At 61.4% G+C, this 57,671-nt stretch carries 58 protein-coding genes and 1 tRNA gene (2 of these 59 cut by a window edge); 24 read left to right on the top strand and 35 right to left on the bottom strand.

All coding sequences use genetic code 11. The annotated features are described in order from the left end of the window. Positions 1-830 carry the 5' portion of a tyrosine-type recombinase/integrase gene (locus tag V2B23_RS09350; RefSeq protein WP_430950087.1) on the bottom strand. Its footprint begins 394 nt before the window's first position, so the window shows 830 of its 1,224 coding nt (coding positions 1-830); its start codon is at positions 828-830; its stop codon lies off the left edge, out of view. Beyond that, entirely contained in the window at positions 817-1,446 is a 630-nt protein-coding gene (locus V2B23_RS09345; protein ID WP_430950086.1) for a helix-turn-helix domain-containing protein, read from the bottom strand. Before V2B23_RS09345 ends, V2B23_RS09350 begins: the two co-directional genes overlap by 14 nt. A gap of 166 nt (positions 1,447-1,612) precedes the next feature. Here V2B23_RS09345 and V2B23_RS09340 point away from each other — a divergent pair, with 166 nt between their 5' ends. After that, on the top strand, positions 1,613-1,792 hold the full coding sequence (locus V2B23_RS09340) for a helix-turn-helix domain-containing protein (protein ID WP_430950085.1): 180 nt from the start codon (positions 1,613-1,615) through the stop codon (positions 1,790-1,792). Then, a complete protein-coding gene (locus tag V2B23_RS09335; RefSeq protein ID WP_430950084.1) occupies positions 1,789-3,513 on the top strand; it encodes an AAA family ATPase in 1,725 nt (574 codons plus the stop codon). Before V2B23_RS09340 ends, V2B23_RS09335 begins: the two co-directional genes overlap by 4 nt. A gap of 777 nt (positions 3,514-4,290) precedes the next feature. Here the strand turns inward: V2B23_RS09335 and V2B23_RS09330 are convergent. Next, a complete protein-coding gene (locus tag V2B23_RS09330; RefSeq protein ID WP_430950083.1) occupies positions 4,291-5,097 on the bottom strand; it encodes a hypothetical protein in 807 nt (268 codons plus the stop codon). Between the two features lie 279 nt (positions 5,098-5,376). On the opposite strand from V2B23_RS09330, the gene V2B23_RS09325 reads away from it, so the two are divergent. Next, entirely contained in the window at positions 5,377-6,843 is a 1,467-nt protein-coding gene (locus V2B23_RS09325; protein ID WP_430950082.1) for a hypothetical protein, read from the top strand. A 792-nt stretch (positions 6,844-7,635) separates the two neighbouring features. On the opposite strand, the gene V2B23_RS09320 is transcribed toward V2B23_RS09325, so the two are convergent. Next, a complete protein-coding gene (locus tag V2B23_RS09320) occupies positions 7,636-8,040 on the bottom strand; it encodes a YbaB/EbfC family nucleoid-associated protein (protein WP_430950081.1) in 405 nt (134 codons plus the stop codon). A gap of 481 nt (positions 8,041-8,521) precedes the next feature. On the opposite strand from V2B23_RS09320, the gene V2B23_RS09315 reads away from it, so the two are divergent. The 5 genes from V2B23_RS09315 to V2B23_RS09295 all read left to right on the top strand — a co-directional run bounded on the left by V2B23_RS09315 (position 8,522) and on the right by V2B23_RS09295 (position 12,501). Next, the gene (locus tag V2B23_RS09315) at positions 8,522-9,196 is read left to right on the top strand and encodes a response regulator transcription factor (protein ID WP_430950080.1); all 675 of its coding nucleotides are present in this window, start codon (positions 8,522-8,524) and stop codon (positions 9,194-9,196) included. A 185-nt stretch (positions 9,197-9,381) separates the two neighbouring features. After that, on the top strand, positions 9,382-9,942 hold the full coding sequence (locus tag V2B23_RS09310) for a TIGR03086 family metal-binding protein (protein ID WP_430950079.1): 561 nt from the start codon (positions 9,382-9,384) through the stop codon (positions 9,940-9,942). Between the two features lie 52 nt (positions 9,943-9,994). After that, on the top strand, positions 9,995-10,600 hold the full coding sequence (locus V2B23_RS09305; protein WP_430950078.1) for a TetR/AcrR family transcriptional regulator: 606 nt from the start codon (positions 9,995-9,997) through the stop codon (positions 10,598-10,600). 1 nt (position 10,601) lies between these two features. Further along, a complete protein-coding gene (gluQRS, locus tag V2B23_RS09300) occupies positions 10,602-11,531 on the top strand; it encodes a tRNA glutamyl-Q(34) synthetase GluQRS (protein WP_430950077.1) in 930 nt (309 codons plus the stop codon). A gap of 178 nt (positions 11,532-11,709) precedes the next feature. Beyond that, a complete protein-coding gene (locus V2B23_RS09295) occupies positions 11,710-12,501 on the top strand; it encodes an EAL domain-containing protein (protein WP_430950076.1) in 792 nt (263 codons plus the stop codon). Here V2B23_RS09295 and V2B23_RS09290 read toward each other — a convergent pair. Beyond that, positions 12,498-13,076, bottom strand: coding sequence for a DUF4190 domain-containing protein (locus V2B23_RS09290; protein WP_430950075.1), 579 nt, complete (start codon positions 13,074-13,076; stop codon positions 12,498-12,500). The genes V2B23_RS09295 and V2B23_RS09290 overlap by 4 nt on opposite strands. Before the next feature lie 156 nt (positions 13,077-13,232). Here V2B23_RS09290 and V2B23_RS09285 point away from each other — a divergent pair, with 156 nt between their 5' ends. Together V2B23_RS09285 and V2B23_RS09280 are read left to right on the top strand one after the other, a co-directional pair. Then, complete coding sequence (locus V2B23_RS09285; RefSeq protein ID WP_430950074.1) at positions 13,233-14,045, top strand: RDD family protein; 813 nt, start codon at positions 13,233-13,235, stop codon at positions 14,043-14,045. 122 nt (positions 14,046-14,167) lie between these two features. Next, a complete protein-coding gene (locus V2B23_RS09280) occupies positions 14,168-14,893 on the top strand; it encodes a queuosine precursor transporter (RefSeq protein ID WP_430950073.1) in 726 nt (241 codons plus the stop codon). Here V2B23_RS09280 and tgt read toward each other — a convergent pair. Then, the gene (tgt, locus tag V2B23_RS09275; RefSeq protein ID WP_430950072.1) at positions 14,884-16,173 is read right to left on the bottom strand and encodes a tRNA guanosine(34) transglycosylase Tgt; all 1,290 of its coding nucleotides are present in this window, start codon (positions 16,171-16,173) and stop codon (positions 14,884-14,886) included. The genes V2B23_RS09280 and tgt overlap by 10 nt on opposite strands. Before the next feature lie 197 nt (positions 16,174-16,370). Here tgt and V2B23_RS09270 point away from each other — a divergent pair, with 197 nt between their 5' ends. The 5 genes from V2B23_RS09270 (at position 16,371) to V2B23_RS09250 (ending at position 23,174) form a co-directional block, all read left to right on the top strand. After that, positions 16,371-17,153: an enoyl-CoA hydratase/isomerase family protein gene (locus V2B23_RS09270; RefSeq protein ID WP_430950071.1), complete on the top strand. Its 783-nt coding sequence runs from the start codon at positions 16,371-16,373 to the stop codon at positions 17,151-17,153. A gap of 25 nt (positions 17,154-17,178) precedes the next feature. Further along, complete coding sequence (locus V2B23_RS09265; RefSeq protein WP_430950070.1) at positions 17,179-18,150, top strand: ABC transporter substrate-binding protein; 972 nt, start codon at positions 17,179-17,181, stop codon at positions 18,148-18,150. Positions 18,151-18,269: 119 nt separating this feature from the next. Further along, positions 18,270-20,606: a CoA transferase gene (locus V2B23_RS09260; protein ID WP_430950069.1), complete on the top strand. Its 2,337-nt coding sequence runs from the start codon at positions 18,270-18,272 to the stop codon at positions 20,604-20,606. Positions 20,607-20,655: 49 nt separating this feature from the next. Beyond that, complete coding sequence (locus tag V2B23_RS09255) at positions 20,656-21,603, top strand: quinone oxidoreductase family protein (RefSeq protein ID WP_430950068.1); 948 nt, start codon at positions 20,656-20,658, stop codon at positions 21,601-21,603. Positions 21,604-21,650: 47 nt separating this feature from the next. Continuing rightward, positions 21,651-23,174: an AMP-binding protein gene (locus tag V2B23_RS09250; RefSeq protein WP_430950067.1), complete on the top strand. Its 1,524-nt coding sequence runs from the start codon at positions 21,651-21,653 to the stop codon at positions 23,172-23,174. A 3-nt stretch (positions 23,175-23,177) separates the two neighbouring features. On the opposite strand, the gene V2B23_RS09245 is transcribed toward V2B23_RS09250, so the two are convergent. The 15 genes from V2B23_RS09245 to V2B23_RS09175 all read right to left on the bottom strand — a co-directional run bounded on the left by V2B23_RS09245 (position 23,178) and on the right by V2B23_RS09175 (position 36,820). After that, the gene (locus V2B23_RS09245) at positions 23,178-24,083 is read right to left on the bottom strand and encodes an IclR family transcriptional regulator (RefSeq protein WP_430950066.1); all 906 of its coding nucleotides are present in this window, start codon (positions 24,081-24,083) and stop codon (positions 23,178-23,180) included. Positions 24,084-24,250: 167 nt separating this feature from the next. Next, positions 24,251-25,075, bottom strand: coding sequence for an alpha/beta fold hydrolase (locus V2B23_RS09240; protein WP_430950065.1), 825 nt, complete (start codon positions 25,073-25,075; stop codon positions 24,251-24,253). Continuing rightward, a complete protein-coding gene (locus V2B23_RS09235) occupies positions 25,075-25,395 on the bottom strand; it encodes a DUF362 domain-containing protein (protein ID WP_033235070.1) in 321 nt (106 codons plus the stop codon). Before V2B23_RS09235 ends, V2B23_RS09240 begins: the two co-directional genes overlap by 1 nt. A gap of 3 nt (positions 25,396-25,398) precedes the next feature. Further along, positions 25,399-26,409, bottom strand: a complete 1,011-nt coding sequence (locus V2B23_RS09230) for an NAD(P)/FAD-dependent oxidoreductase (protein WP_430950064.1) — start codon at positions 26,407-26,409, stop codon at positions 25,399-25,401. A 132-nt stretch (positions 26,410-26,541) separates the two neighbouring features. Continuing rightward, positions 26,542-27,327, bottom strand: coding sequence for a class II aldolase/adducin family protein (locus tag V2B23_RS09225; RefSeq protein WP_430950063.1), 786 nt, complete (start codon positions 27,325-27,327; stop codon positions 26,542-26,544). A gap of 13 nt (positions 27,328-27,340) precedes the next feature. Next, the gene (locus V2B23_RS09220; RefSeq protein WP_033235073.1) at positions 27,341-28,177 is read right to left on the bottom strand and encodes an ABC transporter permease; all 837 of its coding nucleotides are present in this window, start codon (positions 28,175-28,177) and stop codon (positions 27,341-27,343) included. Beyond that, positions 28,174-28,956, bottom strand: a complete 783-nt coding sequence (locus tag V2B23_RS09215; protein ID WP_430950062.1) for an ABC transporter ATP-binding protein — start codon at positions 28,954-28,956, stop codon at positions 28,174-28,176. Before V2B23_RS09215 ends, V2B23_RS09220 begins: the two co-directional genes overlap by 4 nt. Before the next feature lie 53 nt (positions 28,957-29,009). Further along, complete coding sequence (locus V2B23_RS09210; protein ID WP_033235074.1) at positions 29,010-29,993, bottom strand: ABC transporter substrate-binding protein; 984 nt, start codon at positions 29,991-29,993, stop codon at positions 29,010-29,012. A gap of 187 nt (positions 29,994-30,180) precedes the next feature. Beyond that, a complete protein-coding gene (locus tag V2B23_RS09205; protein ID WP_430950061.1) occupies positions 30,181-31,137 on the bottom strand; it encodes an NAD(P)-dependent oxidoreductase in 957 nt (318 codons plus the stop codon). Positions 31,138-31,239: 102 nt separating this feature from the next. Next, positions 31,240-32,112 carry an alpha/beta fold hydrolase gene (locus V2B23_RS09200; protein WP_430950060.1) on the bottom strand — a complete coding sequence of 291 codons (873 nt, stop codon included), beginning with the start codon at positions 32,110-32,112 and terminating at the stop codon, positions 31,240-31,242. A gap of 31 nt (positions 32,113-32,143) precedes the next feature. Next, complete coding sequence (locus tag V2B23_RS09195; RefSeq protein ID WP_430950059.1) at positions 32,144-33,100, bottom strand: catechol 1,2-dioxygenase; 957 nt, start codon at positions 33,098-33,100, stop codon at positions 32,144-32,146. Further along, positions 33,100-34,443: a peptidase dimerization domain-containing protein gene (locus V2B23_RS09190; RefSeq protein WP_430950058.1), complete on the bottom strand. Its 1,344-nt coding sequence runs from the start codon at positions 34,441-34,443 to the stop codon at positions 33,100-33,102. The genes V2B23_RS09195 and V2B23_RS09190 overlap by 1 nt, the downstream gene beginning before the upstream one ends. 124 nt (positions 34,444-34,567) lie before the next feature. Further along, positions 34,568-35,857, bottom strand: coding sequence for an aromatic ring-hydroxylating oxygenase subunit alpha (locus V2B23_RS09185; RefSeq protein WP_430950057.1), 1,290 nt, complete (start codon positions 35,855-35,857; stop codon positions 34,568-34,570). An 82-nt stretch (positions 35,858-35,939) separates the two neighbouring features. Further along, entirely contained in the window at positions 35,940-36,338 is a 399-nt protein-coding gene (locus V2B23_RS09180; RefSeq protein ID WP_430950056.1) for an acyl dehydratase, read from the bottom strand. Next, complete coding sequence (locus V2B23_RS09175; protein ID WP_430950055.1) at positions 36,335-36,820, bottom strand: hypothetical protein; 486 nt, start codon at positions 36,818-36,820, stop codon at positions 36,335-36,337. Before V2B23_RS09175 ends, V2B23_RS09180 begins: the two co-directional genes overlap by 4 nt. Before the next feature lie 101 nt (positions 36,821-36,921). Here V2B23_RS09175 and V2B23_RS09170 point away from each other — a divergent pair, with 101 nt between their 5' ends. Both V2B23_RS09170 and V2B23_RS09165 read left to right on the top strand, forming a co-directional pair. Next, complete coding sequence (locus tag V2B23_RS09170; RefSeq protein ID WP_430950054.1) at positions 36,922-37,773, top strand: alpha/beta fold hydrolase; 852 nt, start codon at positions 36,922-36,924, stop codon at positions 37,771-37,773. A gap of 7 nt (positions 37,774-37,780) precedes the next feature. After that, complete coding sequence (locus tag V2B23_RS09165; protein WP_430950053.1) at positions 37,781-38,962, top strand: multidrug effflux MFS transporter; 1,182 nt, start codon at positions 37,781-37,783, stop codon at positions 38,960-38,962. Between the two features lie 6 nt (positions 38,963-38,968). Here the strand turns inward: V2B23_RS09165 and V2B23_RS09160 are convergent, their stop codons facing one another. From V2B23_RS09160 to V2B23_RS09140, 5 genes are all read right to left on the bottom strand, one after another. After that, positions 38,969-39,712, bottom strand: a complete 744-nt coding sequence (locus V2B23_RS09160) for an IclR family transcriptional regulator (protein WP_430950052.1) — start codon at positions 39,710-39,712, stop codon at positions 38,969-38,971. A gap of 68 nt (positions 39,713-39,780) precedes the next feature. After that, a complete protein-coding gene (locus tag V2B23_RS09155; protein WP_430950051.1) occupies positions 39,781-41,712 on the bottom strand; it encodes an ABC transporter ATP-binding protein in 1,932 nt (643 codons plus the stop codon). Continuing rightward, on the bottom strand, positions 41,709-43,442 hold the full coding sequence (locus V2B23_RS09150) for an ABC transporter ATP-binding protein (RefSeq protein ID WP_430950050.1): 1,734 nt from the start codon (positions 43,440-43,442) through the stop codon (positions 41,709-41,711). The genes V2B23_RS09155 and V2B23_RS09150 overlap by 4 nt, the downstream gene beginning before the upstream one ends. A gap of 136 nt (positions 43,443-43,578) precedes the next feature. Next, entirely contained in the window at positions 43,579-45,927 is a 2,349-nt protein-coding gene (locus tag V2B23_RS09145; protein ID WP_430950049.1) for an MMPL family transporter, read from the bottom strand. Between the two features lie 87 nt (positions 45,928-46,014). Then, positions 46,015-46,629, bottom strand: a complete 615-nt coding sequence (locus tag V2B23_RS09140) for a TetR/AcrR family transcriptional regulator (protein ID WP_430950048.1) — start codon at positions 46,627-46,629, stop codon at positions 46,015-46,017. 259 nt (positions 46,630-46,888) lie between these two features. Here V2B23_RS09140 and V2B23_RS09135 point away from each other — a divergent pair, with 259 nt between their 5' ends. Then, positions 46,889-48,040: a GGDEF domain-containing protein gene (locus V2B23_RS09135; protein ID WP_430950047.1), complete on the top strand. Its 1,152-nt coding sequence runs from the start codon at positions 46,889-46,891 to the stop codon at positions 48,038-48,040. Here V2B23_RS09135 and V2B23_RS09130 read toward each other — a convergent pair. Next, positions 48,001-48,456 carry an RrF2 family transcriptional regulator gene (locus tag V2B23_RS09130; protein ID WP_430950046.1) on the bottom strand — a complete coding sequence of 152 codons (456 nt, stop codon included), beginning with the start codon at positions 48,454-48,456 and terminating at the stop codon, positions 48,001-48,003. The genes V2B23_RS09135 and V2B23_RS09130 overlap by 40 nt on opposite strands. Positions 48,457-48,568: 112 nt before the next feature. Between V2B23_RS09130 and V2B23_RS09125 the strand changes: the two genes are divergently transcribed. Then, on the top strand, positions 48,569-49,504 hold the full coding sequence (locus tag V2B23_RS09125) for a sterol desaturase family protein (RefSeq protein ID WP_430950045.1): 936 nt from the start codon (positions 48,569-48,571) through the stop codon (positions 49,502-49,504). On the opposite strand, the gene V2B23_RS09120 is transcribed toward V2B23_RS09125, so the two are convergent. From V2B23_RS09120 to V2B23_RS09090, 7 genes are all read right to left on the bottom strand, one after another. Further along, positions 49,476-49,814 (bottom strand): DUF202 domain-containing protein, encoded by a 339-nt coding sequence (locus V2B23_RS09120; RefSeq protein WP_430950044.1) that lies wholly within the window; start codon positions 49,812-49,814, stop codon positions 49,476-49,478. The genes V2B23_RS09125 and V2B23_RS09120 overlap by 29 nt on opposite strands. A gap of 1 nt (position 49,815) precedes the next feature. After that, positions 49,816-50,166 (bottom strand): YidH family protein, encoded by a 351-nt coding sequence (locus V2B23_RS09115; RefSeq protein ID WP_430950043.1) that lies wholly within the window; start codon positions 50,164-50,166, stop codon positions 49,816-49,818. A gap of 110 nt (positions 50,167-50,276) precedes the next feature. Next, on the bottom strand, positions 50,277-50,960 hold the full coding sequence (locus tag V2B23_RS09110) for a YceI family protein (protein WP_430950042.1): 684 nt from the start codon (positions 50,958-50,960) through the stop codon (positions 50,277-50,279). Positions 50,961-51,172: 212 nt separating this feature from the next. Further along, positions 51,173-51,263 (bottom strand) — tRNA-Ser (locus V2B23_RS09105). Between the two features lie 56 nt (positions 51,264-51,319). After that, complete coding sequence (locus tag V2B23_RS09100; protein WP_033235102.1) at positions 51,320-51,511, bottom strand: CsbD family protein; 192 nt, start codon at positions 51,509-51,511, stop codon at positions 51,320-51,322. A gap of 140 nt (positions 51,512-51,651) precedes the next feature. Further along, on the bottom strand, positions 51,652-52,113 hold the full coding sequence (locus tag V2B23_RS09095) for a nucleoside deaminase (protein WP_430950041.1): 462 nt from the start codon (positions 52,111-52,113) through the stop codon (positions 51,652-51,654). After that, positions 52,114-52,653, bottom strand: a complete 540-nt coding sequence (locus tag V2B23_RS09090) for a tRNA adenosine deaminase-associated protein (protein WP_430950040.1) — start codon at positions 52,651-52,653, stop codon at positions 52,114-52,116. 48 nt (positions 52,654-52,701) lie between these two features. Here V2B23_RS09090 and V2B23_RS09085 point away from each other — a divergent pair, with 48 nt between their 5' ends. Further along, positions 52,702-53,673 carry a prephenate dehydrogenase gene (locus V2B23_RS09085; RefSeq protein ID WP_430950219.1) on the top strand — a complete coding sequence of 324 codons (972 nt, stop codon included), beginning with the start codon at positions 52,702-52,704 and terminating at the stop codon, positions 53,671-53,673. A gap of 38 nt (positions 53,674-53,711) precedes the next feature. Here V2B23_RS09085 and V2B23_RS09080 read toward each other — a convergent pair whose 3' ends face one another. Then, positions 53,712-54,299, bottom strand: a complete 588-nt coding sequence (locus tag V2B23_RS09080; RefSeq protein WP_072782699.1) for a putative glycolipid-binding domain-containing protein — start codon at positions 54,297-54,299, stop codon at positions 53,712-53,714. A gap of 247 nt (positions 54,300-54,546) precedes the next feature. Here V2B23_RS09080 and V2B23_RS09075 point away from each other — a divergent pair, with 247 nt between their 5' ends. The 4 genes in view from V2B23_RS09075 to V2B23_RS09060 are tightly spaced (at most 21 nt apart) and all read left to right on the top strand, a layout consistent with a single transcriptional unit that may run on beyond the window. Then, a complete protein-coding gene (locus tag V2B23_RS09075) occupies positions 54,547-55,692 on the top strand; it encodes a DNA cytosine methyltransferase (protein WP_430950218.1) in 1,146 nt (381 codons plus the stop codon). 13 nt (positions 55,693-55,705) lie between these two features. Then, a complete protein-coding gene (locus tag V2B23_RS09070) occupies positions 55,706-56,584 on the top strand; it encodes a hypothetical protein (RefSeq protein ID WP_430950039.1) in 879 nt (292 codons plus the stop codon). 21 nt (positions 56,585-56,605) lie between these two features. Continuing rightward, the gene (locus V2B23_RS09065; protein WP_430950038.1) at positions 56,606-57,010 is read left to right on the top strand and encodes a very short patch repair endonuclease; all 405 of its coding nucleotides are present in this window, start codon (positions 56,606-56,608) and stop codon (positions 57,008-57,010) included. Between the two features lie 10 nt (positions 57,011-57,020). Beyond that, positions 57,021-57,671, top strand: the 5' portion of a protein-coding gene (locus V2B23_RS09060; RefSeq protein ID WP_430950037.1) for a DUF998 domain-containing protein. Its footprint extends 45 nt past the window's final position; only the first 651 of its 696 coding nucleotides appear in the window; it begins with the start codon at positions 57,021-57,023; the stop codon falls past the right edge of the window.

Here is a 57,671-nt window from a genome sequence, read left to right as displayed (position 1 = left end):
ACCCGCGCGCCGCCGGTCTTAGTCAGCTTCACCACGTCGCGCTGCGTTGTGTCCAGCGCCCGCCGAACACTCACCCTGCCGCCGGTCAGGTCCACGTCCCGCCACCGGAGGGCCAGCGCCTCACTCCGCCGCAGGCCGGTGTGCGCGACGGTGTGCCACAGCGAAAACAGGTTGTCCCCGTGCTCGTCGCGGTCCCAGGCCAGGAACGCCGCCAGCTGGGCGGCCGACCACGTGACCATCTCGGTCTGTTGGGCCTTGACCTGGCGGCCGGTCGGAGCCTTGACGATCCCCCGCTTGCGGGCGGGGTTCGTGAGGATCAACCCATCGGCCCGGGCCGCCTCGAACATTGCCCCAAGTAGCACGTGCACCTTGCTTACGGTGTTCGCCGACAAGCCCTTTCCCACGCCCGCTCGGTCCCGCCTACCCGAGGCCAACAGTTCCTGGTAGTGCCGCGCCAGACGCGTGGCGGTCACCTTGTCCACCCCGAGGTTCCCGAGCTGCGGCGCTACGTGGTTCCTCGCCAGCCGACGGTATCCAGCGATTGTGGACGCCTCCAGAGACAGGCCGTCTATCCAACGGCCGGCATACTCGGCCACCGTCGGCATCGTCCGCGCGAACGTCAGCCGCGCTGCCACCTTGCGCTTAGCCTCGGTGAGGGCATCGTCCGCATCCGCAGCCGTCAGATAGCCACCCTTGCCAGTCTGCCGCTCCCCCTCGTCTGGATTCTCGGGATCCACCGGCACCCGCAACTGCCACCGCCACCGGGTGCCGGCCTTGGTCTCGTACTTGGTGATCGACCCTTTGCCGGTGCGTCGCTTACCCTTCGCCATTGCCGCCACCCTCGTCGTTCTTCGGCAGGACAAGGCCACGCCGCGTCATGTCGCGCCGGAGGTCGCCCAGCTCCGCCGAGGTCGCGGCCAACATGAGCTTGTAGCGCTCCACACCGTCCGCCGTGCTGACATGGTCGGCCATCCATCGCCTGATCGTGCGCAACTCTCCGAGGTACTGGCTGTGCCTCCTGTACGACGCCAGGGTCGCGTACGCCTCCGACTCGGCGTCGTCCTGAGGACCTCGCCGCTGGTTCGCACCAACCAGTGGAGGCCGCTCACCGTTCCACCATTGAGCAGCCTCCCAGGTCTCGACCTGTCGGTCCGGCAATGCTTCGACTGCGCTTTCGGCACCGAGCGGGAACACCAGCATGGCCGGAGGGACCCGTAGCGCCTCGGCAAGGACCAGCACGTCCGCAACCGTCACGGTGCCTCGTCTGCCGCTCTCCAGGTTCGCTATCACCGACCGCTTGACCTCATGTCCCAGTTCGGCTGTCAGGTCAGCCAACGTCTGGGCGCTGATCGGCCACTCGTCCCGCTCCCGTAGGCGTTTGACCTGGCCGCCGACCTGGGCCGCCACCCGCTCCGCCCAGGTGTCCCCCTCATTCTTTGTTGCCATGTCGAGAAACAATATTCCGCCCTTCTTGACACTCCAAGCATCATTCGGTACTTATCACTTCATGAAACAACATAGAGCTACTTTTGATTCCTCAGAGCACAACAGCGGCCCTGGCTTCGCCGCCCCGACGGCCCACGGCCTGTCTGCCCTGCGAGGATCCGACCGAGTGGCGCTCACGCGCACCGAAGTCGCCGCGCTGTTTGGGGTAGACGCCCGCACCGTGTCACGGGCGATCGACGACGGCACGATTCCGAGCGTTCGTCTCGGTCGGCGTGTGTTCGTCCCACGCGTTCGGTTGCTCGACTTACTCACGCAGGCCCAGGCACATGCCCCGGCGGACCAGTGAGAGCGCCCTCATCGTCGGCGGTGACCGCGTTCGAGCGTGTCCGGGACGCGTTCACGGCGACCGGCCTGGCGTTCGTCGAAAGCGGATCCGGTCGCGCGAGTGCGCAGGCCCCCGGCCACAGCGAACGGGACCGCTCGGTCAGCGTCCGAGACGTCGGCGCCCAGGTCCTCATCCACTCGCACTCCGACCCCACCGAGGACGTGCTCGATGCACTCGGGCTTACCTTGGCCGACCTGTTCGACAGCCCGAAAGGCGTTGCGTACGAGTACCGCGACGGGCGCACCGTCCACCGGTCGCCCAACAAACGATTTCGCCAGACCGGCAATACGAACGGCACGGCCTGCCTCTACCGTCTCGACAGAATCGTTGACGCACACACCATCTACTTGGCTGAGGGCGAGAAGGACGTGCACGCGCTCGAAACCGAAGGTGTGGCGGCCACGTGCACGCCGCAGGGGGCAGGCAAGGCCAACCTGTGCGATCTCACCCCCTTGCACGGCAAGCACGTGGTGATCGTGCAGGACAAGGACGACCCCGGTCGGCGGCATGCCGCCCAGGTGGTCGAACTGCTCAGCGGCCGCGCCCGGTCGGTATCCATCGTGGAGGCAAAGTCCGGCAAGGATGCCGCCGACCACATTGCGGCCGGCCACCTGGTCACCGACTTCGTCGAGGTCGCCCGTTTACGTCCTGGCCGTGAACTCGTCGCCACCCCGGCATCTCAGGTGGAGGCTCGGCGGGTGCGGTGGCTGTTCGACGCCTGGCTGATCCTCGGCGGCCTCAACCTGCTGGCCGGTCGCGAAGGCCTCGGCAAGTCCACCCTTGCCGTTTGGCTGGCGGCCAGCGTCACCCGTGGGTCCCTCAAAGGCGAGTTGTACGGGACGCCCCGGAATGTGATCTACCTGTGCACTGAGGACGACCCCGGCTATACCGTCCGCCCACGCCTGCAAGCTGCCGACGCCAACCTGGACCGTGTGCAGTTCGTCAACGTCCGGACCGATGGTGGAGAAGCAGACGGCACGGTCAGTCTCCCCGGTGACCTCCGAGAACTCGAACGCCTCATCGCTGAGCATGATGTCGCGCTCGTCGTGCTCGATGCGGCAACCTCCGTCATGGATAGCCGAATTGACGGCCACGACGACCGTAAGGTCCGCCAGTTCCTGGAACCACTCAACCGCTCGGCTGCGCGACTCGACTACTGCGTCCTCGGCATCTGCCACTTCGGAAAGAAGGACAGCAACGACACCGGCAAGCTGATTCTCGGGTCACTGGCGTGGTCGCAGGTGCCCCGCTCGGTCCTCGCCGTAGCAAAGCGCCCAAACACAGACGAACTCGTCATCACCAACACCAAGTCCAACCTTGCCCCCGAGACGCCCTCGGCATCGGTCCGGATCGTGCCGGCGCTAGTTGAAACACTGGACGGTCCAACGAGCGTTGGCCGGATCGAGTGGGGTGGCGAGACAACCGACGACGCCCGCGACCTGCTCGCTTCCAGCGACGAGGACGACGACCGCGAAGGCGTGGCGGCTTGGCTGCACGACTTTCTCGAAGAGCAGGGTCTAGCGCCCGCGAAGGATGTCAAAGACGCCGCCCGCAAGGTCGGCTACTCCGAGCGCGTGGTGCAGCGAACCGCGAAACGACTCCGCGTCATCTATCACCACCGAGGGTTCCCCCGCACCACCCATTGGTCACTGCCCGACTTCCAGACACCAGATAGCCCATGAGTCAGCCAACCCAACTGGCAGCAATGGGCGAAGTGCCGGAAGGCTCCGGGCCGTGAAGCGATTTGCGCTCGCGCGTCAGGCCATTCCCGTACCGGACAGGCGCGGACGCGGCGACAATACGGCCCAGGCACTCCAGCTCCCCGGCGGAATACGCGCTATGGCAGCGCGACCTGCTGGGCCGCGCGCAGACCTGCGGCAACTCCCCAAGCCGAGAAAGCGCTTGGCGCCCTTGACATCCGAGATAGGCTCTAAGTCGAGCACCGGAGGCGCGCAGACTATTACGCAGAGGCGCCATTCTTTGTCAGTGCTTGATGCGCGCGGGCGCGCGCTCTGCGGCCTTCGTACCTCGGCCTCGCGCCTGACATCGAATGCCCTTGATACACAATGCGGCTCACCAATGCCCCCCCCCAGAGATGCGCACGTATTCACTGCGTGTCTCAAAACATGCAACTCGGCCAACGGGTTTTTTGAGAACCGACCCCTCAGGAAGCCCAGCGCTCTTCCAGTTTCCCTTACTGGGACAAATCAAAGGGGGTCGAAATAAGGCCAGAGGTAAGACCAGCAACCTCTCGATGCCGCCCAATTTCACTCGATGCCGCCCAATTTCCAGGCAGATCAAGAAGGGCAAACATGGCGCACTTAGCGGCCAGTTGTCGGCTGAGTCCATTTACGAAAAAACAGGTTCCATAACCTTGCCAGCCTCAGCGCCGACGTTCGCGTACGCATCGAACCTATCGAATTACAGCGCAAATGACCCGAAACACGCCCACACCGCACTTATCCCAACCCGGTCGATGTTCCCAACTCTTCCACCCTACGCAGCAGTTGCTGAACACCCGGCATAAATTGAGTCAGGGTGTGAACCATCTGATAGCTGTTATCTTCGAACTTGAAATAGGGAATCAAATTCAGCCCCCCGCTCAGCGTAAGCTTGTACAGCGGATAATCGCTTTCGATGATAACCATGAGGCCACCTTCTGAGATTGAGACACTAGAAGCACGAATACGTATTGAGTCCTCGGTAAATTCCGGATGTTCGGTAGTGAAGGTGAAAGGACTTAGCCCATCCTGCGACGCAAGGTCCATCACTAGCGGTTCCCGGTGTTTATCTGCAATATCGAACTGGTGAATAAGCCACATAGCACTCTGCGCCAGCGGGGCGTCCAATTTATACGGCTGCACCTCCAGCAGGGCGGTTATCATATCGCCCGAGAGGTAGGATCCAGTTCTATTCTTCCAGCTTGTGAACGCTTTGCCCGTGTCGCACACCGGGAAATAGATATTCTTGTGTTCGACCTCAAGTTCATCGGGGCACGTGCTGACAATATATTTGTACATCCAGATATCAAGAGCTGACCGCAGATTATGAATCGTATCGCCGAGGATTACAGACCAGTCGGCCACCCTGGGCGGAGACGAGACGGCGAGCCGAAGTCTGCCGATCCTAAGATCATCGGATTGATCAATAATTAGTTCTGTATCCTCCTTGACCCATTTCGAGATGTTCTCACGCAGTTCAATACCATGCTTCGCGGCACGCGTGAACTTAGCCACAATGATGGGGTCATCAGCTATCAGGGTCATGCTTTCAAAATATCATTCAGTTAGATGGGGCTCTTCGCTGAGCGCGGCCGGCGAGACCTAGAGATCGAGAGTCATTCCGCTAGCCGCGCCTACCAGATTCTGGCGGCAACACGCTTCGTCCCTTCCTGGCAAGGCCGACCTTGTGCTGCGATGTGTTCGGGTCATCAACGGCATCCCAGAGCCTCAGCCTGGGTTCGGTGTTCGCGCTCCAACACACCAGGATCCGGCCCGTTCTCAAACAAGCACACCCTTGCCTAAGACGACCGCTACCGTTGGCCCATGACTGCCATAAGCACCGTGGCGCGATGGCGCCGAGTACTCGAGAACGTCCGCGATTTTCAGAACTTGACGATGCCGCAGGCGCTCGAAGGTTTACGAATTCAGCACCACAATACGCAGTACAATAGGCGGTTCGCTTATACAATCTTCTCCCTCCCATTTTCGTATGCCTGGATGAACTCGCGTCCAGAAGAAGGATCCGATTTGTACAAAGCGTTGGAACCGGTCAACACCGCCATCACGGGTTTGGATCCATCTCTAGACCCCGTGGCCCAAATCGGAACCATGCTTGAAGCGGTCGAAAAAGCTGACTTAACACTAAAGGGGCTTATCCAGGAACCCGAGTTGGCCACCGTGACCGGCCTCGTGAGTGAGCTGAAAAGAACTGTGAAGGTCTCTATGCTCGCTGCTCTGCTGGGACCCCACGGAACTGTCGAACTTTCTCACACCGAGTGGGAAAAACGTTTGAACGGGGTAACGGAGAGTCTGCGGGATAGAGGAAATGAGCCAAACCCTCGCTGGGTTGACTTATCGGTCGAGCCAATCAGCGTTGTCACCAATCCGAGCGATACGACGGTCAGTATCGAAGAAGTCGTCGCCGCCTCACACCCCGGGTTTCAGTCAATGATCTCTGCGTTCCAAGGGCAATCACTTCGACCTCGGCCGCTCGAGGTTCAGAAGCAGTTCGGAGCTCAGTGGATAAGTTACGTCCATTCCCAGTGGGATGACCACTACCGGAAGGAGATTGCGAAGCTCCAGGGCTGCGATTTCCGCGACTACCAGCACGATTTCTTCGGTGACCTTGGGAAGATCCGTAACGACTTCATTCACCACGCAGGCGTCGCAACAAAGAAGTCGGCCGGCTGCAGGATTCTCCCCTGGTTCGAGGCCGGCGAAGATATGTTCTTGACGCCGAAAATGTACCTCGATGTACTAAATCTCTGGCCATGGGATTACATCGCCAATCGGCCGGAGCCTCTCAAAGGGAGTGACCGTGGCTCCTTCAAGGGGAGCGCCCCAAATTCGCTGCTTGCCGAGGTTGAACAGCGAGCAGCGAGCTTGGGTGTACCCAATAATTCCGTCATTGAACAGGCATTATCGTCGTGGATGACTTCGCATCCATTGGATGCGCTCGATCCGATAGGCTCAGATCTCACCCAACGAGAGGGCACGATGGCCGACAGCAAGATTTGGGAACGCACCGACAACGAGGGTTTCGCCAACATTCAGCGCGTGATGTCCAATCGCGGATATTTTGAGACCGCTGGCCGCGGCGACGAGACCGACGCCATCGCCGCGGCTGATCTCGCAGCCGGGACAGGGACGTACGTCTTCCCCGACGATGGTGATGAGACCAAGCGGTTCAAGGTCGAGGAGCTTGTGCAACCGCCCTTTGACAACAAGCCCGTTCGCATCTTGTCGGCTGAAGCACCGCCGTTTGGTGAGTGGGTCGAGGTCACTGTGTAGCGCTCCCCCTGCGCGCACACCGGAGAGGCACCCGATTGCTGGGTGCCTCTCCTGCGTTGGGGCAGGCCAACGGATGCCCGGTCAATAGTTGGCCGAACCCTCAAGCACTTCTTGGCGTAGGCACCGGCCGAGTGGAGCGTGACGAGGGTGAACCCGGATAGCCCGTGCCGCGGCATGCGGGGTTGCGCCCCAGTTGCGCCTGATCCTCGAAGCGGTCGCGCCTGTCACGGGCGAGCATCGACGCAAGTCGAGGCCAGTGCCGACACTCGCGCCGGTCACGCCATGCAAACCGGCGCGAGGCCGCATTCTGCGTACGGATATGTCCCCACGCTCCCAATCCGGCTTGCAACTGCCACGTCCAGTGTGCGCGTACAGTCACCGGGTCCGTCCGCCCGCGCCACGCGCCACGCGTGGCGCGAATGTCGCCACTAGGCGCGATTGGGCTAGACCTGCGCCGATGAGTGGCGCAATTGCGAAGTGCGGTGTGGCGCGACTGAGCCAGCGTTGTTGGCGAGGTTCTGGTCTGGGTCACCCGAGCCCAATCGCAGGTTGGCGAATTTCATGCAACGGGATATGCAACACCGTCGACGTGTCTCCAAGTATCTAGGTGTCGCTCGGCATTGAACCAGCGTGTTACACCGCAGGTGGAGAGCAATTCGACGTATCTGCGAGATCCCGCATGTTGACTTGCCCTCAGGGGTTCAAATCCCCTATCCTCCGCCAAAAGAACCCCCTGTGAACTGCTGAGAAGCGGTTCACAGGGGGTTCTTTTTTTGCCAGAGTTCAGGCACGTCACATGAACGAACCGCCGCCGAAAGGTGGGTCGTCGTCGACCGGTGCACGGTTCACTCGTCGCAGCACTCGAGTTTCGGGTGCGGCCGGCACCTGATCGAACGCCTCCATTGCCCTGGCGACGCGAGAGTCGCGAAGGAGCGGCGCGCGTAGTTCCTGCGCGGCCTCCGCTGCTGCCGCGCAAGCGGTTCGGTGGGACGCTGTGATCGCGGCGGAGAGTGCAGCGTGGCCGGCCCGGAGGCAACTCTCGGTCAGTTGTAGGTCAGTGATCGTGCCGTACGCGTCGACCTCGATGCTGACTGCACCACCTCCAGCATCTGCGCGGGCGCGAACCTTCCCGACCTCGGCGTCGACTTGGCGAGCGAGGACAGTCAACTCGGGAAACGAGGACGCGGGCCCGGTCATGGTTGATCGATCTGCACGGGCGCGTTCGGATGATCCGATGCTTCGGGTCGGGGGAAACACGGCGACGACCCGGTCAGGCCCGCTCCGCGTGGATGCTCGTCGAAGACCATCCGATATCCATCCGGCAAAATGGTTTCGGTGCTCATCGTGTCCCCGGCGGAGTCGTAATCCGGCGGGAATCGGGTCACCGGCCCTCGCGGCGGCCGGGCCGCTAGCCGACTCGGGCATTGCCGCTGCCGCGTCAGCGAGAATTGCAGTACTTCGTTCCCCACCTGAGCCCCCCGGTTACGTATCGACGTGCGAAAAGGCAGCGTAGCAGCGCATTGCCTGGAACCCTGGGTCGTTCTTGTTTGCGAGTTTCCCGCTCCGCGCGCCCGAAGTGGCCCGGTCGATAGTGATCTGCGACACTGACGGAAGTCGGTATTGACGGGTTGTCGGTATTGACGGGTTACCGAGACGAGCAGCAACAGGGCGGCACTACATGAGCGTGATTCTCGCGGCGACGGATCAGCCTGCGCTAGCGGAGACCTTCGGCGTCGAACTCGAGCGCGTCGGCCACACCGTTCATCTGTTCGCCTCCGGACGAAACAGCCTCGACGCACTCGGTACCGACAGCTTCGACGTTGCCGTTCTCGATCTTTCACTCCCGGACATCGACGGCTTCGAGGTTGCCCGCCAAATCCGGCTCCGCAGCGAGATTCCGATCATCATGATCGTCGAATCCCCCGAGGACATCGACGACGCACCACCACAAGTCGCGTCGGATTTCGCCATCAACACCCTCGACGCTCGCAGCCTCGATTCTCGGATAACGGGCCTCCTCCGCAGCACACCCGCCCCACAGACGGACAAGCGAGAGTGCCACGGAGAGTTGACGATCGATCGCCGATCGATGACCGCCACCATCCGCCGTCGACGCCTCGACCTCACGCGAACCGAATTGCGCCTGCTCCTCGAAATGTCGATGCACCCCGGCCACGTCCACTCGCGAACTCAGCTCCTCGCAAAGGTGTGGGGCGAAACGAATTCAACCAAGACTCGCGCCGTCGACGCCAATATTCAAAGTCTGCGGTCGAAAATCGAATCCGACCCGGCCAATCCCAAGTACATCAAGACAGTGCGCGGATTCGGATACAGGTTCGGTCCGATCGACTGACAAGAACGATCGGAAACCACGGTGTCGGTAGCTCTGGCTAGGCTCGCGAAATGAAGCTGGTATCTGCGAGAACTACTGCGTAGTGAAGCTCCCGACTGGCACGGCCCCAGCGACTGTGGTCACGTTCTCGGAAGATGTCCGAATAATCAATCGCCGCCCCGACCCCATCCTGAAGAATCAGGGCCATGACTACAGCCGATATCTCCCCCGCAGATCGCTACCGTGACCTCGCCGCCGGCTTCACCCAGCGCATCGATGCAGTACCCGAGGACCAGTGGGACAACAACTCTCCCTGCGAAGGGTGGACGGCGCGCGACGTGGTCCGGCACGTGATCGACAGCGAACGCGACATGGTCAAGGTCGTCGGCCTCGAACTGGCGCCAGGACCGTCCGTCGACGACAATCCGTCCGCTGCCTGGGCAGCAGTGCGCGATTCGATGCAGGAGATTCTCGACGATCCCGAAAAGTCGACCCTCGAATACGACGGGCATTTCGGCCGAACCAACCTCGGAGCCACCGTCGACGGTTTTCTGTGCTTCGATCTGGTCATTCACGGCTGGGATCTTGCAGCCGCGACGGGCACCGACACTTCCATTCCGGAAAAGGACGTGGAGTGGGTGTCGCAGATTGCTGCCGGCCTCGGTGATTCGATTCGCATGGCAGGGGTGTGCGGCCCCGAGATCGCCGTTGCCGATGATGCGGACAAGGCAACCAAACTCCTCGCATATCTCGGCAGGGCCGTCTGAAAAACCACCCCTGACGTGCAGATTGCTTCGATACGCGGGTAATGTCCGTCGCATGCCTGAACGTCGGAAATCAGCCACCAACCCGGACTTGCTGGCCACGGCACTTTTCGATGTTGCCGCCGAATCAGGACTCGAGAATGCGAGTGTGCGCGAGGTGGCAAAGCGCGCCGACGTCTCGATCGGCGCCGTGCAGCACCACTTCTCGACCAAGGACGAGATGCTCACATTCGCTCTGCGCACCCTGGCGGAGCGAATGCTGGGCCGCCTCACCCAATCCCCAGCCGGAACCGACCCACACGTTGTGCTGTTCCAAGCTTTGTCACAACTGCTTCCCCTCGACCAGCAGCGCACACGCGAAGCACACGTCCTTGCCGCATTTGCCATCCGCGCTGTCACCAGCGAATCGTTGGCGGAAATTCGGCGGACGATGCTGTTCACCATTCGCACCGGCATCTGCGCAGTTCTGATCGGAATCAGATTGCCTGAAGCTGAAACCCGCGCAGCGCTTCTCCTCGCAACCGTCGACGGACTGGCGCTGGACGCGATAGGCAATCCCGGCATGTATCCGCCGCACTATCTCGAGTACGCCTTGGAGAGTCAGATAAAGCTCACCCTCCACGACATGGAAATTCCCGCCGCTCGTGGATCCAGGGCCTGACGTGCCAGGAGCAGGACGATTTGCACCGAGCCCTTCCGGCGATCTGCATCTGGGAAACCTTCGCACTGCCCTCCTTGCCTGGCTGTTTGCCCGGACCACCGGTCGCGACTTTCTCATTCGCGTCGAAGATCTGGATCGTGTGCGGCCAGGCGCCATGGAACGTCAACTGAGTGACCTGCGCGCGCTGGGCCTCGACTGGGACGGTGACGTCGTCAAACAGTCCGACCGACTGCCGCGGTACGCAGACGCGATCACGTCACTGACCGATCGCGGGCTGACGTACCCGTGCTTCTGTACCCGCAAGGAAATTCAGCAGGCCCCCTCCGCGCCACACGCCCCGGACGGCGCCTACCCCGGAACGTGCCGGAATCTCACTCCTTCCGAGCAAGCCGACAAGCTGGCCTCCGGCCGAAAGCCCGCGCTGCGCCTGCGCGCCGAGACGACGTCATTTACTGTGCGAGATATGTTGCACGGCAAAGTATCCGGAATGGTTGACGATGTGGTGCTACTCCGCGGCGACGGGGTTCCCGCATACAACTTGGCAGTCGTCGTCGACGACGGCGCTCAGAACGTCGATCAGGTTGTACGCGGCGACGACCTCCTTACATCAGCACCGCGACAGGCCTACCTGGCAACACTCCTCGCCATTACACCGCCGATCTACGCCCATGTCCCCCTCGCACTTAATTCCGAAGGCAAGCGTCTCGCCAAACGGGACGGGGCGGTCACGCTCTCCGATCAACGCGACCTCGGCCGAACCCCACCCCAAGTTCTGACTCTGATTGCGTCGAGCATCGGATTGTCTGAACCTGGCGAAGTAGTTTCACCGACGGAACTAGCTGATCGCTTCGATCCACAGAAGGTTCCGGGCGACCCCTGGATCTTCACATCTGTCGATCCCTTGGATCCCGCCAAGAGATCCAGACAATAGTTAATCATTGGCAATTGCCGCTGAGTGAAGTACCGTTTCGGCATAGGTGCAGGGAACCAGGACGAGGAGCCCTGGGCAGGTTACAAGCGGGGCTTGCCCTCGACATGACCAAAGCACCCGCTGGAGGGCAACCGCGCGGCAGTGCGGTGGGGCGGGAACAGAACGAAAAGGAATCCGCATGGTTCGCGAGCTTCGCGAGGCACTCGACGACCATCAATTCGAAGTGCTGTACCAACCCCAGGTACACCTGGAAACCTCGACTATTACCGGCTACGAAGCCCTCCTTCGCTGGCGCCATCCCCTTCGTGGAGTCATCGAACCGCAAGATTTCATGCGATCTGCTGAATTGTCCGGCTTGATCATTCCCATCGGATTGCAAACCCTCGACTTGATCTGCGCGCACATCTCCCACTGGGATGATCAGTTGAATATCGCGGTGAATTTCTCGCCACGCCAACTGTCGACCGACAATGCTGCCCGAGAAATAATCGACACCCTGGACCGCTCCGGCACACCGCACAACAAAGTCATCGTAGAAGTCACCGAACTCGGCGTCGTCGGCCAGAATGCCGCCGCCACGCTGGCGACACTGCACAAAGAAGGCATCCGGATAGCACTCGACGATTTCGGAGCCGGCTTTGCGTCCTTTGCGGCTCTGTCGGAACTGCCACTCGATATCCTGAAGATCGACCAGAGCCTCACCTGGGCTCTCAGCGACACGCAGCACTCGTCCGAGCGGGCATTCATCGTGATGGAGACCATCGCCGCGATCGCCGTCAAACTCGGAATGGAGTCCATCGCCGAAGGCGTCGAGACTGCCGAACAAGCAGCAGCCGTCACTCGCGCAGGATGCACCACAGGCCAGGGTTACTATTTCGGCAAACCACTCCCCGCCGACGCTCACACCACAGCAATTCAGGAACCGCCGCTCGCAGTCGCATCACCTGCGCAGCATCGACGCTGGCGTTAGACGGAACCAACCGCCGCGACAAAGATCACGAATATCACCCACATGGCGATAACCGAGGCACCGACGGCAATACCTGCAATCGCGAGCCCACGACCCTGTTGGCCTGTTTGTTTAATCTGATTGAGCGCGACGACGCCCAGAATTATCGCGACAATCGCGCCGAGTCCGTAAAAGCAGCCACCCACAATTGCCGTCACCAACGACGCTATTGCAAGCCCGTTCGTTCCCGCTGATTGCACGTACCCACCGAATTGGCCGGGAGGTCCGTACTGCGGTGGCTGTTGGTACTGCTGGTACTGCGGTGGTTGTTGGTATTGCGGTTGTTGGTATTGCGGTTGTTGGTATTGCGGTTGTTGATACTGCGCTGGTGGCTCTGGGGTCGGGGTGTACGACGGCGGTGGATAACCCGGGTACTGCTCGGTTGGCGATGGTGTCGCCGGAATCTCCCAATACGACTGCTGTTTTCCCGCAGATTCTCCGGAACCTTCCTGCGGGAGGCTGGGAACCTCGCCATATCCGGGTTCAGGCACGTATTTATCGGGAGATATCTCGCCGTTCTCCCCGGAACTCGTCATGAAACGCAGCCTAAACCACAGATGACATCGACACACGAGGGCCTAAGTGACACCAACATCTATCGCTTAAGGCGGTTAAGGTCGTAATCAGTGTCACACTCGAATGCTGTGGCTGGCTTGAACGCTTCGACGCGCATTCACGACTGAGGGGAAACAATGACGACCGGCGGTTACGACCCCAACAAGAATCCGAACGACGGAAACCAATCACCACAAGATCCGTACAGCCAGCCGCAATCACCGCCGCCAGGTAGCTACCCACCGCCCGTCACACCTCCCGGTGGCGGCTACCAGCCGACGGGGGGCTCCCCCGCCGGGCCACCCCCGGGGAATTACCCGCCTCCCGGTGGATACCCGCCCCCGCAGGGCAACTACCCACCCCCGCAGGGCAACTACCCACCCCCGCAGGGCAACTACCCACCGCCGCAGGGGAACTACCCGCCTCCCGGTGGATATCCGCCGCCGCCTCAGGGCGGGAACTTTCCGCCGCCACCGCAGTTCAATGATCAGGGCGCTTACGGTGGATCGACGCGACTGCCTTCCGGTGCCCAGCCGGGTGACCTGTGGTTGCGCCTCGCTGCCCGCATCATCGACGGCATCATCGTCGGCATCGTCGCGGCAATTCTCGCAGTCCTGGTCAGTGACGCGGACAGCTTGATTCTGATCTCCGGGCTGTTCTCGGGAATCCTGACCTTCGCGTACTTCGTAGGAATGGAAGTAACGCAGGGCTGGACGCTGGGCAAGAAGATGCTCGGTCTCTCGGTGCATGGACCTGCCGGCGCTCCCAAGCCCACACCGCAGCAGTCTGCGATCCGAAATGCATTCACACTGCTGTCGATCATTCCGATCATCGGCGGTCTCCTCGCGTTTATCGCGTACATCGTCATCGCGGTGACCATCAACAACAGCCCCACCAAACAGGGCAAGCACGACCAACTGGCCGGTGGCACCCAGGTAGTCAAGGGATAACTCCGAGCCCTCGCGAAAGCCCGGCAGTTCCTCATGGAATTGACGGGCTTTCTGCTGTGTTCTGGGCAACTGGACGGTCGCCAACTCGCTTGGAGACACCCTGAGATGCTTGGATTGCGGACGTGACAGCTCAGGATCAGCAAGACTCATCGACTCAAGAGACCAAATTTGCGCACGTCAGCCTCGGTTATTACCCGACGATCGTCGCGCTGTTCACCGCAACACTGCTGATCTCGAATGTGGCGGCGACCAAGGGGGTCGCCTTCTTCGCGGATTCCGACTTCTCTCTCGGGCCCTTGCAGATTCTGCCCGTCATCACCGACGGTGGCTTCTTCCTCTTCCCACTCGCGTACGTCCTCGGTGACGTCCTCAGTGAGGTCTACGGCTTCAAAGCAACCCGGCGCGCGATCTACCTCGGATTCGGCGCACTGATTCTTGCTGCCGCGTGTTTCTGGATCGCTGTGCAACTGCCGTCGGCGGCCTTCTACGAGAACCAGGCCGCCCTCGAAACCGTCGTCGGTGTCATTCCCCGACTCCTGGTCGCCGGCTTGGCCGCCTACCTCGTCGGACAGCTGCTGAACTCCCTGGTCCTGGTCATGATGAAGAAGCGCATGCAGGAGAAGCACCTGTGGGCGCGTCTCATCGGCTCGACCGTCGTCGGTGAATTCGCCGACACACTTATCTTCTGCTCCATCGCGGCCGGCGTCATCGGCATCAGCACATGGGAAGACTTCATCAACTACGTGTTGGTCGGCTTCCTGTGGAAAACACTTGTCGAGATTCTGGTCATGCCGATCACCTACCGCGTCATCGCCTACGTGAAGAAGCGCGAACCGACTTACGCCTGAGTCTGCGGGGCCTTCGGGCCGTAGAACTTTCCGAGCATGTCCGCCTTGAAGTCGTGGAAGTACCCGCCTTCGATGCTGGCTCGAATGTCGTCGACCAACTTCACCGTGAATCGCTCGTTGTGGATGGTGCAGAGCGTCGACGCCAGCATTTCCTTCGCCTTGAAGAGGTGATGGATGTACGCGCGGGTGTAGTTAGCGCAGGTGTAGCAGTCGCACTCGTCGTCGATAGGTGTGAAATCACGACGGAATCGGCTGGTGTTGATGTTGAACCGACCGGAGCGCACGTAGATCGCGGCATTGCGCGCAACACGGGACGGATTGACGCAGTCGAAGGTGTCTGCGCCGTTCTCGATTGCGACGAAAAAATCGTCCGGTTCGCTGATTCCAAGCATGTGACGCGGCTTGTGCTCGGGCAGTTCCTCGTTGCACCAACGCACAATCGTGCCGAGGTTCTGCTTCTCCAAGGCACCGCCGATGCCGTAGCCGTCGAAGCCGTACCCGTTCTCGCCTTCGATCGACTCGAGGCCGCGGCAAGCCTGACGACGCAGATCCTCGTACTGCGCGCCTTGGATCACGCCGAAGAGCGCCTGATAGGGCTTGTCGGCGCGTTCGGCGGTGAGCTTCTCATGCTCGTTGATGCAGCGAATCGCCCACGCCTGCGTGCGCTCGACCGATCGCTCCTGGTAGCCGCGCGTATTGAGCAGCGTAGTGAGTTCGTCGAACGCGAACATGATGTCGGCGCCGAGCTGATGCTGAATCTGCATCGACACCTCAGGGGTGAACCGATGCTTGCTGCCGTCGAGGTGCGATTTGAACGTAACGCCCTCGTCGTCGACCGTCGCAAGACGCTCTTTGCCCTTCGCGATCACGTCGTCGGACTGCACGCCGACGGCTTCCATCGCGAGTACCTTCTTGAACCCGACGCCAAGCGACATCACCTGGAAGCCGCCACTGTCCGTGAAGGTGGGTCCGTCCCAGTTCATGAATTTGCCCAGGCCACCGGCCTCGTCGACGATGTCGGCACCCGGCTGCAAATACAGGTGGTACGCATTTGCGAGAACCGATTGCGTGCCCAATTCCTTGATCGACTCGGGGAGCACAGCCTTGACCGTCGCCTTGGTCCCGACCACCACAAACGACGGCGTCGCGATATCACCGTGCGGAGTGTGGATGGTGCCGGTTCGTCCGAGCCGGTCCTCGATTCGGGTCCCCATCGTGAAAATCGACTCGGGACGCTTGTCGACGGTGGGCGCGGGCTGGGTCGGAACTGCAGAATTCACGGACTCAATCCTGTCACAGGATCAAAAATCGCCGTGATCACGGCAGAACGCGCAGCAACCGCATCGATCTTCGATCCACCCCTGGTCTACTGACCGAACCCGAGCTGTATCGCCGCACAAGAGTCCCACTCCATACTTCCCCCAGGCATTCTCCGGCTCGACCGGTGTCCACCTCCAACCCGCTGACAGGAGCTCACTTGACGAGACAGACCTACAAGTTCGTCACCGTCGACGTCACAGACTCGATCGCCACCGTGACCATCGACAAACCTCCCGCCAATGCGTTCAATCCCAGCCTGATCGCCGAACTGCTGGAGCTACTGCCGGTACTGGCGGCGGATCAGAGGGTCCGCGCCATAGTCATGACGGGCACTGGCCGGTTTTTCGTCGCCGGCGCGGATATCACCGTGATGCGTGAGCTGACCGAAGAAACTCAGCGCGCGATGCGCCCGTGGGTCGAGGTACAGCGGATCCTGGAGACAGCTCCCAAACCCGTTATCGCGAAGATCAACGGGCACGCACTCGGTGGCGGCGCCGAACTAACGTTGGCCTGCGACTTCCGCGTTATGGCACAGTCCGCGACCATCGGCTTCCCCGAGATCGGTCTCGGTCTCTTTCCGGGGGCGGGTGGCAGCCAACGGCTTCCGCGCCTCATCGGCGCACACCGAGCTAAAGTGCTCATGATCGAAGGCAATCGACTGAGCGCCGAGCGCGCCCACGACATCGGCCTGGTCGATACCGTCGTTGCAGACGAAGACCTCGATGCACACTGCGCTGACCTTGCTCGCGAACTCGCGTCGAAACCCACTGCCACCATCGGAATGATCAAACGCATTGTCGACGAAGGAATGTCGTTCCCGCTCGATCAGGCGCTGGACGTCGAATTCGACGCAGTACTCGAACTGATCAAGACGGACGACGCCGCCGAGGGACTTCAGTCATTCCTCGACAAGCGGTCCCCCATCTTCACCGGACGCTGAAACACACTTTTACCGAGAGGTCATCATGCTCAACAGATTTCAGAAGAAATGGGTGGGCACGATTGCTGCCGTCGCCGCCCTGACAATCGCTGTCAGCGGATGCACCCGCCCCGCTACCGACAACTCCGCGGAATCTGGTGGCCTGGTACGCATCGCTGTTGGTGTCGATCCGTCGTACGCTCCGATCTTCCTGGCAGACCACGAGGGCATGTTCGAGGCCGCCGGTCTCGACGTCCAGGTCATCCAGACGGAAGGTGGAGCAGCGGGCGCTCAGAACGTTGTAGCCGGAACGTCGGAGCTATCCGGCAATGCCGACTCGACAGCGCTGTCCGTCATGGCTGCCAACCCGAGCTTGCGGGCTCTGGGCGTATTCCAGGAATCCGACCGGTACTTCCAGGTTGTGCTGAGGAATGGGGTCGAACCCAAGTCGATCAAGACCATGGGCGTCTTCCCCGGCATCGGTCTCTACTTCACAAACCAGTACCTGGCCAGCCTCGGCATCGACCCGGCGACGGTCACATTGGTGAGCACAAGTCCGCCCGAGCAGCCCGCTTTGCTGGCGCGCGGTGACATCGACGGCTTCCTGTCCTTCGACCCATGGGTAACGCAGAGTGTGAATACGGGTGGACGCGTTGTCGCCACGACTGGCGATTTCGGCGCCAAGTACGCGCAATGGATCATCGCTTCGGACAACTGGCTGTCTGCGAACGAAGAAGCCGCAGCAAAGGTCTTCAAGGTCATCTCGGAAGCATCCGCAATCGTGAACTCGGATCCGGATCGGGCCGCAACCGCAATTGCCGCGGCTATCCAGATGGACCCGGCCGAGGCCGCAGACCGAGTGGCCCAAATCGATTTCGGCGGACGCGGATTCACCGATGACGACGTGGAGCGAGCAAACGAACTTGTTGCATTCTTCCGCGAGCAGGGCAAAATTTCCGCGGACATCGATCCGTCGGCTGTCCTTCTCTCGGGATGGGTCGAGCAGAACGTCGCCTGAGCGGCGAGTGAGAACGGGTCCGGTGGGCAGACCGAAATCATGTCGCCTACCGGGCCCGAGAACTACGTTCGACACCAGTCGGTTCGGCGATATCGTTCGATTGAAACGGAGTAGTTGTGGTGCATCCCCCGGTACGGGTCGTAGAGATTTCCAGTCCGTTTGCGCGATTCGCCGGACGTATCCTCGTCGGACTGGGTTTCGAGGTCATTCTGGTAGAACTACCCACCGGTGACCCCAGTCGCGCCGAGTCCCAGGGTGATTCGTACCTGCATTGGCATGCGGGCAAGAAGTCGGTGGTTCTCGATCCGGGCGACAGCAATGATCGCCTCACCTTCGACGCACTACTTCACAGTGCCGATGTCCTGCTCGACGGTAGTGCGAACGGCGCTCTGACTGACAATCGAGGCTCCCTCGTGCACGTTCGGGTGACACCGTTCGGGACATCGGGTCCGCGAAGTGATTGGCAGGCAACAAACCTGACCGTGGCGGCACTCGGTGGGATGATGGCCCAGGTCGGCGATCCCGAGCACCCCCCGCTCCTGCTCCCCGAACTCCAGGCTGAGCAGCTCGCCGGAATCAACGCAGCAATCGGCGTGCTGCTCGGACTGCGTTCTCGATCCACGGGCCAGAACCCGTTGCTGGAGATCAGTGCTCAGGAATGTGTTGCCGCCGCGCTCGAAGCGGGCACTCTTGCCTACATTCACGAGGACCGCGTCCCTGCGCGTCCGGGCCGCGTACATCCGCTCGTTCCGCACGGACTGTTCCAGGCTGCCGACGGTTATGTCGGTGGCGGCCTCGGCGGTAGCCCCCGCATGTGGGACGGCATGCTGGCATGGCTGATCGAAAACGACGCCCAGGACGATCTCGACCAACCCGAGTGGTCCGACGCGGTCTACCGAAAGACGCATCAGGAACACATCTTCGACGTTCTGTCAGCCTTCATCTCGAAGTGGCCGAAGGAAGAATTTGCAGTCAGTGCCCAGTCTCGCAAGTTGCCATGGGCAGCGGTCGACCGGCCCGAAGAACTGCTGCGCAACCCACAACTCAACGACCGGGACTTCTTCACCGACGTGACCGGTGATCACGGAACCTACCGCGATCTCGGGTTCGGCTTCGCTTTCCCCGAAGGCCGGCGCATCGGAACGCTGGAGGCTGCTCGGTTGGGTCAGCATCAGGAACTCTTGTCTACCAGCACGTCTGTAGTAGTGCATGAAACCCAGGAGTTCAGTGACACTGGCGCGCTCAGCCTCGAGGGTGTCCGCGTACTGGATCTCACGTGGGTGCTGGCCGGCCCGTACGGCACCCGAATCCTCGCCGACCACGGCGCCGAGGTCATCAAGGTCGAATCGATCGGACGGCCGGATCCGACTCGCTTTGCACCGTTCATGCATCTGTCGCGTGGGCCTCACGACAATCCGAACACCAGCGGGTACTTCAATGACGTCAACCGGAACAAGCGCAGCATCACACTCGATACCCGATCCACCGAGGGTCTTTCGGTCCTGCGTGACCTGATCAGGAAATCCGATGTCGTGGTCGAGAATTTCAGCTCGTCGGTCATGGACAAGATGGGGCTCGGTTACGAACAGTTGCGCGAACTCAACCCGGACATCATCTACGTGTCTATGTCCGGGATGGGCCACACCGGCCCTCGCAAGGACTGGGTCTCGTACGCCGACATCGTTTCTGCAAGTACCGGATTGACCTCGCTGACCGGCTGGAACGCCGATGACGTTGTCGGGGTCATCTACGGGCATGGCGACATAGTTGCCGGACTGCAAGCAGCAGTCGCGGCGCTGGCGGCGCTCGACTACCGCGACCGGACAGGTCGTGGCCAGCACGTGGACCTGTCACAACTCGAAGCCATGGCAGCGCACATGGGTACCAGCGTTCTCCGAGCGGCTCGGGCACAGTCCCCAGATCCGATCGGCAACAGCCATCCCGAACTGGCACCGCACGGTGTGTACCCGTGCCTCGGCAGCGACCGGTGGTGCTCGATTGCCATCCGCAACACGACCGAATGGAATGCGTTGTGCCGCATCATCGGAGCGGAGCAATGGATCGACAATCCCGAGTTCAGGAGCGTGGAGGCTCGCCAAGCCAACCTCGAACGTATCGACGACGCGATCGCCGACTGGACCCGGACTCTTCCTCCCGAAAACGTGATGGAGCGCCTGCAATCGGCGGGTATCGCAGCCGGCGCCATCCAGGACGGACGTGACTTGGTCGACGGTGATCCGCATCTACGGGCACGCAATTTCTATTCCGCACAAGAACACCCCCTCGCGGGAACCTTCCTCCACGAGGGCATCCCTGTTCGCAGCAGCTCCGAACCCGGCTCGATTCGACGTGCCGCACCGGTACTGGGCGCAGACACCGACGACGTCCTGAAGTCCGTCCTCGGCTACAGCGACGAACGGATCACCGGACTTCGCGACCAGTCGATCCTGTCCTGACCGCACTCATATTCGTACATCCATTCACAGATCGCTACAAGGAGACACAATGCGCGCGGCCCGACTCCATCAGTTCGGCACCTCACCGGTAATCGACGACATCGACATTCCCGCAAGGGAATCCGGCCAGACCCTGGTGCGGATCGACGCTGCTGCGCTCGGCCATCTCGACATCACCGTCGCGAGCGGAAACTTCGGAGTCAAGCCGAATCTCCCGCACATCGGCGGAACCGATGGCGCTGCGACGGTGATCGAATCCGACACGTACGAGCCGGGCACTCGCCTTCTGGTCCGAGGCGGTGGCGTCGGCCTGTTCAAGAACGGCTGCTGGGCTGAGTATCTGGTAGCAGCAGACAAGGCATTCACACCGTTTGATCCCGCACTGTCGCCAGCCGTCGCCGCAACGTTCTTCCTGCCAAGCACAACCGGCTACGTGGCCGTGAATGACGTTGCAGCCGTTGCCCCAGGCGAACGTGTTGTCGTCGCCGGGGCGTCGGGTGCTGTCGGATCGATGGCAGCGCAGTTCGCTCTCCTTGCCGGAGCATCCGAGGTGATCGGTGTTGTACCGCGTGAAGATCAGGCTGCCTTACTCCCGGAGGGTGTACGCCCCGTCGTCGGTCAAGGCGACGAACTTGCCGGTGTACTGGGATCCGAGCCTACCGTCGACGCATTGATCGACACGCTGGGCGGCGACGGCTTGTCCCACCTGCTGGCAAGTGTTGTCCCCGGTGGTCGAGCAGCTCTGATCGGATACACGTTGGGCAAGAGCCTCACTCTGGACTTGCCGAACTGGTTACTCAGCGACGTCAGGATCCTGCCCGTCAACATGATTCGCAAGACTGCCCGCCAAGCTGAACTGGCACCCGAGATGATCCGGCTGCTCATCGAAGGCAAGATTTCCGTTGCAGTGCAGGAATTTCCGTTGGATGACATTGCAAGTGCACTGCAGTTGATGGGTGAGGGCAAGGTTGCCGGTCGGGCGGTCGTCGTACCCTGAGAGGGATACAATTACCCACCCTACGAGTCACCGGCAAGGAGTCGTTCATGCCCAGCGACGCACATGCCATTCCGCGCTCGCTTCCGGATTTGATCCGGGAGCGAGCCTGCGAACGCCCGGAGCACCCGGCCCTTGTCGTCGACGGGATCACGATCACCTACCGCGAACTTCTCGAACGCGCCGCGTCGATGGGCTCTGCTCTCCGCAGTGAGGGTGTCGGCCGTGGGGAACGTGTGGCGGTACTGTCCGGCAACAGGATCGAACTGGCAGACCTTGTTTTCGGGTGCGCGTGGATCGGCGCGGTGGCCGTTCCGCTCAATACCGCACTTCGAGCCGACAGTGTTGTCGGCGCACTCCGTCAAGCTGATGTACGGCACATCTTGGTTTCACCCGAATACGCAAGCGTTGTCACCGGATTCGGCGGTGCCGTGTGGGTCATGGGCGAACCACAGGTCCCCACGGCCGGTTCACATCCGGGGTGCGAGCCGGAAACAGTCGATCCGCTCGACATGGCCGCGATACTCTTCACTTCCGGCACCACGGGTGTGCCCCGGGGTGTGCGCTGCCCGCACGCGCAGTTCCTGCAGTGGGGCAAAGGTGTCGGCGCCTCACTGGGACTTACCCGGGATGACGTGCTCTACAACTGCCTGCCCCTGTTTCACACGAACGCCCTCAATGCCTTTGTTCAGTCACTCTGGGCCGGGTCTACTTTTGTCTTGGGACAACGCTTTTCGGTCCGTAGCCACTGGAGCGAGGTTCGCGAGATCGGGGCAACTGTCGACTATCTGCTGGGTGCGATGGTTGCGATGCTGATCAACGCTGACCCCGCACCACAAGACCGGCAGCACAGCGTCCGGGTTGCCCTGGCCCCCGCAACGCCGGCCCATCTGATCGAACCGTTTGCCAAGAGATTCGGCGTGGAACTCGTGGACGGATTCGGAAGTACCGAAACCAATCTCGTGATCGGCACGCTTCCCGGAAATCGACGGGCCGGGTACATGGGCACGGTGATGAGCGGCTACGACGCTGCGGTGGTCAACGACGATAGCGCCGTGCCCGACGGAGTACCCGGCGAACTGGTAGTCCGCACCACGGTCGCCGGCTCATGTTCACAGGGCTATCTTGGCGACCCGATTCCGGAGCCTGGCAGTTGGATCCACACCGGCGACAGGGTGATTCGTGATGCAGACGGCTGGTTCCGATTTGTCGATCGCATCAAAGACGTGATTCGACGGCGAGGTGAGAACATTTCCGGAGCCGAGGTGGAAACAGTTCTCGCGCTGCATCCGTCGATCAGTCAGGTTGCTGTCTTCCCGGTGCCGTCGGATCTGGCCGAGGACGACGTCATGGCAACCGTAATACTCCGCCCTGGAGCCGATTTCGACCCCATCTCGATTCTGGAGTTTTCCCAGCAACAGCTGCCGTACTTTGCCCTTCCCCGTTACATCGACATCGTGGATTCGTTGCCACTCACCGAAACCGGGAAGGTTCAGAAGGCGACACTCCGTGAGCGTGGTGTCGGCCCGCACACCTGGGACTGCGAGAAGAGCATGTTCCGCGTCCGGCGGTAGACCCTACTTGCCGCAGCCGTTGAACGAACACATGACCGGACTGCAGATCGTGCGTAGTGCCAGTGGGTCGCTGGGCGAATGTGTGCACTTCATGGCATGAAGTTTGCGGGTGATCCCAACGCCTGCAGTGCGCAGTGCCCCGGTGATGCGGCTGACGTTGAGCCGAGCCGTCGGCGCTGTCACGGACAACGCACCGGCCAGGGTCCGCGGGCCACTGAACACCGGTACTGCGACGCTCATGTACCCGAGCCGTGTCTCCTCGACCTCCACCGCGAGCTGTTCCTTACGCATCCGCTCGAGTTGCTGACGAAGCACGCCGACGGACATCGTCGTTCGACTGGTCAAGGCGGTGAAACCCTGCTCGACCACCTCGTCGAAGACCGATTGTGGCGAGAAGGCAAGGATGATCTTGCCGGTGGCGGTGCAGTACAGCGGGAGCCGACCGGCCACCCGCGACTGCTGATTGAGCCCACGGTGACCGATGATCTTCTCGATGTACAGGACGTCGATGCCGTCCCGAACCGCAAAGTGAACCGTCTCCTGCGTCGCCAGCAGAAGGTCCTCCATGTACGGCAGCGCCGCGTCCCGCAGAATCCGCTGACGCGGGACCAACTGGCCAAGCTCGAACAATCGCAGGCCAAGCCGGTACTTGGTGCCCGCGCGCTCGAGCAATCCCCATTCGACCAGCTCACCGGCCAACCTGTGAACCGTGGCTTTCGCGACCCCACTGCGCCGAGTGAGTTCCGTCAGAGACAAGTCGCTGTGGTCGGTGTCGAAAGCGTCCAAGATCATTCGAGCCTTGCCCAGGACCGAGGACAGCTCACCTGCCGGCTGCGTCGGCGCAACAGCGCTCGACGACGCGATGGGCAGTACTGATCCGAACCCGAGGGATTGTTGTGGAGCGGCCATAGTGTCCTCCTGAACGATCTGTGACAGCCTGCCGAGTCCCGAGTGTCAGAGAGACCGAAACAGTCGGGGTGCTCGTTGGGTGCAGGTGCTTTCGGAACCGACACTATGGTGATCATGCGATGAGACGCACGCCACACGGTCCGCTCAGTGAACCCGTCCCGCAGAGTTTACACGGGGCGTCTACCTGCGTAATTCTCCAGAAACATGCGGACAGCGGTTGCGATCTGCGGGGCATGCTCCTCGATGAGCGCCACGGTCCCGGATTCGACGATCTCCGTTTCCACCACAACCGCACCCGTCAGCTTTTCGCGCAGCGGTGCCACATTCGGCATGGAGAAGGGATCCTTCTGCGCGCCGATCAGCAAAACCGGAGAAGTCACCAAACCGATTCTTGCCTCCATGATGTAGCGAGCACAGGCTCTGTGCCCCTCCGCGGGATCCACCCGGTAGGCGAGCGCGTCCCGGATGAATCTGTCGAGCAGTGCGGTGCCGGGTTCCGGGTAGTAGGGGCGACGCATCCCCCACAGCCCGGCGAGATGGCTGCCGTCCGCAGCCCGGTCGACACAGTCGATCCCACCAGGACCCGAGTGCCCCTCACGGTAGCTGCGGTCAGCCCACGGACACGACGAGAGCACAGCAGCGTTCACCCGCTTGGGGCGCGATGCCGCCATCTCGAGCGCCACCGCCGCTCCGGTGTGGTGGCCGAGAACCGTGATTCGATCGACGCCCAGCACATCGAGCAATTCCCAGGCGCCACGTGCATAAGTCTCGATGGTCTGCGGCCCAGGCACCGGAGCACTGTTTCCGTACCCCGGCATGTCCATCGCGACTACCCGGAAGTCGTCGGCCAGAAGTGGGATCAGCTCGCGGAACTCGTCCCACGAACGGGGTGCCTGATGAAGCAGGAGAATCGTCTCACCCGAACCTTGCTGCGCGTAATGCAATTGACCGAAGGACGAATCCACGTATCCGAGTCGCGTGCCGCTCACCATCAGAACGCCGCGACCATCGGTGTGTCGACGCCGACAATATCGATCTTCGCCGAACCACCCGGATTTCCGACGGGTTCACCGCGGGTGGGCAGGATGTCGAGGAAGAAGCGCTTGTTGTCTTCCTTGAAGTCCGGGTCCGCCTTGCGGTCGACGGTGATCGCCTCTACCGGACACGCCAATTCACAAGCGCCACAGTCGATGCATTCGTTCGGATTGATGTAGAGCTTGCGGTCGCCTTCGTAGATACAATCCACGGGGCATTCTTCCATGCACGATCGGTCCGTGTAGTCGATGCATGCTTCACCGATGACAAATGCCATGGCCTAACCCTCCTGTTCGGTGGAGTGTCCGGGAAAGATCTCCGCTTCCGGATCCAGCACGGCCGCAGCGTTGTTCACAGCTGTCGCGGCTTCGCCGAAGCCGACGGCAATCAATCGGACCTTTCCGGGATAATCCGTGATGTCTCCGGCGGCATACACGCGCGGGACATTGGTTTCCATCCGCGTGTTGACGGCGATATGGCGATTGTCGATCCCCATCCCCCAGCCCATCATCGGCCCAAGGTCAGCGGTGAATCCCAGTGCTGCGATGACAGATTGAGCCGGCAACGTCGACGTGCTCTTGTCCAGCTTGTGGGTGATGTCGACCTCGCCGATCCACCCGTTTCCACGAACCGCCGAGACATCCGCGTTCACAAGAACCTGGACACTGCTGTCCTGAACTTTGGCAACCGTGGATTTGTGGGCGCGGAATCGATCTCGTCGGTGAACCAGAGTGACGGACTTGGCAATCGGTTCGAGGTGGACAGCCCAGTCGAATGCACTGTCGCCGCCGCCGACGATGACAACGTCTTTCCCCGTGTGCGCAGACAGATCAGGGACGAAGTAGCTCAATCCCCGATTCATGAACTCCGAACCCTTTGCCAACGGCCGCGGGGTGAAAGTTCCGATGCCGCCGGTGATGACCACCGCGCCGGCGACCACCACCTGGCCCGTGCTGGTGGTGATCCGTACCCGGCCGTCGTCGTCATGCGACAACTCACGAGCCTGCATGCCCAGCAAGTACACCGGATCGAACGGGGCCGCCTGCGCCATCAAACCCTCGATAAGATTGCGCCCCTTGACCGAAGGGAATCCTGCAATGTCGAGGATCGCCTTCTCCGGGTACATCGCGCTGACCTGTCCCCCCGGTTCGGCAAGGGCATCGATCACGGCAACCGAGAGGCCGCGGAAGCCTGCGTAGTACGCGCCGTAGAGCCCGGCGGGGCCGGCACCAATGATCAGAATATCGACGCCGATCTCGTTGTCGGCCGCCGTGGAAGACGTTGTGTTCACACCCGATACGGTATTGCGCCGATAGGCGCTCGCAAATGAAACCGGTCCGCTCAACAGACCTCGGCAACGGTTGCGGGACAACACGAAAATAGCCCGCCGACCTTTCGGTCGGCGGGCTATTACTCACGAAATTCAGTGCGCGAACACCTCTGGTTCGTCTGCGGCGATCTTCTGGATGATGGTCGAGTAGGCAAACCATCCCACCTTCTCGGTGCCGACAGCCTCGTAGGTCTGCGCTGCGATCTTCTCGTGCAGGACAACCGGATCACCGGCGGCTCGCGCCGCCAACTCTGCCTGCATCGAACGCTCCATCGACACGTACCACCACACTGCACTCTCGACCGAGGTTCCGACGGTCAAATGGCCGTGATTGGTCAGGATCACCGCTTTGTTCGACCCGAGGGCCGTGGCAATGCGAATCCCCTCCTCTTCGTCCAGCGCTACCCCGTGATACTCCTCGTATATCGAGTGGTCCTCGTGAAAGGCACACGCGTCCTGAGTGATAGGGGTGAGGTGGCAGTGCAGCGACGAGAACGCCTTGCCGTTCAGGCCGTGTGCGTGAACAGCTCCGATCACATCGGGACGAGCCTCGTGAACCTTGCTGTGGATGACAAACGCTGCCCGGTTCAGCGGTCCGTCGCCGGAAATCACCGTGCCGTCCGATGCCACGTGCAGTAGTTCTTCGGGCTGAACCTGGGAAAAGTGCCGCCCGAACGGCGCCGTCCAGAATGTGTGCGGATCTTCGGGGTCTCGGGCTGTGATGTGTCCCGAGATTCCTTCGTCCAACCCGAATTTCGACAGGATCCGATATCCGCCGATGACGGCAGTCTTACGTCGACGTCGTTCACTCTCCACATCGGCGGCCTCGGGTGGGCCGGGAATCCCGGCCTGCTCGGCAATGCTCAGCGGGTTACTCATGCTGCGCTCCTGACTATTTGACGCCGTAACGGGCGAGGTACCGCGAGGACAGAATTCGGAGAATCCGGTCGAAAATGAAGCCCATGATGCCGAGGACGATGATGCCGACAAACGTCCAGTCGATCCGGCCGTAGTTCCGGGCCTGCCAGATCATCGAGCCGATACCCTGATCGGCGGCGACGATCTCCGCTGACACGATCGTAAGGAAGCTGTTGCCCATGGCCAGGCGAGCGCCGGTGACGATACCCGGGATCGATGACGGCAAGACCACCGTTTTCATGATCTGCAGCTTTCCCGCACCGAGATTGGCTGCCGCCTGCAGTTTGTTCTCGCTGATCGCAACAGTCGCGGCGATCGTGCTGACCGTGACGATGAAGACAGAGGTGTAGAAGATCAGAACAACCTTCGACGTCTCACCGATGCCGAACCAGACCACGGCAAGAGTGACAAACGCGATCGGCGGAATGAACCGGAAGAACTCGATGTACGGATCGAGGAGCTGTCGCACGATCGCGATGCGGCCCATCAGAATCCCCACGGGAGCGCCGATCACGACACCGAGGAACCAGCCGATGAGAATTCGCTGACCCGATGCGGTGATCGAGGACCACAGAACGCCGCTCTCCCACAGTTCCTGTGCCGCAGACCAGACCTCGGCCGGTGACGCAATGGTGGTCGGACCGTACCACCACGCGAGGAACGACCAGATGCCCAGACCGATTGCCGCTGAAGCGGCATACATCAGCGTCGCCTTGACAATCTTGGATCGCCGCGCCGACGAACGCTTTTGCGTCTGTGTCACCTTCACTGTTCTCACACCGGCTGAACCACCGGTCACTACAGCCGTCACAGCTCGTCCTCCTCAATGCCTTGGTTCCGCAGCGACGCAACCACTTCTGCCCGGATGTCGTCGCGTAGCTTCTCGTAGAGCTCGATCACTTCGGGATCGTTACGGTCTCTCGGACGAGCCGCATTGACCTCGTAGACGCTCTTGATCCGAGCTCGCGGGCCGGCAGACATCACAACCACGCGGTCGGCCAATGTCAGCGCCTCGTCGATATCGTGCGTCACGAACACCACGGTGCATCGAGTGTGCCGCCAGATGCGGTCGAGTTCGGTTTGCAGAACCTGACGAGTTTGAGCGTCCAACGCACCGAACGGCTCGTCCATGAGAACCAATGACGGCTGGTTGGCAAGAACTCGCGCGATCTGAACACGTTGCCGCATACCGCCGGACAGCTGCGAGGGGAACTTTGCGCCCGCGTGGGGCAATCCGACCATCGCAAGGTACTCGGCCGCGATGCCGGCCTGCTCGCTTCGGTTCGCTCCGCGCATCCGTGGTCCGTACGCCACATTCTGGCTCACGGTCATCCACTCGAACAGCGCTTCCGAACTCTGAAACACCATACCTGCGTGGCGGTTACTGCCGTCGACAACGTCTCCGTCGCACACGATCTCGCCTGCACTGGGTTCGACGAATCCGGCCATGGACGACAGCAACGTCGACTTACCGCAGCCGCTCGGCCCGAGCAGACACACAAATTCACCGGGCTGCACGTGCATGTCGATTCCGGCGACGATCTCCGCCGCGCCGAAACTGATCCCGAGGTCGACCACGTCGATGGCCACACCCGTGTTCCTTTTACCGGGGCCGTTCGTGCTCGTACTACTTGTTGCGATACTCACTGTGCACCATCCTTGTACCAATCCAGAAGCATTGCCGATTCGAGATCCGGCTGGTCGCTGAGAACACCGATCGACTTGTAGAAATCGACGATCGACTGTGCCGACTCGATATCCGCAGCTTCGAGATTCACCACGGAGAAGTCGATCTCGTCCACCGCGGCAATAGTTTGATCCTCGCTGACGTTCACAGCCGTCTTGGTCGCGGACGCTGCCGCTGCCGGATCCGACTCGACCTTGCGCGTTGCCTCGTCGAGCACCTTCGCAACGGTCCGTGCTGTCTCTTCGTTGGCCGACAACCAGGGAGCCGTCGTGATCGCCCAGTGATGGTAGAACCAGCCGTAGTCTCCGGTGACTGCCACCACGTGGCCGGTGCCCTGGTCCAGGGCTGTTGCCGGCCACGGCTCCCACAGAACAAATCCGTCGATGTCACCGCGGCTGAGCAACGCCGGCATGTCGGTCGGGGTCGCCGAGATCATTTCGACGGAGCCGGGAGCAATCGAATTGGCCGCGAGGTACTTGTCCGTCGAAATCTGGCTGAGACCCGGGACGATGCCCATCTTCTTGATCGCAGCCGGTGAGTCGACGCCGTTTCGGAGCACGACCTTGATGTAGTCGCCCGAAGCCTCGTACGAATACATCGCGCGCAATGACGGATTCTGACGCAGCTGGGCGATGGTTGTCGTATCGGAGCTACCAGCGATCTGGACCTGCCCGGTCGAGAGTGCGTCCACGGCCTCGCCGCCACGACCGAACTGGACAAGTTCGACGTCCAGACCTGCGGCATCGAACATACCTTCCTGATCCGCCACGAAGAACGGGGCATAGGAAGCATCGATTCCGACTGCGATACGCAGCGGTCCACTTCCGGCGGAATCAGCTGTGCTTTGCGTCGCCGGGCGGCTGCATGCGCCGGTTGCAACGGTCAGCAGCAGCGCAGCCGAAACAAGAGCAGTCCTTCCAAACTTTGACAGCGAGGCCATCTACTCACACCTTTGTTTGTGATCTGTGCCGCAGTTGCGGGTCGTGGAGAGCAAACCTAGCCGTGCATACCTATGACCGAGAACCAACCGGGTCCACCGTGCGGACCGGGGACAGGAACTTACCTGGGCGAAACACCGCACCTGGAGGAACGTGCGGACCGAAATACTGCGGTAACACGACCTTCGGTCACAACGTCCACCGAATTGTCTGCGAGCGCAGCGCGCACGCGACATTCTCTGCCGTCATCGAGTAGATCGACGCACGCGCTCCGGCGCTGCCCCCCGCGACATGAGGACTGAGAAGCGTCGAATCGAATCCGCGAAGCGGACTCGAAATCGGCAGTGGTTCAACGTCGAACACGTCGAGGGCGGCGCCGCCGATATGCTTCGAACGCAAAGCTCGCGCCAATGCCGCGTCGTCGACAACAGCGCCGCGCGCCACATTGACGACGATCGACCCACTGGGCAGCAGCGCAATGCGATCGGAATTAATCAGTCCCCGAGTAGATTCCGTGAGCGGGACGGCCAGCACCAGGACGTCGGCGAGAGGCAGCAACTCCTCGAGCGATACAAAGGTCGCATTCACATGCTCGCGCGGCCTCGAACGTGCGGTGACGTAGACATCACAGCCGAAGGCGCCGAACAACTCTGCGCACCGACGGCCGATCGAACCGATACCTACGACGCCAACCCGGCGCTGGGCAAGGTCGCGACAATCTCGCTTCAGGATGGATTCCTGGGGCCAGCACCCCTCGGTAACGGCATTGTGCGCCCAGAACATGGAGCGGCACAACGCACCTGCCGCCAGCACCGCCCACTCCGCTACCGAATCCGCGTTTGCACCGGGGGTATTCGCAACGGGCACACCGGCGGCGTGCCACGCATGCACATCGATGAAATTGGTTCCGGCACCGGGCTGTTGGACGAGTAGTAGGTGCTGTCCGCGTTCAGCTTCCTGCTTGCCGAGTGGCAGATCACCACTCCAGTCACCCACCACGACATCACACGCCGGCAGCAGCGCATGGAGTGCTGCTGTAGTGCGCTCGGGCAAGCGAACTACCTCAGCTTCACTTCCCACGGCGTCCTTGATCGCGGTACCGAGGCCGTTGTCGGCGTCTGCGGTCAGTAGAAGTACTTTCTTCACGAGAACTCCTCAGGGTGAGACGATGATTTTACCTTCCGAGAACGCCAGAGCCGGCCTCTCGATCGAGAGGCCGGCTCTGTTATGCAGCAGTCTATTTGGTTCTCAGATTGCTGCCTTCGCGCTTGCTGACGCCTTTGCCAGGAATTCGAGACTCAGCGGGTTGTACTTCGCTGCCTGCTCGTGCTGCGGCCAGTGACCGCACTCCGAGTAGAGCTCGAGCTGAGCGCCCGGGATATCCTCGGCCATCTTCTTCGCTTCCGGAACATCACCGAACGGATTCTCCTGACCCCAGACCACGAGGGTGGGTGCCTTGATGAGGGCCATCCGATCCGGGCGCAGCAGGTTCCGCTGGCGAACCTCCATCTCCTGCAAGGAAAGGAGGTTGTGGATGTTGGCCACGAAGTCGGGCTGGTGGTAGATCCGATGACGCGCCTGAACCAACTCCTCCGTGGCATTGGCCGGATCGTGCATGAGCAACTGCATGCGGGCGCGGGTCAATTCGATGTCGTCGCTCTGGACGGCCTTGGCAGTCGAGGTCTTGATGCGCTCCATCACCGTCGGATTCGCGACGGTGCCGCCGGCCGCAAGCAACTGCAGCGACAGCACACGCTCGGGCTGCTCACTCGCCAGGTACGCGGCGACCCACCCGCCGAGGCTCTCGCCCACCAGGTGGACACGGTCCAGTCCAACGGCGTCGAGGTAGTTCACCAAATGCTCTACGTAGCGCGGAATCTCGTACGGGTAGTTCGGCTTACCGGTGTAACCGTGACCGAGCATGTCGATCGCGTGAACCCGGTAGGACTCGGCGTGCGGTGCGATATTGCGTGCAAATGCCTCGAGGTGTCCGCTGGTGCCGTGCAGGAAGATCACGGCCTCGTCGCCGTTTCCGGCCTGTAGCGAGCGGGTGGGGACACCGCCGGCGTCGACGGTGGTCAACTCGAAATCGAGCCCGGCAAGTTCGTTCCAGATTGTCATCAGAGAAACTTCCTTTACTGAAGTTGGCAGATTATTTTGTTGCGCTGGCTGTTCCAGCTGGCTCGAGAACCGTGACACCCATACCGGTGAGCCACTCGGGAATCGCTTCGTAAGCAAGACGTTCGCCCGGAACGTAGTCGAGCATCGCGGCCATCATCAGCCAGGTCCGAAGCTCCTGCGCACCGTTGCCCGCCTCGTCCTCGATCTGCTCCGTCGTGAACTCGGCAAGCTCACTCGCCTTGCCACTGGAAAACAGATCAAGAATCCGGTCGTCGAACTCCGGAGTGATCGCGGCATCGGCCGCACGGATGATCTGGCGTCGACGGACGTCGTAGTCGGACCAGTTCTCCCGGCCGTCCAGCCAGGCTTGAACCATGAAATCCTCGTCCTCACCGTGCGGATCACGCCAGTCCGGCCACGGCAGCCGATGAGACAAACCACCGGACGCAATCACCACGACACGGGTATCCGCCGGGTACGACGCAACGGCGTCCCGAAGAGCCTTCGCCACTTCCTCGCATCGCTTGAAAGTCGGCAGCGGCGGCGCGAATACATTGACCACCAGGGGAACAATCGGAACGTCGCTTCCGTCGAGAAGATACTGAATCGCGTGCGACTGACCGTGATCGATCTGCAATCGCGCCGAGTAGGCAAGATCGAACCGGCCACCCTCGATCAGTTCGTTTGCAAGGTGCCTGGCGAACTCCACGTCGACCGGTTGCGGCCCCTTGGGTGTGCCTGACTCGCCACTGGAAATGCACTCTCCGACGCCGAGAGTGAAAGCGGGAATCAGGTCTAGCCAGAAGCCGCGAAAGTGGTTGGAGCCGAGAATCAAGACAACATCAGGCTTCGATGCCGCGATCTTCTCCCGGCTTAGATACAGCGCGTCCCGGAAGCGTTCGGCCTCCGCCTTGTGCGTCGTCTCTTCCCAATGGGTGTTCATCAAGGTGCTGTGGGAGGCACCGATACCCAGAACTATCTTCGCCATCAGTCGATTCCTACTTCCTCGAGCGAGCGGGTGACGGTGTCGAGGGCCACTCGGATCAGATACTTCGTAAATCTCTCCGCCGCAGCCAGATCCACAGTGTTCATCCCCATCGCGAAGTCCACCTCGAACGGTGCGTCGACCACCTTGGGCATACCCACCCGAATCGTCGGGATGCCGCGGCTGCGCAGAATGTTTGCGTCGGTGGCTCCACTGGCGTCGAAGAAGTCCTGATGCGGCTCTCCTTCGGCAGCTTCCCACGCTTCGACTGCGACGCGCCGCAACCACATTCGAGGGTCGGAACCCTCACCGGGGATCGCCAGAACCTGTTCGACGTCGATCTTCAGATCCAGCAATTGTGCGATCTCCGCCACCACTGCTGTGAGCTCACGTTTGGCCGCGGTGGGCGTGGTCCGTGGACTGAGCCGCAGATCAACTGTCAGGCGCACCTGCTCGGGGGTGAACGACGCTGTTCTCTCCCACCCGCCGCGAATGTTGGCCACAATTCCCTGCGGCGCAACCAGACCGTCCTGATGCGCCTCCGAGTACATCGGGAACCATTCCTCCAACTTCGCGACAACCTCACCGGCGGCGGCAATTGCGTTGCGGTACGGCAGCCGGTGGCGAGAACCGACGTAGGTGTGCAGACCGTGCACCGTGATCTCGAACCAAGCCAGCCCCACTTCTTCCCATGAGACCGTCCAGCCCGGCTTGGCAATCAGCGCACAGTCCGCCCACACTCCCTGTTCCAGGAGGAACGAGCAGCCGACGCCCTGGCCGGTATTACGCCTGGGGTTTCCCACACCGGGGCGGGCGTTGGTCGGCATACCACCGGCACCGAATCCGAGCACCAGGTCGCCGCGAAGTGGAATACCCGCTGCCGCAATCGCTTCGGCCGCTGCGATGATGCACGCGGCATGACCTTTCGGATTCGACGCACCCAATCCGATGACGTAGTCCTCGTCGAACTGAGCATGCGGCATCAGGTCAGCTCGCAACTCGTTTCCCACCCACGGTAGATCTTCTGCCGGATCACCTGTCGTGACCGTGTCGATCGGCGCGTACAGCAACAGATCCGCTCCGGACCCGTCACCGCGCAATCGTCCCCACGAGTTCGCCTGCCGGTCATCGAGATCCATCGTGTGAGCCTCGATGCCCGACGCCGTCAGGACCTCCGTGATGTGGCGGGCCAACGGTGCTTCGTCGCCGGTGGGGCTGGGGATGTCCACAACCCCAGTGGTGAGATCCCGCAATCTCGCGCGATCGACGTGCGCGCAGGCTCGCTCGACCCATTCCCGGCGCTCGCCGTCAAGGCCTGCGAGAGCGTCGGCCCTCGCAGTGGTCACGGATTGACCTGATGTACCTGGGTATTGCTGCGTTCGCCCGCCAACTGCCACAGTTTGGGAACTGCCACAGCAACAGCGGCACCGATAGCGACTGCCGTCAGAATCTTGAACATCTGTCTCTCTCCTATTCGCTGGTGCCGGTGGGGATCTGGGCATCGGTGACCGGGGCCGGGCGCGGGCTGGCCGTCCGACGCTCACGAGTGGGCCGAACCGGCGCCTTGGGGGTGTGCTTGGCCGCGTCGGCGATCTTCTCCGCGTACTCTTCCTCTGCCAGATTTCGCCACGTTGTCAGCGATACGTCGGGTCGGTACAGCTTCTCCGGCGGCGCGTCGGTGACCTCGACCATCCACGCATCCTGTCCCGAGAACTGACCGTGGAACAGCCAGCGAATCGCGCCGAGGTACTTGGCGTAGAAACCCAGTTTTGCTGCACCGGAGACGAAGTTGACCATGAGGCCGACATACTTGTGGTTGTCCTCGTCCACCGGTACGTAAAACTCGTAGTGAATAAACTTCGGGTACGCGATGCGCAGGACACCGGGCATCGACAGCGAAGCAAAACCGGGGAAGTTCTGTGCCGCGATCACAGGATTGACATCCAAACCCGCGCCGACGTTTCCGATCTGCGAAATCTGGGTCTCGTCGGGCTTCTTCTTCCACCACCGCTTGTTGGTCCAGGTTCCCACGCCCGGGAAGTCGGCCTCCCAGTACACCTCTTCCTGCACCCGGTAAATCCAGCGACCCTCCGGAATGATGCTCGTGATGTTCCACGTAGGCATCGGCTTGAACAGACGCCACAATGCTGTGCGGTGCAGGTATTTCGCATGTCCCTCGTCGAAACCGTTCTCACATGCGAAGCGCCAGTTACCTTCTCGGGGCTGAATGCGGCCACCGACGATACCCTTGTTCTCCACGAGTTCACGCGGCAACTGATCGTCGATGGAAGGTGCCGGCTCGTTGGCGATCGGGATGTATACCCACACCAGACCGAGTCGCTCCTCGACTGCATAGGTCTGCACGTTCAGCTTGCCGCAGATCTTGGAATCCGGACCGTCGGTGATGACCGCAGCCAGCTTGCCGTCGGTGAGACGGTACGTCCAGCCGTGGTACGGGCAACTGACGGTGCCCGGAAACTGCTGATCACCCTCGGACAGCGGAACGCCGCGGTGCGGGCACCGATCATGCAGGGCGTACGCCTTACCGGCGTCGCGGATGATCGCCAGCTTCTCACCACAGATGGTGTAGCTCTTGGGGTTTTTGGTGATGTGGTTCGACCACGTGACCGGGTACCAGTAACCGCGGTATCCGCTGCCGGCTGCGTTGTAACCCGGCCATGCCGTCCAATCCTGCCGACCGGCCGCTCGCGGCCGCTCGGGCAGCGCGAACGTGGCTTCCGACGCCTCGACACCAGTCATGTGAAGTCCTCTCGACACTGAACGTTGTGAATGAAACAGATCTTGGGCGACATCGCGTCCTACGCCAACGGATTCGGTTCGCTCAGCAGACCCGGACCACCACAGCGGTTCCGACGGCACACAGAACGCCCTCATCGGAGTGTTCTCGTAGCGTCAAAGTTGTTTTCTCACCGTCTATCTCAGAGACCTCGCCCGAGACTTCCAGCGTGGTTCCGGCAGGAGCAGGCGCACGGTTCTGCCACGAGACGGAGACAACACCTTCGTACCCACCGGCAAATTTTGCGGCAGCACGGTAGAAGAGCGTGCCCTGCAACTGCGCCATGACAACCGGCGCAGACAACCCTTCAGTCCGAGCGTAGGTGGCGTCGTAGTGAATACGGTGCGAATTGTGCGTCGACGCCCCGAATCGAAGGACTCGGACCGGATCGCATACCAAGACCACCGACTCGATCGGCGTGCCTACGACAACGGTTTCAGTCATCGGACGATGAACTTCTCGACGACCTCGGCAAATGCGCCGGACTGCGCACCCCGATAGGTCTTGGTGACCGACAGCAGAAGAAACTCGTCAGGAGCCCGACCTTTGGTCGCCACGGTATCGAGTACTCGCGCTACGGTGACCGGCTCGCCGAGCGGGGTTGGTTGCAGGAACGTCACACTCTGCCCGCCTGCCATCAAGCGAACGTCGATGCCGTCGGTGCCCGGCACTTCGTCACGAAACATGCCGTCTGATCGGTACTCTCGATCGGATCCGCCCTGCGGACCACGCAAAAGCGAAGGCAGATACATCGGGTGAACGGCAAATGCCGGGTGCTCCTGGTCCAGAAACCGGGAGTCGGTCTCGGCGGCGGCAACCGCAAAGGCAATCGACTCCGCCGGGCGCACCGTTCCCAGTTCTCGCGTTTCCCGCGTTCCGATCATCGCCACTGCGCGATCACGCGCGTGCTCGAGTTCTGTTCTCATGCCAGCACGCTAGGCATTCGGACGTATCGCAGCCACGAACCGGGTTCGCCTGCCGGACCGCAATACTTCCCATACCTGTTGCCTCGAGGTCAGGTATAGCCATGGCTGATCAACCGAAGAGCTTGTACGCCAAAGCTGATGGCGTCACATTCCATTACTACGACCTCGGTGAGGGCGACCCCACGATTTTCCTGCACGGAGGTGGACCCGGCTGCACCGCGTGGTCCGACTTCGGGCCGGTGGCCCCACTCTTCGCCTCGGATCGACGAGCGATTCTCGTTGATCTCCTGCAATACGGTCGGTCCGACAAGTGCACCATCACCGGCCCCATGTGGGACTTCCATGCCGCGAAGATGGTTGCCCTGCTCGACGAGCTCGGCATCGAACGCGCAGACTTCGTCTGCAACTCGTGGGGCGGCACCATAGCGCTCAATCTTGCGGCGAAGTACCCGGAACGCGTTCGCTCCCTGGTGATCACGGGAAGCATGCCCGTCTTCTACGGTCCGCTCGCGCCGCTCCCCGAGGATGGCCGTCGCGGCCGCAACGCCCGTGACGTCTACTACGGCGGCACCGGCCCCACTCTCGAAAAACTCCGCACCTTGATCACCAGCCTCGAATGGTTCGACGGATCGAAGCTGCCCGCCGAAACCCTCCGGATGCGATACGAGCAAAGCCTCGACCCCGAGGAAATGGCCTTGGCTGCCTCGGCGGACTCACCCCGTGGAGATTGGCAGGATCTCACAGCTGAACTCGGCCAGATCCAGGCACCGACGCTCTTCGCCTGGGGAATGCACGATGCGTTCCTCACCCCGGACTACCCGCTCATGCTGGCGCGGATGATCCCGCATGGCCACCTCTACATCATGGACCAGGCGTCGCATCATCTTCAGGAAGAGCGGCCATACGACTACTACAGTGTTGTTTCGGGTTTCCTTGACCAACAGCACAACTGAACGAACAGTGATCGCCCCGACGGGCGGTGCGCGGATCCGATTGGTACTGCTTCTCGGAATCCTCACCGCCCTCGGGCCGTTCACTGTCGACATGTATCTTCCTGCGCTGCCGCAGATCACGCAGGAATTCGGCACGTCGGAGACGATGGTTCAGCTGACCCTGACCGGAACGCTCCTGGGTCTTGCGTTCGGCCAGTTGCTCATCGGTCCACTGTCCGACATATACGGGCGTCGACGCCCCTTGCTCGTGGGCACCGTGATTCACGTCGCCGCATCGTTGGCATGCTTCTTTGCTCCGTCAATCGAAGTCCTCACGACGCTGCGAACCCTTCAAGGTTTTGGTGCCGCGGCCACCGGTGTAATTGCAATGGCGATCGTTCGTGATCTCTTCACCGGACACGATGCGGCGGTGGTACTTTCGCGACTGATGTTGGTCATGGGCGTTGCGCCGATCCTGGCCCCCTCCATCGGCGGGGCACTGATGTCCGTAACACAATGGCGCGGAGTCTTTCTCGCTCTCTTCCTCCTGGGCATCGCCATGATTGCACTCGCCGCAGCTTCGCTACCGGAGACACTTCCAATCGAGAATCGCTCAGGCAGGGGCATCAGTGCCATAGCGCGCAGCTACATTGCGCTCGGTCGAGATGCCCACTTCATGGTGTTGGTACTCGTGTGCGGTCTCGGCCGTGGTGTGCTGTGGTCGTACATCGCGGCGTCATCCTACGTAATGCAGGACCAGTTCGGACTGAGCGCCACAGCGTACGGATTTGCCTTCGCCGGCGGGGCAGTCGTCTTGATCGGCTCGTCCCAACTCAACGTCCTGCTGCTCGGACGGTGGTCGCCTAATTCCATCACGATCTGGGCAATGTGGGGCAGTAGCGTCGTCGGCGCTGCATTTGTCGTGGTTGCTGCCACCGACTCGTGGGGCTTCGTCGGGTTTGCCGTCCCCATCCTGCTGATGCTCTGCGCAACGGGTTTTGTCATGCCTAACGCACCGGCGGTTGCACTGTCGCGTCACGGAGAAGCCGCGGGCTCAGCTGCCGCGCTGATCGGATTTGCGCAGTTCGGCGCTGCCGCAGGGGTTGCGCCCATCGTTGGCCTGCTGGGTAATACCAGTCTTGCAGTGGCCATCTCCATGACCGGGGCTTCGGTTCTCGGAGTGATAGCGCTGCTGTGCGTGCGTCGATAGGAACGCCTACGCGGAGCGTTCGAGAATCGATACTTTCCGGCTGATTCCGGCGGACGCCGCGCGCAATGGCTCGACAAAACGCTCTATGTCCATTCGATACCTCGGACTCGAGACGCCGATCGCAGCAACGGCTTCACCGTGTCCACCGAAGATCGGTGCGGCGATACTCGACGTCCCCAGACGAACCTCTTCGCTCTCCACCGCCACCTGCTCCGCGCGAACGGCATCGAGTTGCCTACGTAACCCGGCCTCCGAACTCACCGTCCGGTCGGTGAACTCGACAAATCCGTTGGTTACGACCGCACGAAACAGCGAATCCGGCGAGAACGCGAGTATCGCCTTGCCGGTGGCCGTCGCATACATCGGCAGCCGGCCGGCCACCCGCGACGGCAGGTCCACACCGTGATGACCGGAGATCTTGTCGATGTAGAGAACGTCGAGACCGTCACGAATCACGAGGTGAACCGTCTCCCTGGTTGCCGCATGCAGATCCTGTACATACGTAAGCGACGCCTCACGCAGAATCCGCTGACGAGGAACCAACTGTCCCAGTTCGAAAAGCCGTAACCCCAACCCGTACTTGGTCCCGACTCGTTCCAACAGGCCCAGTGACACCAGTTCACCGGCTATTCGATGCACCGTCGCCTTCGCAACGCCGCTTCGGTTCGCAAGCTCGGTCAGCGAAAGCGCGCCCGAATCCGCGTCGAAGGTATCGAGTATCAGGCGCGCCTTCCCCAGCAACGAATGCATCGCCGAGCGCCTCCAAAACAGATTGTGGTCCACCCAGCGGACCAAGTCTGCTTCAGTGTACTGAGGCCTTAGATCTCCGCGCCCACGAACTGACTGTTGTAGAGCCGGTAGTACGCACCCCGCGCGAGCAACAACTCCTCGTGACTTCCCTGCTCCACGATGCGGCCGGCTTCCATCACCACAATCAAGTTTGCGTCACGAATCGTCGACAGCCGGTGAGCGATGACAAAGCTTGTACGGTCGCTGCGCAGAACCGCGGTGGCACTCTGAACCAGCAGCTCAGTGCGCGTGTCAACAGAACTGGTGGCCTCGTCGAGAATCAGAATGGACGGCTGCGCGATGAACGCTCGGGCGATGGTGATGAGCTGCTTTTCACCGGCACTGATGTTGTTGCCCTCTTCGTCGATGACGGTGTCGTATCCCTCGGGCAGAGAATGCACGAACTTGTCGACGTAGCTCATCTTGGCGGCCCGCTGAATCTCCTCTTCGGTGGCGCCCGGCTTGCCGTACGCGATGTTCTCCCGGATCGTGCCACCGAACAGCCAGGCATCCTGCAGAACCATGCCGATGCGCGACCGGAGGTCGTCACGCGTCATCTTCGCGATGTCGATACCGTCGAGCGTGATGCGGCCCGAATTGAGTTCGTAGAACCGCAGAATCAGGTTGACGAGCGTGGTCTTGCCAGCACCGGTGGGGCCGACGATTGCAACCATCTGACCGGGCTCGGCCACCAACGACAGATCCTCGATGAGGGGCTGTTCCGGCTTGTAACTGAACGTGACGTCCTCGAATGCCACCCGGCCCTTGGACACGGCCGGGGACTGAGCGTCGGCAGGATCGACAGACTGCTCTTCCTGGTCGAGGAGCGCAAATACCCGCTCAGCGGAGGCAACACCGGACTGCAGCAGATTGGTCATCGACGCGATCTGTGTGAGCGGTTGCGTGAACTGGCGTGAGTACTGGATAAACGCCTGCACATCGCCGAGCGTCATGGTGCCAGAGGCCACCCGCATACCGCCGACAACAGCGATGGCAACGTAATTCAGATTGCCGAGGAACATGACAGCAGGCATCACCAAACCGGAGATAAACTGGGCTTTGAAGCTCGACTGGTAGAGCTTCTCGTTCTGCGTGCGGAAACGCTCCTCGACCTCGTTCTGCCGGCCGAACACCTTGACCAACTCGTGTCCGGTGAATGCTTCTTCGACCTGCGCGTTGATGCCGCCGGTGCTCTTCCACTGTGCAACAAAGTGTTTCTGCGAGCGCTTGGCGATGACAGCTGTGACGATGATCGACAGCGGAACCGTCGCGATCGCGATCAAAGCCAGAATCGGCGAGATGACCAGCATCATCACGAGGATCGCGATCACCGTCATCACCGACGTCACCAGCTGACTCAGAGTCTGCTGCAGGCTCTGCGCAACATTGTCGATGTCATTGGTCACGCGCGAGAGAACGTCGCCGCGCGCATGAGTGTCGAAGTACCGCAGTGGAAGTCGATGAATCTTCTGCTCGACGTCCTCGCGTAGGCGTCGAACCGTGCGCTGCACGACAATATTGAGCAGGTACGCCTGCAACCAACTGAACAGCGACGCGCAGACGAAGAGCAGCAGCACGATCATCAGCACTCGGCCGACCTCGGCAAAATCGATTCCGGTACCGGGGATCACGTTCATGCCGGACACCATGTCCGCGAACTGATTCTGACCCTGCTCGCGCAGGCCTGCCACCGCTTGGTCCTTGGTGATTCCGGCGGGAAGCTGTTTGCCGACGATGCCGTCGAAGATGAGGTTGGTGGCATTACCCAGGATCTTCGGGGCAATCGACGACAGCACCACGCTGACCGTGACCAGAGCAAAAATCAGGATGACAGCGGGCTTGTCGGGGCTGAGCCGCGAAAGAAGACGTTTGAGCGAAGGGCCGAAATTCATGGCCTTCTTGGTTGGATCACCACCACCGGGAGGTCCGATCGGAGGTGAGGAACTCGGTCGATTGCTCATGATGCGTCCTGTACGGCTAGCTGTGAGGCGACAATTTCGCCGTAAGTGGGACAACTGACTTGCAGTTCGTCATGGGTACCGACACCGACGATGGCACCGTCGTCGAGCACGATGATCTGATCAGCTTCGACGATGGTGGAAATACGTTGCGCCACAACGATGATGCAGGCATCCCGGGTAACAGGCTGCAGCGCCGCCCTCAGTCTCGCGTCCGTCGTGAGGTCCAGGGCCGAGAACGAATCGTCGAACAAATAGATTTGCGGTTTGCGCACCAGTGCCCGCGCAATGGCCAGACGCTGACGCTGACCACCGGAAACCGTCGTACCACCTTGGGACACCGGAGTGTCCAGACCTTCCGGCATCGCGCGGACGAAGTCTGCGGCCTGAGCGACCTCGAGGCATTCCCACAGCCACTCGTCTGTGGCATCGGGGTTTCCGTAGCGAAGGTTGGTCGCGACGGTTCCCGAGAACAGGTACGGCTTCTGCGGTACCAGTCCGATGACGGAACACAGCAGGTCGGTGTCGATGTCGCGAACGTCGACGCCACCGACGGATACCGACCCGGATGTGGCGTCGATGAGTCGCGGAATCAGATTGAGCAGCGTTGTCTTACCGGATCCGGTGCCGCCGATGATTGCAGTGGTCTTGCCTGGTTCGGCGCGGAAAGTGATGTCGCGCAACACCGGTTCCTCGGCACCGGGGAACTGGAACTGAGCGCCGCGAAGTTCGACGACGCCCGGGTTCTTCAGTTCTCGAATCGGGTTCTCGGGAGGAATGACCGACGACGCGGTATCGAGAACCTCGGAAATGCGTTCTGCGCAGACCGACGCGCGCGGCAGCATGACGGCCATGAAGGTAGCCATCATGACGGCCATCAGGATCTGCATGATGTAGCTGAGCATCGCGGTGAGCGAGCCGATCTCCATGGCTCCACTGTCGATCTGATGCCCGCCGAACCAGATGACCGCGACGCTGGTGATGTTGCTGATCAACATCACCAGCGGGAACATCACCGCCATCAGCTTTCCGACACCGAGCGCCGTTTCGGTCAGTTCGTCGTTGGCCACGCCAAAGCGCTTAACCTCGGAAGGCTCGCGAACAAACGCGCGGACCACCCGGATACCGGTGATCTGTTCGCGCAGAACGCGGTTGACCGCGTCGAGACGCCCCTGCATGAGCCGGAAACCAGGGACCATCCGCGCGATCAGGAAACCCATCGATATCGCCAGCAACGGAACGCTGATACCCAGAATCCAGGACAGATTCAGATCCTGACGTAGCGCCATGATGATGCCGCCGACGCACATGATCGGAGCCATCACGAGGATGGTGCAACTCATCACGACCATCATCTGCACTTGCTGGACGTCGTTGGTATTTCTGGTGATCAGGGACGGCGCACCGAAATAGCCGACCTCGCGGGCCGAGAAAGTGCCGACCTGATGCAATACCGACGCCCGTAGATCACGTCCGATGCCCATGGCAACACGAGCACCGAAGTACACCGCTCCCACTGAGCACAGGATCTGCGTCAACGTCACAAGGAGCATCACCCCACCCGTTGACAGGATGTAGCCCGTATCCCCCTTTGTCACACCGTTGTCGATGATATCGGCGTTGAGACTGGGAAGGTAAAGGGCAGCCATAGTCGAAATAAACTGTAGGACGACAACGCCCGTGAGTTCGCCACGATAGGGCTCTAGGTAAGTGCGCAGCAGCCTGATCAGCATAGTGAGCGAAGGTTACCAATCTCTGCCGACAAGTGCCGCAAGGTTTTTTCGGCAACCGCGAACTCCGACAAAAAACACACGTGCCGCAACCGACTTCGAGTCGATTGCGGCACGTGTGTGGGACCCTGCTGCGCAGTTAGGCAGATGTTGCAGCCAATTCCGCTTCCTTGTCAGCGCGGAGTTGCTGGCTGAGCTTCTCGCCCTCGATATCGACGTTGGGCAGAATCTTGTCGAGCCACTTGGGCAGCCACCACGCCTTGTCGCCGAGCAGTGCCATAACCGACGGGATGATCACCATACGAACGATGAAGGCGTCGAAGAAGACTGCGGCAGCAAGTGCAAAGCCGATCGACTTGATGAACGAGTTCGGCTCCGCGATGAAGGCACCGAACACGGAGATCATGATGATCGCGGCCGCGCTGACAACGCGGGCACCGTGACTGAAGCCGATAGTGACAGCCTGCTTGGCGTTAGCTCCGTGGACGTACTCCTCACGCATGCGCGTCACGAGGAACACCTGGTAATCCATCGCGAGTCCGAACACCACACCGATCAGGAAGATCGGCATGAAACTCACCAGCGGTTGCGGATTCGAGATAATTCCCAACCAGCCGTGCTGGAAGATCGCAACCGTGGCACCGAATGTCGCGAGCACGCTGAGCAGGAAGCCCAACGTCGCGGTCAGCGGAACCAGAATCGAGCGGAACACCAAGAGCAACAAGATGAATGCCAGGCCGACCACTACCGCGAGGTAGGGAACCAACGCGTCCTGCAAGGTGTCCGAGATATCGCCCTCGAGTGCAGTCTGACCCGTGATTCCGTAGCTCACACCGATCGAATCAGCCAGTCCTGCTTCGGCACTGCGGAGACTGCTCACCAAATCCATGGTTGCCGGATCGGTGGGACCGGTTGTCGGTGTGATCAACATCTGCGCGGTATCGCCGGCCTGGTTGACGTTGACGATCTGCGCATTCTGGACGCCGTTCAGCCCCGAGATCGTGGAGACAACTCTCTCAAATGCCTCACCGGCCGGAACGTCTGCATCCTGTGCGTCGATGACACCGAGCAGCGGACCGTTCTTACCGCCACCGAAGCCCTCGTCGATCAGGTCGTACGCCTGACGCGAACTTGTTGCCGGATCACCCGTTGCCTCCGACGGCAATGACAGGCTCAATCCCGTTGCCGGCAAAGCCAAAGCACCCAGAAGGACAACGCCGCCGATCAGCGGAACGAGCGGGCGTCGCACGATGGCGCTGATGTAGCGCAGAGCCAGCGTGGGCTTGCCCGAATCCTCGGACTCCTGAGCCTTCTGACCGAGGAACGGAATCTTGCCGGCAAAAGCCTTCCTGCCGAAGATACCCAGGATCGCGGGCAACAACGTCAAGGCGATAAGCACTGCGATCAGCACTGTAAATGCCGCTGCCGCACCCATATCCGAGAGGAACGGGATACCGACGACACGCAACGCCACGAGGGCGATGATGACCGTCAAACCAGCGAATACGACTGCGGAACCGGCAGTTCCGACTGCGCGTCCGGCAGCTTCCGATCGGTCCTCGGTCAAGGTCAGCTCATGCCGGAACCTGGACATGATGAAGAGCGAGTAGTCGATCGCCACCGCCAGACCGATCATGATCGCCAATGTCGGCGTCATCGATCCGAGATCCATGAAGCCCGTCGCGACGGTGATACCGAGGCTTCCGATTGCGATGCCGATGATCGCGGTGATCAGCGGAAGACCAGCGGCCACAAGTGAACCGAACGTGATGGCCAGAACGACGGCAGCAACGGCAATACCGATCAACTCGGTAAGTCCACCAGGCATCTCCGCTTCCTGTGCCGCAGTACCACTGACCTGGACGTTGAGTCCTTCAGCCCGTGCCACATCGGCAGCAGCATTGATCGAATCACGCATAGCCTCATCAGCATCCGTGACAGCGCCGGCAAAGGGAACCTCGATGTATCCAACAGTGCCGTCCGCGCTGAGCGGCGACAACGCCGCGGCGTCGGAACTTGCCTTTGCCTCGGACGTACCAGCAGCAGCGGCCTTCTCCTGGAACATCGCCGTCATCGAATCATTGGCGGCAACCGGGTTGACCAACGCCTTCGCGGCCTGTTCCGGAGTCGCCGTCGCCGGATCGACCTTGGCAGCGTCCTCGACCGTGTCGATTTCGCGGATCTGCGCCAGCATGTCGTCCATGGCCTTGACGTTTGCCGGATCGGCCAGCGTCGTACCTGCAGGCGCCTGGACGACGAATCGGGCACTCAACGAATCCATAGCGTTGGGAGCGTCCGGGAAGCGCTCCGCCATCAGGTCTTGAGCTTGCTGCGCGGGAGTACCCGGAATGTTGAAGGAGTCCTTGGTGGGACCGGAAAGGGTCGCGGCCCCGACGCCCATCAGAACCAGGATTATCAACCAAACGCTGAGGACCGCGCCTTTTCGCCGGTAGGCGAACTTGCCGATCCGATAAAGATAGGTGGCCACGACGGGCTCCTTGCTGTTTCGGTGCGTGTACGTGGACAGGTATTACGTGTGCGTTCTAGAGACGCGGTGCCTCAGAAACGCGGTGTCTCAAAGACGCGGTGGCGGCGCTGGCAACCCCGCACGAATTTGCCGAAAAGCGTCGTGGACCAACTCTTCCGGTCCTGAAGCATCAGACTTTCCGCCGGACCAGATGTCGATCACCGATTTAGCGGCTCCGGCCACCGCTCCGAGGAGGAGTGCCGGGTACAGATCCCGCTCGACGTCCGTGCCGGTACGTTCCGCCAATGCCTGAGTGACTGCACGGTTGATCCGCTGGTGCATGTCTGCGGCGTCCCGATAGAGCGCAGGACTCGCGTCCGACAGCATCCAGATACTTGCTGTCTTACTCGCAGTCGGACCGGAGCCGCTCACGATTTCGACCACAAGATCCTCGAGGACGTCGAGAATCGGTTCATCCGCGGGCCGGGCCGCAAGCGCCTCGATCCAGAGAGTTACCGATTCCTCGAAGCTGGCGAGTACCGCCTCCTCCTTACTGGAGAAGTAGTTGTGGAATGTCCTCGTCGACACTCCCGCCTCGGAGGCAATCGCGTCGGCGGTGACGCATTCGATTCCGAGAGCCCGAGCGAGCCGTGCTGCCGCACTGCTGAGTGCAGCGCGGGTTGCCGCTTTCTTGCGGTCTCGGAGACCTGGCTCGGTTATCACTCCAACTACGTTACGGAACTTGCAGACATCTGCAAGTTTGCAGAGTCATGCAAAATTGTGGATTGCGGCACAGCCTCGCAGCATTTGTCGGGTAGATCACACTTATCCAGCTCGCGACTCGGCAGCGCCTCGACAAAAGCCACGCCCACACCAGACAATGGTCAACACGGTTGCCATTCATTAACCAACTGCCCTGATCAACACTGTGGATCAACCACTGCGGATCAACCACCCCGATATTGAGCGACTGAGGAATTTCATGGACCCACTCCTGCAAACCTGGCCGGTGCCGCCTTCGGCCATGCTGTGGGGATCGAAGAACAGTCCCGGTTCAATGCTGCGGCTCGTCAACTTCACCATCGGGTTCTGCTCGCTCAACTTTTCCCTGGTTGCCTACCTGTTCCTGATCAGCGGCGAAGGCCCGGACAGGCAGTTCGCACGCACCTGGCTCATCGCATTCGCGTCGGCGAATCTCGTCCCCACCGTTCTCTGGTTCCTCGGAAAGGTTCGCGGGTCACGCGCCCTGAAACTCTTCGGAATCTGGGCCGATCTGGGAACCGCCTCCGTCATCATGACCTTCACCAGCCACGACGCAGCACTCTTCGGCGCGGTGCTCTTCGTAGCCTCCGGCGCCTACTTCACGTACTTCCTCAACTTTCGATGGCTCGCCTTCCACCTAGCCTTCTCCTGCACGTTCATCATTTCCCTGGCGATCCTCGCCATAACCCGCGGGACACTGCCCACTGCCGGCGTCATCGCGCGCACCGACGTCATCCTGTGCGCCGTCATCTTCATCCCGGCCACCATCCAATTCGCCTGGCGGCAACTACTCGCACGCGCCAATGGATCCAAAGTCGACGCACTGACAGGCCTCCTGAACAGGCGCGGACTGTGGGACATGGCCGAGCGGGTCTGGTCGACCTCACACGCCAACCGCGTCGACGTTGCGGTCGCTGTCGTCGACATCGACAAATTCAAAGCCGTCAACGACGCCTACGGGCACGAAGTCGGCGACACCGTCATCATCAGAACCGGCAACCGACTTCAACAACACGTCAACGGATTCGGATACGCAGCGCGCACCGGCGGCGAAGAATTCACGCTCGTCATGATCGGAACGCCCTACGGACTACGCAAACGCATAGCGACTCTGCCCCGCGCAGTTGTCGAAGCCACGGACGCACCCCTGGCGACAGTCAGCATCGGCGCCTCCACGATGCCGTTCACTCCAGACATGGAGCAATTCGACTACACCGCGTTCTCACGCGCGATAGTCCATGCAGATCACCTGATGTACGAAGCGAAATCCTCCGGCGGGAACTCGGCGAATACCGCGCCACTCGACATGACGCGCTTCGACCGAATGCAACGTCAGCGCCGCTTCCAGGCCCCCGGATCCGCCGTCAACTGATTGACAAAATCAGGTAGCTGGCCGTCTGCCACATCCGCCATCGTGACGTTCTCGAGCACCGCACGAAGATTGACGCGGACCGCTATCCACACATCCTTGAGCTGCGTCGCCGGACCCGTGTAATCGACGTCCTCGGGGCGCTCCCCACGGATCGACGCCAATGGCCCTTCCACCGCACGGATGACATCGGCAATCGTGATTTCCGACGCGGGACGGGCAAGCCAGTAGCCGCCCTCCGGTCCGCGCTTACTGGTCACAAGGCCGCCGCGTCGTAGATCCGACAGAACTGCCTCGAGAAACTTATGGGGGATCACCTGCGACGTTGCGAGAAACTCGGCTTTGGCCGGGCCTGGACCAGCTGCTGCGAGTTCCGCCAACGTTCGCACGGCGTAGTCCACCTTTGCGGTGATGTGCACCGGGAATTCCTACCATTCCTCTATGGAAAGGCGCAAGGGAATGCTTCTTCCATGTCGTTACATATTAATGCATAATGTAACGACGGGCCCGTGAACGGACAGGACAACTAGCGTGTGGGACACCCTCCTCGAATCTTGGAAGTCGCTCCTGGAACCACTCCATGACCCGGTAGCGCTGGCCATCCCCGCGTTTGTCCTCTTCCTGGCGATCGAATGGGCAGCAGCCCGCAAACTCGAGGATCATCCCGACCACGCCGACGGCCGAGCACACCCCGCGACGGGCGGTTACCGCGGCGTCGACGCCCGTACGAGCGTTCTACTCGGAGTGGTCTCGATCGCGACCAGCGCCTTCTGGAAAGTCCTTGCCCTGATCGGATATTCCGCCATCTGGGTATACCTCGCACCGTGGCATCTCTCACCGAGCGCGTGGTACACCTGGCTGATCCTGCTACTCGGAATCGATGTCCTCTACTACGCGTATCACCGCATCGCGCACCGCGTTCGAGTTATCTGGGCAACACACCAAGCCCACCACTCGAGCGAATACTTCAACTTCAGCACCGCCCTGCGACAGAAGTGGAACAACAGCGGCGAAATAATCATGTGGCTACCGTTGCCGTTCCTCGGAATTCCGCCGTGGATGATCTTCGTCGGCTTCTCCGTCAGCCTGGTCTACCAGTTCTTCGTACACACCGAGCGAATTGGAAAGCTCTGGCGCCCCATCGAATTCATTTTCAACACGCCATCACACCACCGTGTTCACCACGGGTCGGACGCCGAATACCTGGACCGCAACTACGGCGGAATCCTCATCATCTGGGATCGGATGTTCGGCAGCTTTGCCGCTGAAACACACCGGCCGACATACGGACTCACGACGCCAGTCGGAACGTACAACATCTGGAAACTGCAAACGCGCGAATACGCTGCCATTGCCCGCGATTGGAAAGGGTCGACGTCATGGCGTAATCGCGCGGGCTATGTGTTCGGCCCTCCTGGATGGTCGCCGAAAGCCCAACTCACGTCACCAGAATCCACAAGCCACTAGCCGCGAGAATCAGCAGACTCACCGCCAGTACGGCACCCACACCCAAAGCGGGCGTTGCCTTTTCCCTCGTGAAGAGCTCGAGCCGCGCAGCCCTCGACCGACGCTCGTAGATCGTGACGGCAACGATAAGCACTGCCGCGATTGCCGGACCGATCAGCGCCACCGAACCGAACGGCGGTAACCAGCGCAGGCACGCCACGGCCAAACCGAGAATGGACAAGCTCGTACGCACGAAAGAGAGCGACGTACGTTCGGACTGCAATCCCTTGTCCGGAGGGCTGATGGCGTCGGATGGTTCGACAGTGGTCAAGCTAGTTCACAACCTCGACCACGAGGACCGTCGCACAGATCACCAGGACGATTCCCACTACCGGTGCCATGAGAGGCACCGGTAGTGAGCGTTCGGCACGCAACGCGCGCTCCGCGCTGATCCAGTGGACAAAAGACGTGATTGCGATCAGCGCTCCGCCGACGAGAAGAAGCGCCGCCAGACCGCCGCGAACGCTCTCGCTCAGGATGTCGCCGCCAAAAGCCTCCAGGCCGACGCCCGACGCGATAAATGCCGTCGCGGTGCGTACCCAGGCCAGATACGTCCGCTCATTTGCGAGCGTGAACCGCGGATCCGGGTCTTCACCAGAGCGAAACGGCTTCCACAACCGCATTAGTGAGACCGTCCATCGAGACAACACTCGTACCCGAGCGCGCACCGCGAATTCAAGTTCATGTCCTTAATCTTCCCTGGCGGCGGAAATGCACCGCCACGCGGGTTTGATCAGGACTGGTCGAGCGATACCAGGAAGTCCACGCTGCCACTGCCGTCAACCGTTACGAACCCGAGGGACGGAGGCTGTACACCGAAGTCGGTCCACGTCACCGGAATGGAACCGGACGCGATCAGCGAGTCACCGGAGTGCAGAACCGTCATGTCCACGGACACCGACTTGGACTGACCCTTCAGCGTCAACGTGCCAGGCACCGTCACCGTCGCAGTTGTGCCGTCGGACGGCACCGAAGAGAGGTCCACCGGCGAATCCATCGTGAACGTCGCCGTCGGATAGGTACTGGTGTCCATCACGTTGCCCGTGAACTGGCTGTCGCGTCGGTCCGAGTCGGTCTTGATACTCGCCACCTGCACGGTCACTTCGCCCGCCGTGAGCTTTTCACCGTCTACCGTGGCATTGCCACTCACCTCTCCTGTGGTACCTACGACAGTCACACTCGATCCGTTGAGAATCTCGTGCACGGTGTACCCGGCTGCCGTCTGATTGTCCCCTTGACCCGCGACGACGGTCCACGCACCGTCGATCGCGCCGGACGCCGCCTCGGCACCTTCCGTAGACACCACGGCCGCGGGAGCGTCATCTTCTGCGATGAACTTCCCGTACGCCCACGGCCCCACGAGTAGAGCAAGCACGACCACGACTACTGCTCCGCCGATCCACCACATCTTTTTCATGTGTTCGACGATAGTTGCAGCTTCAACGGATGTCAGGGGCTACGTGCTGTGAGAACTCTGTGAATGCGCCGCAGAGCAGGAGTTTTGGCCGGTTCTGAAATGAGCGAACGGCATGTTCAGCGCATCCAAGGCGATGAACATGCCGTTCGCACCACGAGAGGGGAGAAGTTGCACAAAAAAGCTCCCCACCTGCGTGAACAGGTGGGGAGCTTTGGCGGTGGCGGAGGGATTTGAACCCTCGGACGGGGGTTACCCGTCACACGCTTTCGAGGCGTGCTCCTTAGGCCGCTCGGACACGCCACCGTTGGTGACTTTACCGGATGGTGTGCCCGAGACCGAAATCGCCTGGTGGCGGATCTCTAGGTCAGCTTGTCCTTGACGCTGGAAGCAGCATCCTTGACCTTCTCACCAGCGTCTTTGACCGCCGATTTCACCTGGTCGCCTTTGCCTTCGTTTTCGAGGTCTTTGTTGCCGGTGACACTGCCCGTAGCTTCCTTGGCCTTGCCCCCGAGATCTTCTGCCTTGTTCTGAGCTTTGTCTGCGATTCCCACGAGTACTCCCTTGAGCGAACGCGAACAAATCACCTTCCGGCAATTCGAGATACCGTGACGGCATCTGCCCTCCACCATGCCTGCGTCTGCCGGTTACTGCCACCCCGATGTGGAATCGGTCTCGCTCGGGAATACCGGAATCAGGCCCGCTGATCGCGGAAGAAATCCTCCAAAAGCCCAGCGCACTCGTCTTCGAGCACCCCGCCGCGCACCTGCGGACGGTAAGTCAATCTTCTGTCCCGAACGACGTCCCACAACGACCCGACGGCGCCCGTCTTGGGCTCCCAAGCCCCGAAAACGACCCTCGAGACACGAGCGAGAACCAATGCTCCGGCGCACATCGTGCACGGCTCGAGGGTGACGGCGAGCGTCGCACCTTCCAGACGCCAACCGTCGCCGTAGATTTTCGCGGCAGCACGCAAGGCCAGAATCTCGGCGTGGGCGGTGGGGTCGGACGACGTTTCCCGCGCATTGGCCGCGCGGGCGACCTCGACGCCGTCCGCGTCGAAGACGACTGCGCCAACGGGAACGTCGGCGACTGATGCACTGCGCGCGGCACTGATCGCCGCGCGGATCATGCGCTGATCGTCAGCGAGTGACATCTACCGTGGGAGCTTGTCGAGCACGGCAGAGAATTCGGATTCGAATCCGAGTCGCTGCGCGATCATCGCCAACTGCTCGTCGGGGTACAGATCGGTGTCGGCGGCAATCACCGAGAGGACCGGTTCCGGTAGCCCCAGATCAGCCAGGACCGACAGATCCCCCTCTTCCCAGGGCTCGACATTGTCGAGGTCATCCGGATCGATGTCGGGGATTTCAACGTTCAGCGCGTCGAGGACGTCCGCGGCGATGTCGTAGTCGATAGCGGCGGTCGCGTCGGAAATCAGCAGATGCGTTCCCGTCGGCGCGGGCCGCAAGATGATGAAGAACTCTTCGTCGACGTCGAGAAGGCCGAAAACGGCACCTGAGCTTCGAAGCTCGCGGAGCTCGGTTTCGGCGCTTGCCAACGACGTCAAAGCCGCGGACGTCATGGCCTTGACCGTCCACTTGCCTTCGTCACGTACCACCGCCACGCCGAAGCCTTCGAACTCCTCCGACTGGTTCGAGGAGGCGCTCTTGTTACTCGCGCGCTGTGCACCCATGGCGCAACGGTAGCCCGGCCAGTGCCCGTGAGTGAAGTCCGAGTCCGGATATGCCAACCTGAACGGGTGTCTGCGACAGATTCTGCCCCTCCCGTCTGCGTCCTCGGCCTCGGTTTGATCGGCGGTTCGCTGTTGCGCGCCGCTGCCCGCGCCGGCCGCGAGGTATGGGGTTACAACCGTTCCAGCGAGTCGGCCGACGCAGCGCGCGCCGACGGTTTCGAAGCGCACACCGATCTTGCGCTCACTCTTCGGAAAGCTCGAGAGACCGGCGCGATCATCGTGATCGCCGTGCCCATGCCCGCCGTCGACGCCACCCTCGACGCCATTGCCGCACATGCCCCGAACAACCCGATCACCGACGTCGTGAGCGTGAAGGGTGAGGTGAAGGCGGCCGTCGAACGTCGTGGTCTGAGTGCCCGTTTTGTCGGCGGCCACCCCATGACCGGAACTTCCGCGTCGGGCTGGGCCGTTGGCGATGCAGATCTGTTCGTCGACGCCGTATGGGTTGTCGCCACCGACGACGGCGTCGACGCAGAAGTGTGGACGCAGGTCGCGAACCTCGCGCTGGACTGCGGTTCCGTCGTAGTTCCGGCCGAATCGCTCGAACATGATCGGGCTGTGGCCCGGATTTCGCATCTGCCGCACCTGCTCGCCGAAACATTGGCGATTACCGGCGCGGCCGGCGGTGAACTCGCTCTCGGGCTGGCCGCCGGATCGTTCCGCGACGGCACCCGGGTTGCCAGCAGCGCACCCGGGCTGGTGCGAGCGATGTGCGAGGGCAACCGCGACGCCCTACTCGTTGCACTGGACGAGGCTCTTGCCCTACTGCAGAGTGCGCGAAGCGAACTGCACGAGCAGGGCTCGACAGCCGAACTCGTCGATGCCGGATTCGCGGCGCGAGGAGCCTACGAATCGCATGAACGCTGGGACATCACCGAGGTGAGCGTCGGAGAATCCGACTGGATCGACCGGATGCGTGACGCCGGCCGCCGTGGTGGCGTGATCCGGCGACGCAAGTAGATCCCCGCTGGTGGATCCCGACTGTCAGATCCCGACTGTCAGATCCGGCCGGCCAGTCCTGGGTAATCGAGGATGAATCCTTCGTGGTCGACCGTCACCGTTGCGCTCGATACGGGCGACATCACACTGATGCCGTCGGTACCGCTGCTGTACGTGATGGTTGCGGCTTCGACTCGCAGATCCAGCAGGTTGACGTACACCACCGGAACCTCGACGTCCTGGGTGTCGTTCTGCAGGCCGAAGCGCCTGATGGGAAGGGTGTTGAAGAACGGGCTGAGGATCACGTCGACGTCGAGCGCACCGGAGAAGGACGAGCGCTGGTGGTTGGCGCCGTTCTCCACCATCCAGGTTCCTTCTTCGTCGCGGCTGATCGACATCTGACGCTCACCCGCAGCGAGGGCGGTGCGCACCGACAACCTGCGCGTGATACCCGCCTCGTCTGTGACCAGGTCATATGAGGCGCTGAATGCGGGATGTTCGCTACACGCGCCACCGATGATCCGGCCCGACGCCTTGATGCGATTGCCGCTCAACTGCACACGTACCGACTCCATGCGAGGAGCGTTGTGCGCCTGCCAGGTCAATACCGCAGGCCAGGATGCGCTATCGGAAGGTTGGATGCTCACCCGACCACGGTAATGGACGATGCCCTCGAGAGCACTGCTGGCTGGTGATTATTACCGCGATCAGGGACCTTTTCGTCCGGTGTCGGTGACCTGGGACTGTGTGTAAGGCGATTCACAGCCCGATTCGGCCGCCGATACGTGCGGAATGCCGGTGCGCGAAAAGTTGTGGCAAAAGCTGTCGGACTTCTCGAGTAACGTGCTTACGAGTCGGTTCGTGAGGAAGGGTGCTGTGACGTCGTCGCAAAGCATGGTGGGGTTGTTTGCCGGTATCGGCGGGCTCGAGTTGGGTCTGTCGGAGCACGGGTGGAACACCGAACTGCTGTGTGAAATCGACCCGGGAGCCCAGGCAGTTCTCCGTTCCCGTTTCTCGGACGTCCCACTGCATGGCGATGTCACGAAACTGCGCGCGCTCCCGGCCGATATCGACTTGGTGGCTGCCGGTTTCCCCTGCCAGGACCTCTCGCAAGCCGGTAAGACGGCAGGCATCACCGGCGCCCGCTCGGGCCTCGTCGACGAAGTATTCCGACTGGTCAAGCGCAAAAAGGGTCCGCGGTGGCTGGTCATCGAAAACGTTCCCTTCATGCTGCAGCTAGGCAAGGGCGCCGCGATGCGTCACATCACCGACGCTCTCGAAGACCTCGGTTACACGTGGGCGTACCGAGTTGTCGACGCCCGGGCATTCGGCCTCCCGCAGCGCCGCCAGCGCGTCATCATGCTGGCGTCGCGCACCGAAGATCCCCGCGAAATCCTCTTCGGCCAGGATGCCGGTGAGCGACTCGGCGGCGACCCTGCCGATTTCCCGTGCGGCTTCTACTGGACCGAGGGCACCCGCGGGCTCGGTTGGGCAGTCAACGCCGTGCCAACCCTCAAGGGCGGATCATCCGTCGGAATCCCCAGCCAGCCCGCCGTGCGCCTGCCTTCGGGTGAGATCGTCACACCAGGCCTGGTCGACGCCGAACGTCTACAGGGTTTTGATCCCGACTGGACACTGCCGGCCGTCGACGTTCCCGGCCTACGCCACAGCCATCGCTGGAAGCTCGTCGGAAATGCCGTGAGCGTGCGAATGGCGTCGTGGGTGGGTAGCCGTCTGGTTGATCCCATCGAATACGACGCCGAGTACGAGACTCCCCTCGAACCTGGCGACTCCTGGCCGAGCGCTGCCTGGGGCCGTAACCGCCAAGCCTTCCGCGTCCACACCTCGACATGGCCCGTTCAACACGACTACGAGGATCTGAGCGGATTCCTCGAAGACACTCGGTTGCTGTCCGCTCGGGCAACTGCAGGCTTCCTCAAACGCGCACGCATGGGCAATCTTCGCTTCATCCCCGGATTCATCGAGGACGTCGAAAGCCATCTCGAGCGGATGGGCGGATATCCCGAGGCAGTGGCATGAGCGAGGCAGTGGCATGAGCGAGGGTTCACTGTTTCCCGAACCGGAGTCCCTGTTTCCGGAAACGCTGTTTCCGGAACTCCAGCACGAACCACTGTGGGACGCATTGCGACTCGCGGGCGACAAACCTGCGGCAGATGCCGATCGCGGCGAGAAGAAGAATTACGCGCAGCGGCTTTCCAATCAACTCGCTCAGACCGTTGCCGACGCCTTGCGCCCGCTGTACCCCAACATCACCCCCACTGCGACGGGTGAGGGGCAGGAAGCGACGGTGGATGTCGCGAAGGGCCGAAAGCGCTTGGATGTCAAGGCACTCGACCCCACGCTCGGCTTGATCCTGTGCGTGTCGATCAAGACGTACAACTTCCAGGACTACAGCCCCCGCAGCGGAAAGCTCGGCCGCTGGACCAAGAACATCGTCCGCAATGATCACGAATTACGCGGCGAGGCAATGGTTCTGCATCAGCGCCAGCCGTACAGCGTTCTGGTGGCCGTGATGTTCGAGCCGTACGCCACGTGCGACGACGGCGACCCCACCAAGACCAGCGACACCGGCAAATCCTCGTTCGCCCACCACGTAACCACGTTGTCGAAGCGTTCCGGCCGCGGCAAACGTGCGGTTGTCGGCGTGCCGGGTAAGGCGTGGGTTGATCTGGGCGCCGAGGATACGCGCTACGACCTCTTCGAGAAAGTGTTCATCGGACTGTACGAAACCGATGGCGGCGTACGCTTTTTCGATGTCGACGAGCCGCCTCCCCGCAACGGCCGACCCACTGAGAGCCAAACATTCTCGTTTGACGATTTTGTTGCCATCGTGCACGGTGAAGTGGAGCGTCGCAACAGGTTTGCCCCCACCTGGTCAGACCCGGACGACGGCGACGACTCCGACAGCTGAGCCCTACGAAGGTGACTGACAGTGCCCGCGACGGATCCGACCACCAGCGCCCGGATGAGCGCGCAACGTCGACGCGACACCAAACCCGAGATCGCGATCCGGCGCGAACTACATCGGAGCGGACTGCGGTACTTCGTCGATCGGGCTCCCGTCAAAGGTGTTCGCAGACGGGCCGATTTGGTTTTTCCGCGTCGGAAGGTGGCGGTGTTCGTCGACGGCTGTTTCTGGCACTGTTGCCCGCTCCACGCGACATACCCCAAGAACAATGCGCAGTGGTGGGCGGACAAGTTGGCTGCCAACGTGCTGCGAGACCGGGACACCGATGCACGCCTCGCCGAACAGGGTTGGACCGTCATCCGCATCTGGGAGCACGAAGATCCGTTGACGGCAGCCGAACGCGTCCGGAACACTCTTCTCGCTCCGTAAGCTTCGTGGGGTGAGCGGACTTGGTGGAGCGCGGGTAGTTCTGGCGGGTGCGCTGATTCTCGGTGGAATCGTGTACTCGTCGTGGATTCTGGCGTTCTTCCTCGACACCGGCCTTGATCCCGTGACGTCGTTCCTCAGTGAACTCGACGCTGCAAATCAGAAATACCGCGACGTGTTCGGTAACGCCGACGTTGTCTCGGCCGTTTTGATGTTGGTGTCAGCGACGCTCGGACTGCTGGTTACGGAGCGACGCAAATTCTATGTGGCGGGCTGGATTGCGCTGGCCGTGTTCGGTGTTGCCACGATTGCGGACGCGTCGTTTCCGTTGGACTGCTCCGGCCCGGATTGCGCGGCGAGCGAGCCCGGCGGACTACTACCGCAACTGCATCACGTTCATGCTTTGACCAGCAGTGTCGCTGTCTTTGCGATCTTCACCGTGATGATCACGTTCACCGTCGGGGCCTTCCGCTATTCCGAGCATCCGTTGTTGCGCACCGTCGGATCAGGTCTTCTGATCACGACTTCCGTTGCGACGGTGTGGATGTTGACAACTAACGGCATAGAACTGGCCGGCGGCGGTAATCTAGGCTTGGGAATCGCCCAACGTGCACAGGTTTTGGGAATGTCTTTGTGGCTGTGCACCCTGGGTTGTGCGGTATTG

The organism is Rhodococcus sp. 24CO (assembly GCF_050586165.1).
Taxonomy (GTDB): domain Bacteria; phylum Actinomycetota; class Actinomycetes; order Mycobacteriales; family Mycobacteriaceae; genus Rhodococcus_F.
Note: the sequence above shows the minus strand (reverse complement) of the source record. Positions and strands in the feature narration are given on the sequence as shown.

Bases quoted from the DNA above. Each gene is read 5' to 3' on its own strand.
- V2B23_RS09185 (WP_430950057.1), bottom strand. From the start codon at position 35,857: ATGACTGGTGTCGAGGCGTCGGAAGCCACGTTCGCGCTGCCCGAGCGG.
- V2B23_RS09155 (WP_430950051.1), bottom strand. From the start codon at position 41,712: ATGAGCAATCGACCGAGTTCCTCACCTCCGATCGGACCTCCCGGTGGT.
- V2B23_RS09345 (WP_430950086.1), bottom strand. From the start codon at position 1,446: ATGGCAACAAAGAATGAGGGGGACACCTGGGCGGAGCGGGTGGCGGCC.
- V2B23_RS09315 (WP_430950080.1), top strand. From the start codon at position 8,522: ATGAGCGTGATTCTCGCGGCGACGGATCAGCCTGCGCTAGCGGAGACC.
- V2B23_RS09175 (WP_430950055.1), bottom strand. From the start codon at position 36,820: ATGAGAACAGAACTCGAGCACGCGCGTGATCGCGCAGTGGCGATGATC.
- V2B23_RS09135 (WP_430950047.1), top strand. From the start codon at position 46,889: ATGGACCCACTCCTGCAAACCTGGCCGGTGCCGCCTTCGGCCATGCTG.
- V2B23_RS09240 (WP_430950065.1), bottom strand. From the start codon at position 25,075: ATGGTGAGCGGCACGCGACTCGGATACGTGGATTCGTCCTTCGGTCAA.
- V2B23_RS09170 (WP_430950054.1), top strand. From the start codon at position 36,922: ATGGCTGATCAACCGAAGAGCTTGTACGCCAAAGCTGATGGCGTCACA.
- V2B23_RS09195 (WP_430950059.1), bottom strand. From the start codon at position 33,100: ATGGCGAAGATAGTTCTGGGTATCGGTGCCTCCCACAGCACCTTGATG.
- V2B23_RS09320 (WP_430950081.1), bottom strand. From the start codon at position 8,040: ATGACCGGGCCCGCGTCCTCGTTTCCCGAGTTGACTGTCCTCGCTCGC.
- V2B23_RS09150 (WP_430950050.1), bottom strand. From the start codon at position 43,442: ATGCTGATCAGGCTGCTGCGCACTTACCTAGAGCCCTATCGTGGCGAA.
- V2B23_RS09310 (WP_430950079.1), top strand. From the start codon at position 9,382: ATGACTACAGCCGATATCTCCCCCGCAGATCGCTACCGTGACCTCGCC.
- V2B23_RS09290 (WP_430950075.1), bottom strand. From the start codon at position 13,076: ATGACGAGTTCCGGGGAGAACGGCGAGATATCTCCCGATAAATACGTG.
- V2B23_RS09250 (WP_430950067.1), top strand. From the start codon at position 21,651: ATGCCCAGCGACGCACATGCCATTCCGCGCTCGCTTCCGGATTTGATC.
- V2B23_RS09225 (WP_430950063.1), bottom strand. From the start codon at position 27,327: ATGAGTAACCCGCTGAGCATTGCCGAGCAGGCCGGGATTCCCGGCCCA.
- V2B23_RS09325 (WP_430950082.1), top strand. From the start codon at position 5,377: ATGACTGCCATAAGCACCGTGGCGCGATGGCGCCGAGTACTCGAGAAC.
- V2B23_RS09285 (WP_430950074.1), top strand. From the start codon at position 13,233: ATGACGACCGGCGGTTACGACCCCAACAAGAATCCGAACGACGGAAAC.
- V2B23_RS09090 (WP_430950040.1), bottom strand. From the start codon at position 52,653: ATGGGTGCACAGCGCGCGAGTAACAAGAGCGCCTCCTCGAACCAGTCG.
- V2B23_RS09160 (WP_430950052.1), bottom strand. From the start codon at position 39,712: ATGCATTCGTTGCTGGGGAAGGCGCGCCTGATACTCGATACCTTCGAC.
- V2B23_RS09115 (WP_430950043.1), bottom strand. From the start codon at position 50,166: ATGCGGTTGTGGAAGCCGTTTCGCTCTGGTGAAGACCCGGATCCGCGG.
- V2B23_RS09305 (WP_430950078.1), top strand. From the start codon at position 9,995: ATGCCTGAACGTCGGAAATCAGCCACCAACCCGGACTTGCTGGCCACG.
- V2B23_RS09200 (WP_430950060.1), bottom strand. From the start codon at position 32,112: ATGACAATCTGGAACGAACTTGCCGGGCTCGATTTCGAGTTGACCACC.
- V2B23_RS09095 (WP_430950041.1), bottom strand. From the start codon at position 52,113: ATGTCACTCGCTGACGATCAGCGCATGATCCGCGCGGCGATCAGTGCC.
- V2B23_RS09210 (WP_033235074.1), bottom strand. From the start codon at position 29,993: ATGGCCTCGCTGTCAAAGTTTGGAAGGACTGCTCTTGTTTCGGCTGCG.
- V2B23_RS09245 (WP_430950066.1), bottom strand. From the start codon at position 24,083: ATGGCCGCTCCACAACAATCCCTCGGGTTCGGATCAGTACTGCCCATC.
- V2B23_RS09180 (WP_430950056.1), bottom strand. From the start codon at position 36,338: ATGACTGAAACCGTTGTCGTAGGCACGCCGATCGAGTCGGTGGTCTTG.
- V2B23_RS09255 (WP_430950068.1), top strand. From the start codon at position 20,656: ATGCGCGCGGCCCGACTCCATCAGTTCGGCACCTCACCGGTAATCGAC.
- V2B23_RS09295 (WP_430950076.1), top strand. From the start codon at position 11,710: ATGGTTCGCGAGCTTCGCGAGGCACTCGACGACCATCAATTCGAAGTG.
- V2B23_RS09075 (WP_430950218.1), top strand. From the start codon at position 54,547: ATGGTGGGGTTGTTTGCCGGTATCGGCGGGCTCGAGTTGGGTCTGTCG.
- V2B23_RS09110 (WP_430950042.1), bottom strand. From the start codon at position 50,960: ATGAAAAAGATGTGGTGGATCGGCGGAGCAGTAGTCGTGGTCGTGCTT.
- V2B23_RS09235 (WP_033235070.1), bottom strand. From the start codon at position 25,395: ATGGCATTTGTCATCGGTGAAGCATGCATCGACTACACGGACCGATCG.
- V2B23_RS09330 (WP_430950083.1), bottom strand. From the start codon at position 5,097: ATGACCCTGATAGCTGATGACCCCATCATTGTGGCTAAGTTCACGCGT.
- V2B23_RS09070 (WP_430950039.1), top strand. From the start codon at position 55,706: ATGAGCGAGGGTTCACTGTTTCCCGAACCGGAGTCCCTGTTTCCGGAA.
- V2B23_RS09265 (WP_430950070.1), top strand. From the start codon at position 17,179: ATGCTCAACAGATTTCAGAAGAAATGGGTGGGCACGATTGCTGCCGTC.